48 protein-coding genes and 1 pseudogene (1 of these 49 running past the window's edge) are annotated in these 57,671 nt (G+C 57.8%); 31 read left to right on the top strand and 18 right to left on the bottom strand.

Features of this window, described 5'->3' with window-relative positions:
• Nucleotides 1-515 carry the end of a gluconate transporter gene (gntU, locus tag CWM53_RS29325; protein ID WP_061153086.1) on the top strand. Its footprint begins 826 nt before the window's first position, so 515 of the gene's 1,341 nt are visible here — the last part of the coding sequence; the start codon falls outside the window, past its left edge; it ends in the stop codon at nt 513-515.
• Here the strand turns inward: gntU and CWM53_RS29320 are convergent.
• Nucleotides 512-874, bottom strand: a pseudogene (locus CWM53_RS29320) (hypothetical protein). The gene gntU and the pseudogene CWM53_RS29320 overlap by 4 nt on opposite strands.
• Nucleotides 875-977: 103 nt before the next feature.
• Between CWM53_RS29320 and asd the strand changes: the two are divergent.
• The 8 genes from asd (at nt 978) to CWM53_RS29280 (ending at nt 12,616) form a co-directional block, all read left to right on the top strand.
• Entirely contained in the window at nt 978-2,084 is a 1,107-nt protein-coding gene (asd, locus tag CWM53_RS29315; protein ID WP_061153088.1) for an aspartate-semialdehyde dehydrogenase, read from the top strand.
• Between the two features lie 237 nt (nt 2,085-2,321).
• Nucleotides 2,322-4,508, top strand: a complete 2,187-nt coding sequence (glgB, locus tag CWM53_RS29310) for a 1,4-alpha-glucan branching enzyme (protein WP_061153089.1) — start codon at nt 2,322-2,324, stop codon at nt 4,506-4,508.
• Nucleotides 4,505-6,481: a glycogen debranching protein GlgX gene (gene glgX, locus CWM53_RS29305; RefSeq protein WP_100631031.1), complete on the top strand. Its 1,977-nt coding sequence runs from the start codon at nt 4,505-4,507 to the stop codon at nt 6,479-6,481. Before glgB ends, glgX begins: the two co-directional genes overlap by 4 nt.
• Nucleotides 6,482-6,561: 80 nt before the next feature.
• Nucleotides 6,562-7,857 (top strand): glucose-1-phosphate adenylyltransferase, encoded by a 1,296-nt coding sequence (gene glgC / locus CWM53_RS29300; protein WP_008806989.1) that lies wholly within the window; start codon nt 6,562-6,564, stop codon nt 7,855-7,857.
• A complete protein-coding gene (gene glgA / locus CWM53_RS29295; protein WP_061153091.1) occupies nt 7,857-9,290 on the top strand; it encodes a glycogen synthase GlgA in 1,434 nt (477 codons plus the stop codon). Before glgC ends, glgA begins: the two co-directional genes overlap by 1 nt.
• A gap of 17 nt (nt 9,291-9,307) precedes the next feature.
• A complete protein-coding gene (glgP, locus tag CWM53_RS29290) occupies nt 9,308-11,755 on the top strand; it encodes a glycogen phosphorylase (protein WP_061153092.1) in 2,448 nt (815 codons plus the stop codon).
• Nucleotides 11,756-11,969: 214 nt separating this feature from the next.
• Nucleotides 11,970-12,317 carry a type II toxin-antitoxin system RelE/ParE family toxin gene (locus CWM53_RS29285; RefSeq protein WP_100729733.1) on the top strand — a complete coding sequence of 116 codons (348 nt, stop codon included), beginning with the start codon at nt 11,970-11,972 and terminating at the stop codon, nt 12,315-12,317.
• A complete protein-coding gene (locus CWM53_RS29280) occupies nt 12,317-12,616 on the top strand; it encodes a helix-turn-helix domain-containing protein (RefSeq protein WP_074387048.1) in 300 nt (99 codons plus the stop codon). Before CWM53_RS29285 ends, CWM53_RS29280 begins: the two co-directional genes overlap by 1 nt.
• A 62-nt stretch (nt 12,617-12,678) precedes the next feature.
• Here the strand turns inward: CWM53_RS29280 and glpD are convergent, their stop codons facing one another.
• Nucleotides 12,679-14,187, bottom strand: coding sequence for a glycerol-3-phosphate dehydrogenase (glpD, locus tag CWM53_RS29275; RefSeq protein WP_074387049.1), 1,509 nt, complete (start codon nt 14,185-14,187; stop codon nt 12,679-12,681).
• A 203-nt stretch (nt 14,188-14,390) separates the two neighbouring features.
• Here glpD and glpE point away from each other — a divergent pair, with 203 nt between their 5' ends.
• The 3 genes from glpE to CWM53_RS29260 are packed head-to-tail and all read left to right on the top strand — an operon-like array spanning nt 14,391 to nt 16,409.
• A complete protein-coding gene (gene glpE / locus CWM53_RS29270) occupies nt 14,391-14,720 on the top strand; it encodes a thiosulfate sulfurtransferase GlpE (protein ID WP_032733885.1) in 330 nt (109 codons plus the stop codon).
• Between the two features lie 50 nt (nt 14,721-14,770).
• Nucleotides 14,771-15,601, top strand: a complete 831-nt coding sequence (gene glpG / locus CWM53_RS29265; protein ID WP_008806994.1) for a rhomboid family intramembrane serine protease GlpG — start codon at nt 14,771-14,773, stop codon at nt 15,599-15,601.
• 49 nt (nt 15,602-15,650) lie between these two features.
• Nucleotides 15,651-16,409, top strand: coding sequence for a DeoR/GlpR family transcriptional regulator (locus tag CWM53_RS29260; RefSeq protein WP_002920548.1), 759 nt, complete (start codon nt 15,651-15,653; stop codon nt 16,407-16,409).
• A gap of 15 nt (nt 16,410-16,424) precedes the next feature.
• Here CWM53_RS29260 and malT read toward each other — a convergent pair whose 3' ends face one another.
• Nucleotides 16,425-19,130 carry an HTH-type transcriptional regulator MalT gene (malT, locus tag CWM53_RS29255; RefSeq protein WP_061153094.1) on the bottom strand — a complete coding sequence of 902 codons (2,706 nt, stop codon included), beginning with the start codon at nt 19,128-19,130 and terminating at the stop codon, nt 16,425-16,427.
• 624 nt (nt 19,131-19,754) lie between these two features.
• On the opposite strand from malT, the gene malP reads away from it, so the two are divergent.
• Nucleotides 19,755-22,145, top strand: a complete 2,391-nt coding sequence (gene malP, locus CWM53_RS29250) for a maltodextrin phosphorylase (RefSeq protein ID WP_100631032.1) — start codon at nt 19,755-19,757, stop codon at nt 22,143-22,145.
• A 10-nt stretch (nt 22,146-22,155) separates the two neighbouring features.
• Nucleotides 22,156-24,249, top strand: a complete 2,094-nt coding sequence (malQ, locus tag CWM53_RS29245; RefSeq protein ID WP_100631033.1) for a 4-alpha-glucanotransferase — start codon at nt 22,156-22,158, stop codon at nt 24,247-24,249.
• A gap of 102 nt (nt 24,250-24,351) precedes the next feature.
• Here malQ and gntT read toward each other — a convergent pair whose 3' ends face one another.
• From gntT to gntX, 3 genes are all read right to left on the bottom strand, one after another.
• Nucleotides 24,352-25,668: a gluconate transporter gene (gene gntT / locus CWM53_RS29240; protein ID WP_008806999.1), complete on the bottom strand. Its 1,317-nt coding sequence runs from the start codon at nt 25,666-25,668 to the stop codon at nt 24,352-24,354.
• 336 nt (nt 25,669-26,004) lie between these two features.
• Nucleotides 26,005-26,580, bottom strand: a complete 576-nt coding sequence (gene nfuA, locus CWM53_RS29235; RefSeq protein ID WP_061153097.1) for a Fe-S biogenesis protein NfuA — start codon at nt 26,578-26,580, stop codon at nt 26,005-26,007.
• Between the two features lie 58 nt (nt 26,581-26,638).
• Nucleotides 26,639-27,313, bottom strand: coding sequence for a DNA utilization protein GntX (gntX, locus tag CWM53_RS29230; RefSeq protein WP_074387053.1), 675 nt, complete (start codon nt 27,311-27,313; stop codon nt 26,639-26,641).
• Nucleotides 27,314-27,352: 39 nt separating this feature from the next.
• On the opposite strand from gntX, the gene bioH reads away from it, so the two are divergent.
• Together bioH and CWM53_RS29220 are read left to right on the top strand one after the other, a co-directional pair.
• Complete coding sequence (bioH, locus tag CWM53_RS29225; RefSeq protein ID WP_100729734.1) at nt 27,353-28,126, top strand: pimeloyl-ACP methyl ester esterase BioH; 774 nt, start codon at nt 27,353-27,355, stop codon at nt 28,124-28,126.
• 120 nt (nt 28,127-28,246) lie between these two features.
• A complete protein-coding gene (locus CWM53_RS29220; RefSeq protein ID WP_002920510.1) occupies nt 28,247-28,516 on the top strand; it encodes a YdgH/BhsA/McbA-like domain containing protein in 270 nt (89 codons plus the stop codon).
• Nucleotides 28,517-28,602: 86 nt separating this feature from the next.
• Here the strand turns inward: CWM53_RS29220 and feoC are convergent, their stop codons facing one another.
• The 5 genes from feoC to greB form a co-directional block, all read right to left on the bottom strand.
• Entirely contained in the window at nt 28,603-28,842 is a 240-nt protein-coding gene (gene feoC, locus CWM53_RS29215) for a [Fe-S]-dependent transcriptional repressor FeoC (protein WP_004202151.1), read from the bottom strand.
• A gap of 9 nt (nt 28,843-28,851) precedes the next feature.
• Nucleotides 28,852-31,170 (bottom strand): Fe(2+) transporter permease subunit FeoB, encoded by a 2,319-nt coding sequence (gene feoB / locus CWM53_RS29210; protein ID WP_100676293.1) that lies wholly within the window; start codon nt 31,168-31,170, stop codon nt 28,852-28,854.
• 27 nt (nt 31,171-31,197) lie between these two features.
• Nucleotides 31,198-31,425, bottom strand: coding sequence for a ferrous iron transporter A (gene feoA, locus CWM53_RS29205; protein ID WP_002920506.1), 228 nt, complete (start codon nt 31,423-31,425; stop codon nt 31,198-31,200).
• Nucleotides 31,426-31,843: 418 nt separating this feature from the next.
• Complete coding sequence (locus tag CWM53_RS29200; RefSeq protein ID WP_100729735.1) at nt 31,844-34,174, bottom strand: Tex family protein; 2,331 nt, start codon at nt 34,172-34,174, stop codon at nt 31,844-31,846.
• A gap of 100 nt (nt 34,175-34,274) precedes the next feature.
• Nucleotides 34,275-34,748: a transcription elongation factor GreB gene (greB, locus tag CWM53_RS29195; protein WP_008807004.1), complete on the bottom strand. Its 474-nt coding sequence runs from the start codon at nt 34,746-34,748 to the stop codon at nt 34,275-34,277.
• A gap of 227 nt (nt 34,749-34,975) precedes the next feature.
• Between greB and ompR the strand changes: the two genes are divergently transcribed.
• Nucleotides 34,976-35,695 carry a two-component system response regulator OmpR gene (gene ompR / locus CWM53_RS29190; RefSeq protein ID WP_001157751.1) on the top strand — a complete coding sequence of 240 codons (720 nt, stop codon included), beginning with the start codon at nt 34,976-34,978 and terminating at the stop codon, nt 35,693-35,695.
• Complete coding sequence (gene envZ / locus CWM53_RS29185; protein ID WP_008807005.1) at nt 35,692-37,047, top strand: two-component system sensor histidine kinase EnvZ; 1,356 nt, start codon at nt 35,692-35,694, stop codon at nt 37,045-37,047. Before ompR ends, envZ begins: the two co-directional genes overlap by 4 nt.
• 77 nt (nt 37,048-37,124) lie before the next feature.
• Here the strand turns inward: envZ and pckA are convergent, their stop codons facing one another.
• The 5 genes from pckA to CWM53_RS29160 form a co-directional block, all read right to left on the bottom strand.
• Nucleotides 37,125-38,747: a phosphoenolpyruvate carboxykinase (ATP) gene (gene pckA, locus CWM53_RS29180; protein WP_100676292.1), complete on the bottom strand. Its 1,623-nt coding sequence runs from the start codon at nt 38,745-38,747 to the stop codon at nt 37,125-37,127.
• A gap of 359 nt (nt 38,748-39,106) precedes the next feature.
• Nucleotides 39,107-39,991 carry an Hsp33 family molecular chaperone HslO gene (hslO, locus tag CWM53_RS29175; RefSeq protein WP_162676854.1) on the bottom strand — a complete coding sequence of 295 codons (885 nt, stop codon included), beginning with the start codon at nt 39,989-39,991 and terminating at the stop codon, nt 39,107-39,109.
• A gap of 18 nt (nt 39,992-40,009) precedes the next feature.
• Nucleotides 40,010-40,411, bottom strand: coding sequence for a ribosome-associated heat shock protein Hsp15 (gene hslR / locus CWM53_RS29170; RefSeq protein ID WP_008807008.1), 402 nt, complete (start codon nt 40,409-40,411; stop codon nt 40,010-40,012).
• Entirely contained in the window at nt 40,408-41,091 is a 684-nt protein-coding gene (gene yrfG / locus CWM53_RS29165) for a GMP/IMP nucleotidase (RefSeq protein ID WP_074387058.1), read from the bottom strand. The genes hslR and yrfG overlap by 4 nt, the downstream gene beginning before the upstream one ends.
• Before the next feature lie 60 nt (nt 41,092-41,151).
• The gene (locus CWM53_RS29160; RefSeq protein WP_100631037.1) at nt 41,152-43,281 is read right to left on the bottom strand and encodes an intracellular growth attenuator family protein; all 2,130 of its coding nucleotides are present in this window, start codon (nt 43,279-43,281) and stop codon (nt 41,152-41,154) included.
• A 320-nt stretch (nt 43,282-43,601) separates the two neighbouring features.
• On the opposite strand from CWM53_RS29160, the gene nudE reads away from it, so the two are divergent.
• Complete coding sequence (gene nudE, locus CWM53_RS29155) at nt 43,602-44,162, top strand: ADP compounds hydrolase NudE (RefSeq protein WP_012967138.1); 561 nt, start codon at nt 43,602-43,604, stop codon at nt 44,160-44,162.
• Between the two features lie 53 nt (nt 44,163-44,215).
• On the opposite strand, the gene mrcA is transcribed toward nudE, so the two are convergent.
• On the bottom strand, nt 44,216-46,774 hold the full coding sequence (gene mrcA / locus CWM53_RS29150; protein WP_074387060.1) for a peptidoglycan glycosyltransferase/peptidoglycan DD-transpeptidase MrcA: 2,559 nt from the start codon (nt 46,772-46,774) through the stop codon (nt 44,216-44,218).
• A gap of 118 nt (nt 46,775-46,892) precedes the next feature.
• On the opposite strand from mrcA, the gene CWM53_RS29145 reads away from it, so the two are divergent.
• From CWM53_RS29145 to trpS, 12 genes are all read left to right on the top strand, one after another.
• Complete coding sequence (locus CWM53_RS29145; protein ID WP_074387061.1) at nt 46,893-47,693, top strand: pilus assembly protein; 801 nt, start codon at nt 46,893-46,895, stop codon at nt 47,691-47,693.
• Nucleotides 47,677-48,210, top strand: coding sequence for a PilN domain-containing protein (locus tag CWM53_RS29140; protein WP_061153109.1), 534 nt, complete (start codon nt 47,677-47,679; stop codon nt 48,208-48,210). The genes CWM53_RS29145 and CWM53_RS29140 overlap by 17 nt, the downstream gene beginning before the upstream one ends.
• Nucleotides 48,200-48,628, top strand: coding sequence for a pilus assembly protein PilO (locus CWM53_RS29135; protein WP_074387062.1), 429 nt, complete (start codon nt 48,200-48,202; stop codon nt 48,626-48,628). The genes CWM53_RS29140 and CWM53_RS29135 overlap by 11 nt, the downstream gene beginning before the upstream one ends.
• On the top strand, nt 48,618-48,998 hold the full coding sequence (locus tag CWM53_RS29130) for a HofP DNA utilization family protein (protein WP_074387063.1): 381 nt from the start codon (nt 48,618-48,620) through the stop codon (nt 48,996-48,998). Before CWM53_RS29135 ends, CWM53_RS29130 begins: the two co-directional genes overlap by 11 nt.
• A complete protein-coding gene (hofQ, locus tag CWM53_RS29125) occupies nt 48,934-50,175 on the top strand; it encodes a DNA uptake porin HofQ (protein WP_074387064.1) in 1,242 nt (413 codons plus the stop codon). Before CWM53_RS29130 ends, hofQ begins: the two co-directional genes overlap by 65 nt.
• 270 nt (nt 50,176-50,445) lie before the next feature.
• The gene (aroK, locus tag CWM53_RS29115) at nt 50,446-50,967 is read left to right on the top strand and encodes a shikimate kinase AroK (RefSeq protein WP_004106441.1); all 522 of its coding nucleotides are present in this window, start codon (nt 50,446-50,448) and stop codon (nt 50,965-50,967) included.
• A 55-nt stretch (nt 50,968-51,022) separates the two neighbouring features.
• Nucleotides 51,023-52,117: a 3-dehydroquinate synthase gene (gene aroB, locus CWM53_RS29110; protein WP_061153111.1), complete on the top strand. Its 1,095-nt coding sequence runs from the start codon at nt 51,023-51,025 to the stop codon at nt 52,115-52,117.
• An 84-nt stretch (nt 52,118-52,201) separates the two neighbouring features.
• Nucleotides 52,202-53,479, top strand: coding sequence for a cell division protein DamX (gene damX / locus CWM53_RS29105; RefSeq protein ID WP_100676289.1), 1,278 nt, complete (start codon nt 52,202-52,204; stop codon nt 53,477-53,479).
• Between the two features lie 78 nt (nt 53,480-53,557).
• Nucleotides 53,558-54,385 carry an adenine-specific DNA-methyltransferase gene (gene dam, locus CWM53_RS29100; RefSeq protein ID WP_074387066.1) on the top strand — a complete coding sequence of 276 codons (828 nt, stop codon included), beginning with the start codon at nt 53,558-53,560 and terminating at the stop codon, nt 54,383-54,385.
• Between the two features lie 17 nt (nt 54,386-54,402).
• Complete coding sequence (rpe, locus tag CWM53_RS29095; RefSeq protein ID WP_004202179.1) at nt 54,403-55,080, top strand: ribulose-phosphate 3-epimerase; 678 nt, start codon at nt 54,403-54,405, stop codon at nt 55,078-55,080.
• Nucleotides 55,073-55,834, top strand: coding sequence for a phosphoglycolate phosphatase (gene gph, locus CWM53_RS29090; RefSeq protein WP_012540418.1), 762 nt, complete (start codon nt 55,073-55,075; stop codon nt 55,832-55,834). The genes rpe and gph overlap by 8 nt, the downstream gene beginning before the upstream one ends.
• On the top strand, nt 55,827-56,831 hold the full coding sequence (gene trpS, locus CWM53_RS29085; protein ID WP_008807022.1) for a tryptophan--tRNA ligase: 1,005 nt from the start codon (nt 55,827-55,829) through the stop codon (nt 56,829-56,831). The genes gph and trpS overlap by 8 nt, the downstream gene beginning before the upstream one ends.
• 74 nt (nt 56,832-56,905) lie before the next feature.
• Here trpS and cobA read toward each other — a convergent pair.
• A partial coding sequence (cobA, locus tag CWM53_RS29080; RefSeq protein ID WP_100750907.1) for a uroporphyrinogen-III C-methyltransferase occupies nt 56,906-57,671 on the bottom strand: 766 nt, incomplete at its 5' end.

Raw genomic sequence — 57,671 nt, 5'->3', positions numbered from 1 at the left:
TCGCGATCTACGGTCTGGCGATGCGCCAGGGGATGGCGAAAGACCGCGTGATGGAGATCTGTGGCCACGCGCTGCAGCCGGCGGGGATTATCCTGCTGGTGATCGGCGCCGGCGGCGTCTTCAAGCAGGTGCTGGTTGACTCCGGCGTCGGCCCGGCGCTCGGCGAAGCGCTGACAGGCCTGGGTCTGCCGATTGCGATTACCTGCTTCGTGTTGGCGGCTGCCGTCCGTATCATTCAGGGGTCCGCGACCGTTGCTTGTCTGACGGCGGTCGGTCTGGTGATGCCGGTCATTGAGCAACTGAACTACAGCGGCGCGCAGATGGCAGCGTTGTCTATCTGTATCGCCGGCGGCTCGATTGTGGTGAGCCACGTGAACGATGCCGGCTTCTGGCTGTTCGGTAAATTTACCGGTGCGACGGAAGCCCAGACGCTGAAAACCTGGACCATGATGGAAACCATCCTGGGTACCACCGGGGCGATTGTCGGTATGATCGCCTTCCAGCTGCTGAGCTAAGCCCGCTCACCTCCCGCTCGCGGGGAATAAAAAGCCAGGGTAACGCTGCTTACCCTGGCTTCTTTGTCATAAGCCGCCCTTTATCCCTCTTTTCCCCTTCCGCCACCCACGACGATGAGCACTACGACAAGACTCGTATCCCTCATCAGGCCTTGCTGTGTCTGGGTTTGTCGCTTTTTTTTGGCAAGCGGCAAATCACTCGATTTCGCGCTTAATCCATAATCAGGATCAATAAAATAGCGACGGAAAATATTCCATTCCCCGGGGGATTTCCCCGATAATCGTTGCGTTTTTGACGACGACCAGCGACGGTGGACAATGTGCAGGATAAGTTGCATTTCTGATTGTTCAGCAATCATTGATTAATTTCACTTGCGACTTTAGCTGCATTTTGTAAGGTGAGGGATAATCCAGTTGGAAACTGGCCAGGCACAAACAGCACACACCTCGCAGGAATACGTTATGAAAAATGTTGGTTTTATCGGCTGGCGCGGAATGGTCGGCTCTGTTCTCATGCAACGCATGGTTGAAGAGCGCGATTTCGACGCCATTCGCCCGGTGTTCTTCTCTACCTCCCAGCTGGGACAGCCAGCGCCGTCATTCGGCGGTAGCACCGGTGGCACGCTTCAGGATGCGTTCGATCTGGACGCGCTGAAGGCTCTGGACATTATTGTCACGTGCCAGGGCGGCGATTACACCAACGATATTTATCCGAAGCTGCGCGAAAGCGGCTGGCAGGGTTACTGGATTGACGCCGCGTCGTCGCTGCGCATGAAGGACGATGCGATCATTATCCTCGACCCGGTTAACCAGGACGTGATTACCGCCGGCCTGAACAACGGTGTCAAAACCTTTGTCGGCGGCAACTGTACCGTCAGCCTGATGCTGATGTCCCTCGGCGGCCTGTTTGCCCAGGATCTGGTGGAGTGGGTCAGCGTGGCGACGTACCAGGCGGCTTCCGGCGGCGGTGCGCGTCATATGCGCGAGCTGCTGAGCCAGATGGGTCAGCTGCACAACCATGTTGCGGCAGAGCTGGCGAACCCGGCTTCCGCCATTCTGGATATCGAGCGCAAAGTGACGTCGCTGACCCGCAGCGGCGAACTGCCGGTCGATAACTTTGGCGTGCCGCTGGCGGGCAGCCTGATCCCGTGGATCGACAAACAGCTGGATAACGGCCAGAGCCGCGAAGAGTGGAAAGGCCAGGCGGAGACCAACAAGATCCTCGCCACCTCGTCCGTTATCCCGGTAGACGGCCTGTGCGTACGCGTTGGCGCACTGCGCTGCCACAGCCAGGCGTTCACCATCAAGCTGAAAAAAGATGTGTCTATCCCGACCGTTGAGGAACTGCTGGCCGCGCACAACCCGTGGGCCAAAGTGGTCCCGAACGATCGTGAGATTACCATGCGCGAGCTGACCCCAGCCGCGGTGACTGGCACCCTGACCACCCCGGTAGGGCGCCTGCGTAAACTGAATATGGGGCCGGAGTATCTGTCGGCCTTTACCGTTGGCGACCAGCTGTTGTGGGGCGCCGCGGAGCCGCTGCGCCGGATGCTTCGGCAGCTGGCGTAAGCGCAGGATGAACATAAAGGGGGTCTTCAAGCCCCCTTTTTTTTTGCGTAATACAAGGAGTAAACGCGGATGTTAGATTTTTCCCCACGGAGGTAACCCAGCCTTGGCTATGCTTTAAGTAAGGAACTCCTTACCTGAAGGTGGGACGGAGCAGGAGGATGCTGAGAGCACTGCGCCGTTCAGGTCAAAAAAGTCGCCAGTTACAGGAATGAGCGACACTTACAACAGGATGAAAGCATGTCTAATCATATCGATAGAGACGTGATTAATGCGCTAATCGCCGGTCATTTCGCGGACCCTTTTTCCGTGCTCGGCATGCACCGTACTGACGCCGGGCTGGAAGTGCGCGCATTATTACCCGATGCCACCGAAGTGTGGGTTATTGAACCGAAAACCGGACGCAAAGTCGGCAAGCTCGAATGCCTCGACTCGCGTGGTTTCTTCAGCGGCGTTCTGCCACGTCGCAAAAACGCCTTTCGCTATCAGCTGGCCGTCACCTGGCACGGGCAGCAGAACCTGATTGATGACCCTTATCGCTTTGGTCCGCTATTGCAGGATCTTGACGTCTGGCTGCTGTCGGAAGGGACCCACCTGCGCCCTTACGAAACGCTGGGCGCACACGCTGCCACCATGGACGGCGTCACCGGTACCCGTTTCTCGGTGTGGGCGCCGAACGCCCGCCGCGTCTCGGTGGTGGGGCAGTTTAACTACTGGGATGGCCGACGCCACCCGATGCGATTCCGCAAAGAGTCCGGGATCTGGGAGCTGTTCGTCCCCGGTGCGCATAACGGCCAACTGTACAAATTCGAACTGATTGATGCCCACGGCCATCTGCGGGTCAAAGCTGACCCTTACGCCTTTGAATCGCAAATGCGTCCTGACACCGCCTCGCTTATCTGCGACCTGCCGCCAAAAGTAGAACAGCCCGCGGATCGCAAGGTGGCGAACCAGTTCGATGCGCCGATCTCTATCTATGAAGTGCATCTCGGCTCCTGGCGCCGTCATACTGACAATAATTTCTGGCTGAGCTACCGCGAGCTGGCCGACCAACTGGTGCCCTACGCGAAATGGATGGGCTTCACCCATCTCGAACTGTTGCCGGTTAACGAGCACCCGTTCGACGGCAGCTGGGGCTATCAACCCACCGGGCTTTATGCGCCGACCCGCCGTTTCGGCACCCGCGACGATTTCCGTTATTTTATTAACGCCGCGCATGCCGCCGGGCTGAACGTCATTCTTGACTGGGTGCCGGGCCACTTCCCGGCGGATGATTTTGCGCTGGCCTCGTTTGATGGCACTTCGCTGTATGAGCACAGCGATCCGCGCGAGGGGTATCACCAGGACTGGAATACCCTGATCTACAACTACGGTCGCCGCGAAGTCAGCAACTTCCTCGTCGGTAACGCGCTGTACTGGATCGAGCGCTTCGGGATTGATGCCCTGCGGGTCGACGCGGTGGCCTCGATGATCTATCGCGATTACAGCCGCAAGGCAGGTGAGTGGATCCCCAACGAATACGGCGGTCGGGAAAATCTGGAAGCCATTGAGTTTCTGCGCAGCACCAACCGCATCCTCGGCGAACAGACGCCGGGCGCGGTGACGATGGCGGAAGAGTCCACCGATTTTGCCGGCGTCACCCGTCCGCCAGCCGGCGGTGGGCTGGGCTTCTGGTTCAAATGGAACCTCGGCTGGATGCACGACACCCTGGATTACATGAAGCTCGATCCGGTGCATCGCCGCTACCATCACGACAAAATGACCTTCGGCATGCTCTACAACTACACCGAGAACTTCGTGCTGCCGCTCTCCCATGATGAGGTCGTACACGGTAAAAAATCGATTCTCGACCGCATGCCGGGAGATGCCTGGCAGAAGTTCGCCAACCTGCGCGCCTACTACGGCTGGTTGTTCGCCTTCCCGGGTAAAAAACTGCTGTTTATGGGCAATGAGTTCGCTCAGGGCCGCGAGTGGAACCACGATGGCAGCCTCGACTGGCATCTGCTGGAAGGCGGCGATAACTGGCACCACGGCGTCCAGCGACTGGTGCGCGACCTGAACCACACATATCGTCACCATAAAGCGCTGCACGAGCTGGATTTTGACCCCTACGGTTTCGAATGGCTGGTGGTCGACGACCATGAGCGTTCGGTGTTTGTCTTTGTGCGCCGTGACCGGGCCGGGAATGAGATTATCGTCGCCAGCAACTTTACGCCGGTGCCGCGCCACGACTACCGCTTCGGCATTAACCAGCCGGGACGCTGGCGCGAGGCGTTGAATACTGACTCAATGCACTATCACGGCAGCAACCAGGGTAACGGCGGTGTGGTGGAGAGCGACGCGATCGCCAGCCATGGCCGCGAGCACTCGCTATCGCTGACCCTGCCTCCGCTGGCGACGATCTGGCTGGTTCGGGAGGCGCAATGACTACCCTCGCGGCAGGCAAACCTGCGCCGTTGGGCGCCAGCTATGACGGTAAGGGAGTGAACTTCGCGCTCTTCTCCGCCCATGCGGAGCGGGTGGAGCTGTGCGTGTTCGACGAGCAAGGCAATGAGCAACGCCTCGACCTCCCGGCGCGCAGCGGTGACATCTGGCACGGCTGGCTGGCCGCTGCCGGGCCGGGCCTGCGCTACGGCTACCGGGTGCATGGCCCCTGGGATCCGTCGCAGGGGCACCGCTTTAATCCGGCAAAGCTGCTGCTCGATCCCTGCGCGCATCGGGTCGAGGGCGATCTGCCGGATGACGAACGCCTGCATGGTGGAATGTGGGAGCCGGATCATCGCGACAGCGCCGCAATCGCGCCAAAATCGCAAGTGGTGGATCTGCATTACGACTGGCTTGGCGATAAACCGCCGCGTACCCCGTGGGGGGAAACGGTGATTTATGAAGCGCACGTGAAAGGACTCACCCTGCTGCACCCGCAGCTGCCGGAAGCCATTCGCGGAACTTATAAGGCGCTGGGCCACCCGGTGATGATCGCTTACTTCAAATCGCTGGGCATCAGCGCGCTTGAGCTGATGCCGGTGGCGCAGTTTGCCAGCGAGCCGCGTCTGCAGCGGATGGGGTTAAGTAACTACTGGGGCTATAACCCGCTGGCATGGTTTGCGCTGGATCCGCGCTATGCCAGCGACCCCGCGCGTGCCCTCGATGAGTTTCGTGATGCGGTTAAGGCGCTTCATGCCGCCGGCATCGAGGTGATTCTGGATGTTGTGCTCAACCATAGCGCGGAAATCGATCTTGAAGGACCCACCGTCTCCCTGCGCGGAATCGACAACCGTAGCTATTATTGGGTAAGGGAGGATGGCGATTATCACAACTGGACCGGCTGCGGTAATACGCTCAATCTCAGCCACCCCGGGGTGGTGGAATGGGCGCGCCAGTGTTTGCGCTTCTGGGTGGACGAGTGCCATGTCGACGGCTTTCGCTTCGACCTTGCCTCGGTGATGGGGCGGACGCCGGAATTCCGCCAGGATGCGCCGCTGTTCGAGGCTATCCGCCGCGACAGCGTGCTGTCGCAGGTGAAACTGATTGCAGAACCCTGGGATATCGGCCCGGGGGGGTATCAGGTGGGCAATTTTCCGCCGCTGTTTACCGAGTGGAACGACCATTTTCGTGATATTGCCCGTCGTTTCTGGCTGCAGCAAAACGTCTCCCTGGGTGACTTTGCCCAACGCTTCGCTGCTTCCAGCGATATTTTTGCTCGCGATGGCAAGCTGCCATCGGCGACGGTCAACCTGGTGACGGCCCATGATGGCTTCACCCTGCGCGACTGCGTCTGTTTCAATCAGAAACACAATGAGGCAAACGGGGAGGAGAATCGCGATGGGACTAACAATAACTACAGCAACAATCATGGTATAGAGGGATTAGACGCCAATCTTGCGGTGATTGAACGGCGGCGTGCCAGCGTGCATGCGCTGCTGACGACGCTGCTGTTGGCTCAGGGGACGCCGATGCTGCTGGCGGGCGATGAGCAGGGCCACAGCCAGCACGGCAACAATAATGCCTACTGCCAGGATAACGCGTTGACCTGGCTGGACTGGCGCCAGGCGAACCCGGGATTAACCGCGTTTACCGCGGCGCTGATCCACCTGCGCCGCCGCATTCCGGCGCTGACCGGCAACCGCTGGTGGCAGGAGGGGGATGGCAACGTGCGCTGGCTTAATCAAAACGCCCAGCCGCTGACTGCCGGGGAGTGGCAGCAGGGCGCAGCGTGTATGCAGGTCCAGTTGTCTGATCGCTGGCTGCTCACGCTGAACGCCACCGCAGAGGTGGTCGATATGGTTTTACCTGAGGGGGAATGGCGCGCCGTTCCTCCCTTCGCCGGAGAGGATAATCCGGTCATCATGGCTGTCTGGCATGGGCCCGCGCACGGAGTGTGCGTATTTCAAAGGTCGTAATCCCTGAAGCTTCCGGTTGAACTCGTGGCGGCGGCGCGGCGGGATGAGAAGGAAAGCTGGGGTGTAAAAAGGAGTTAATCATGGTTAGGCTTGAAAAAAACGATCCGCTGATGCTGGCGCGTCAATTACCCATCAAATCCGTGGCGTTGATCCTCGCGGGCGGGCGTGGCACCCGGCTCAAGGATCTCACCATTAAGCGTGCGAAACCTGCCGTTCACTTCGGCGGCAAGTTCCGTATTATCGATTTCGCATTATCTAACTGCATTAACTCAGGGATCCGCCGTATCGGCGTCATTACCCAGTATCAGTCGCACACGCTGGTGCAGCACATCCAGCGCGGCTGGTCGTTCTTCAGCGAAGAGATGAATGAGTTTGTCGATCTGCTGCCAGCCCAGCAGCGCGTGCACGGCGAAAACTGGTATCGCGGTACGGCGGACGCCGTGACGCAGAACCTGGACATCATCCGCCGCTACAAAGCGGAGTACGTGGTGATCCTCGCGGGCGATCATATTTATAAGCAGGATTACTCGCGCATGCTGATCGACCATGTCGAAAAAGGGGCGCGTTGCACCGTGGCCTGCATGCCGGTGCCCATTGAAGAGGCATCCGCCTTCGGCGTTATGGCGGTCGATGAAAACGAAAAAATCATTGAGTTCGTCGAGAAACCCGCTAACCCGCCGGCGATGCCAACCGATCCGACCAAATCACTGGCCAGTATGGGCATTTATATCTTTGACGCCGCCTATCTTTATGAGCTGCTGGAAGAAGACGATCGCAACGAAAACTCCAGCCACGATTTCGGCAAAGATATCATTCCGAAGATCACCGAAGCTGGCATGGCTTATGCACATCCTTTCCCGCTCTCCTGTGTGCAGTCTGACCCGAACGCTGAGCCGTACTGGCGCGATGTGGGGACGCTGGAGGCTTACTGGAAGGCCAACCTCGATCTGGCGTCAGTCACGCCGGAGCTGGATATGTACGACCAGAACTGGCCGATCCGCACCCATATGGAATCGCTGCCGCCGGCGAAGTTCGTGCAGGACCGCTCCGGTAGCCACGGCATGACCCTGAACTCGCTGGTTTCCGGCGGCTGCATTATCTCCGGGTCGGTGGTGGTGCAGTCGGTGCTGTTCCCGCGCGTGCGGGTGAACTCATTCTGTAACATTGATTCGGCAGTCTTGTTGCCAGATGTCTGGGTGGGGCGCTCATGCCGCCTGCGTCGCTGCGTGATTGACCGCGCCTGCGTCATCCCGGAAGGTATGGTGATTGGTGAGAACGCGGAAGAGGATGCACGCCGCTTCTATCGCTCAGAGGAAGGTATCGTGCTGGTGACCCGCGACATGCTGCGGAAATTGGGGCACAAACAGGAGCGCTAATGCAGGTCTTACATGTATGTTCTGAGATGTTCCCGCTGTTAAAGACGGGCGGTCTGGCGGACGTCATCGGCGCACTGCCGGCGGCGCAAATTGCGGAGGGTATCGACACCCGCGTGCTGTTGCCGGCGTTTCCCGATATCCGCCGCGGCGTGGTGGATGCCCAGGTGGTGACCCGCCGCGATACCTTCGCCGGGCGGATCACGCTGCTGTACGGCCACTTTAACGGCGTGGGGATCTACCTGATAGATGCCCCACATCTCTATGACCGGCCGGGGAGCCCATACCACGATACCAACCAGCACGCTTATACCGACAACGTCCTGCGCTTTGCGCTGCTGGGCTGGGTGGGAAGCGAAATGGCCAGCGGACTGGATCCGTTCTGGCGCCCGGATGTCGTGCATGCCCATGACTGGCACGCTGGCCTGACGCCAGCCTATCTGGCAGCGCGTGGGCATCCGGCTAAATCGGTCTTTACCGTGCACAATCTGGCGTACCAGGGGATGTTTTACTCCTGGCATATGAATGATATCGAGCTGCCCTGGTCGTTTTACAACATGCATGGCCTCGAATTTAACGGTCAGATCTCGTTTCTGAAGGCTGGAATTTACTACGCCGACCATATTACGGCAGTGAGCCCGACCTACGCGCGTGAGATCACCGAACCGCAATACGCCTACGGCATGGAGGGGCTGCTGCGTCAGCGCCATCATGAGGGGCGGCTGTCGGGGATCCTCAACGGCGTTGACGACGGTATCTGGAGTCCGCAAAACGATCTGCTGCTGCCGATGCGCTACGATCGCGACACGCTGGAGGAGAAGGCGGAGAACAAGCGTCAGCTGCAGATCGCCATGGGCCTGAAGGTCGATGATAAAGCGCCGCTGTTTGCCGTGGTTAGCCGCCTGACCAGTCAGAAAGGGCTGGATCTGGTGCTCGAAGCGCTGCCGGGTTTGCTTGAGCAGGGCGGCCAGCTGGCCCTGTTGGGCGCCGGCGACCCGGTGCTGCAGGAAGGTTTCCTCGCCGCTGCCGCCGAACATCCGGGCAAGGTAGGGGTGCAGATTGGCTACCATGAGGCCTTCTCCCACCGCATTATGGGCGGCGCCGACGTCATTCTGGTGCCGAGCCGCTTTGAACCATGCGGCTTAACTCAGCTGTATGGTCTGAAGTACGGCACGCTGCCGCTGGTGCGCCGCACCGGGGGGCTGGCGGACACGGTGTCTGACAGTTCGCTGGAGAACCTTGCCGATGGTCTGGCGACAGGGTTTGTCTTTGAGGACAGCAATGCGTTGTCATTGCTGCGCGCTATTCGTCGCGCCTTTGTTCTCTGGTCGCGCCCGTCGCTCTGGCGCTATGTGCAGCGTCAGGCGATGAATATGGATTTTAGCTGGCAGGTTGCCGCGAACTCCTATCGCGAACTTTATCAACGCTTGATGTAACCACTGGAGTCATTGTTATGAATGTACCCTTTAGCTATGCATCACCGACGCTGAGCGTTGAGGCGTTAAAGCACTCTATTGCCTATAAGCTGATGTTTATCATCGGTAAAGATCCGGCCATCGCCAACAAGCACGAATGGCTTAACGCCACGCTGTTTGCCGTTCGCGATCGCATGGTAGAGCGCTGGCTGCGCTCCAACCGCGCGCAGCTTTCGCAGGAAGTGCGCCAGGTTTACTATCTGTCGATGGAGTTCCTGATCGGCCGTACCCTCTCTAACGCGCTGTTGTCGCTGGGCATTTATGACGATGTGAGCAGCGCGCTGGCGGAGATGGGGCTCGATCTGGAAGAGTTGATCGATGAAGAAAATGACCCCGGACTGGGCAACGGCGGTCTGGGCCGTCTGGCGGCCTGCTTCCTTGATTCCCTGGCGGCGCTGGGCCTGCCGGGACGCGGTTACGGGATCCGCTACGACTACGGGATGTTTAAACAGAATATCGTCGATGGCCGGCAAAAAGAGTCCCCTGACTACTGGCTGGAATACGGTAACCCGTGGGAGTTTGAGCGCCACAACACCCGCTATAAAGTACGCTTCGGCGGCCGCATTCAGCAGGAAGGGAAGAAAACCCGCTGGATTGAGACGGAAGAGATTATTGCGGAAGCCTACGATCAGATCATCCCCGGCTTTGACACCGACGCCACCAACACGCTGCGTCTGTGGAGCGCGCAGGCCAGTAGCGAAATTAACCTTGGTAAATTCAACCAGGGCGACTACTTCGCTGCGGTAGAGGATAAAAACCACTCAGAGAACGTCTCTCGCGTGCTGTATCCGGACGACTCGACCTACTCCGGACGCGAGCTGCGTCTGCGCCAGGAGTATTTCCTCGTGTCGGCCACGGTACAGGATATCTTGAGCCGTCATTACATGTTGCATAAGACCTTTGACAACCTGGCGGACAAGATTGCCATTCACCTGAATGACACCCACCCGGTGCTATCGATACCGGAGCTGATGCACCTGCTGATCGATGAACATAAATTCAGTTGGGACGAGGCGTTCGAGGTGACCTGTCAGGTCTTCTCCTATACCAACCATACGCTGATGAGCGAGGCGCTCGAGACCTGGCCGGTGGATATGCTGGGCAAAATTCTGCCGCGTCATCTGCAGATTATCTTTGAGATTAACGACTACTTCCTCAAGACGCTGCAGGAGCAGTATCCCAACGATACCGCGCTGCTTAGCCGTACCTCGATTATCGACGAGTCCAACGGGCGTCGCGTGCGGATGGCCTGGCTGGCGGTGGTAGTCAGCCATAAGGTCAACGGGGTGTCTGAGCTGCATTCGCGGCTGATGGTGGAGTCGCTGTTTGCCGAATTCGCCAAAATCTTCCCGATGCGCTTTACCAACGTCACCAACGGCGTCACGCCGCGCCGCTGGCTGGCGCTGGCCAACCCGCCGTTGTCGAAAGTGCTGGATGAGCATATCGGCCGCACCTGGCGGACCGATCTGAGCCAGCTTGAAGAACTGAAGCAGCATATCGACTACCCGACGGTCAATCAGGCGGTGCGTCAGGCTAAGCTGGAGAACAAACAGCGGCTCGCCAGCTATATTGCTCAGCAGCTCAATGTGGTGGTGAATCCGAAGGCGCTGTTTGATGTGCAGATCAAACGTATCCACGAGTACAAACGCCAGCTGATGAATGTGCTGCACGTCATTACCCGCTATAACCGGATCAAAGCCGATCCGCAGGCGGAGTGGGTGCCTCGGGTGAATATTTTCGCCGGTAAAGCGGCCTCGGCCTACTATATGGCCAAGCATATTATCCACCTGATCAATGATGTGGCGGCGGTGATCAATAACGATCCGCAGATTGGCGACAAGCTGAAGGTCGTCTTTATCCCCAACTACAGTGTAAGCCTGGCGCAGCTGATCATTCCGGCGGCAGACCTGTCGGAACAGATTTCTCTGGCCGGCACCGAAGCCTCCGGCACCAGCAATATGAAATTTGGCCTTAACGGGGCGTTGACTATCGGCACCCTCGATGGGGCAAACGTTGAGATGCAGGAGCACGTGGGCGAAGAGAATATCTTTATCTTCGGTAACACCGCGGAAGAGGTGGAGGAGCTGCGTCGCAGCGGCTATAAACCGCGCGAATACTACGAGCAGGATGAAGAGCTACACCAGGTGCTGACGCAGATCGGTACCGGTGTATTCAGCCCGACGGAACCGGGACGCTACCGCGACCTGCTGGATTCCCTGATTAACTTTGGCGACCATTATCAGGTGCTGGCGGACTATCGGAGCTATGTGGACTGCCAGGATCGCGTCGACGAGCTGTATCAACATCCGGAAGAGTGGGCCTATAAGGCGATGCTGAATATTGCCAATATGGGTTACTTCTCTTCCGACCGGACGATCCAGGAGTACGCGAAATATATCTGGCATATCGACCCGGTAAGGCTGTAAGCCAGTCAATGTAACACAACGGGGCCATTTGGCCCCGTTTCTGTCTGTGCGGAGAACGTTTTATTCGGAAAAGTGCCGGGGAGGATTCAGGCTATTGCGGGAATATACTATTGACGTGAATTCGCCAGCAGTACGATAAATGCTCAATAAGTTTACGTTCATAGCCTAATGGCTATAATATGGATGATAGCCTTTAGGCTATGAGGGATCGCCTATGTGGGATGTAGAAACGACGGATACGTTTGATGCCTGGTTCGAATTACAAAGTAGAGCTTTAAAAGAGGATATGTTGGCCACGATGCTCATCCTGTCTGAATTTGGTCCGCAGCTTGGGTGCCCGTATGTTGATACGGTGAAAGATTCAACGTTTCAGAATATGAAAGAACTTCGGGTTCAGCATCATGGGCTCCCCATCCGCGCCTTTTTTGCATTTGATCCTCTGCGGAAAGCTATCATTTTATGTGCGGGCAATAAGGATGGCATGAATGAGAAACGTTTTTACAAAGAGATGATTACTCTGGCTGATAGAGAATTCAGCAAGCACCTGACTAAGGAGCGATAATGGCCACGCTAAAAGAACTCATGGCGAAACAGAATCCTGAAAGCCAGCAGCGTATTGCAGCGAAAGCGGCAGAGATACGCCAGTCTGTCGCATTAAACTTGCTTCGTGAAGAGTTACAAATTTCACAAACGGAGATGGCTGCGGCTATGGGGGTAAAGCAGCCAACGATCGCTAAAATGGAACAGACTGATAACGACCCTCGGCTTTCGACCCTAAAACGCTACATTGCGGCATTGGGTGGAGAACTCAGTATAAATGTCACATTGCCGACTGGAAAAAAAGTCTCGTTTAATTTGTGAACAGGTATCCGGGCCAGGCGCAAGCCATAGCCCGGGTATTTCTCTCCTGGCGCCACGCGATGTCAGGACGCTAACGACAGCTCAGACTTTCCCGTATGTTGCGCCAGCCATTCGCTGATGCGCGCTTGCTGCTCGGCATTCAGCCACATTCCCTGTTTGGTACGACGCCAGATGGCGTCATCCAGACTGCGCACCCATTCGTGCTCAACCAGATATTTCAGTTCGGCTTCATAAAACTCATGGCCGAAATCTTCCCCCAGGTCGCCCAGGGCACTGGTTTCCTTCAGGATCCACTCGCTGTTGCTCCCGTAGGTGCGGGCATAATGGCGGGCCAGTGATTCGCTGATGAACGGGAAGCGACGGCGCAGTTTTGCCGCGTAGTCATCCCGGTCGCCGCCGATATCGCCCCCCGGCAGCACCGCGGTTTTGGTCCATGCCGGACCGATCCCTTTGTAATAGGGGGTCAGTTTTTCCAGCGCATGCTCGGCCAGTTTGCGATAGGTGGTCAGCTTCCCGCCGAAGACGGAGAGCAGCGGCGCCTGGCCGTTCTCATCGTGAATATCCAGGGTATAGTCGCGGGTAATGGCCTGCGGCGAATCCGACTCGTCATCGCACAGCGGACGGACGCCGGAATAGGTCCAGACGATATCGTCCCGGCTGAGGGTCTTTTTAAAGTGCGCGTTATAGACGTTCAGCAGGTAATTAATCTCTTTATCATCAATGGCCACCGCTTTCGGATCGCCCTTATACTCGACGTCCGTCGTGCCAATGATGGAGAACTCATCCATCCACGGGATAACAAACACAATACGTTTATCTTCGTTCTGCAGAATATAGGCCTGCTTCTGAGTATGCACTCGCGGCACCACGATATGGCTGCCCTTGATCAGGCGGATACCGTAAGGCGAGCGCAGATGCATCCCTTCGTCGAAGAACTCTTTGACCCACGGGCCGGTGGCATTGACCAGACCGCGCGCCTTCCAGGTAAACCTCTCGCCGCTATCGATATCTTCCGCTTCCACCACCCACAGGCCGTTTTCACGTTTTGCCGAGATGGCGCGGGTGCGGGTGCGCACTTCGCCGCCTTTGCGGACGACCATCTGCGCGTTGGCCAGCACCAGGCGGGCATCGTCGACCCAGCAGTCGGAATATTCGAAACCGCGCACAATTTCCGGCTTCAGCACCGACTCTGCGCCAAAACGCAACCCGGTGGAGCCCGGCAGGCTGGTGCGTTTGCCCAGATGATCGTACATAAACAAGCCGATACGGATCATCCATGCCGGACGCAGATGTGGACGATGCGGGAGACGAAAGCGCATCGGGAAGGCGATATGCGGAGCCATTTTTAACAGCACTTCACGCTCGGCCAGCGCTTCGCTGACCAGGCGGAACTCATAGTGTTCGAGGTAGCGTAGCCCGCCGTGGATCAGTTTGGAACTGGCGCTGGAGGTAGCGCAGGCGAGATCGCGCGCTTCCAGCATCAGTACGGATAAACCCCGCCCGGCGGCATCTGCCGCGATACCGGCACCGTTGATGCCTCCGCCTATCACAATCAGATCTTTGGTTTCCACGTTCTTACCCTCTCACACTTTCGTTTAAGCTCACAAATGCTCGATATCGCTCACTATAGCAAACAAACGCGCTTTTGGTAACATCAAAAAAACATTTTGGAGTGATGGGTGTAACATATTGGCGTTTCTTTACCGCCTGACGGTACACTACAGGGTAAAATTGGGCCGCCATCGCCCGTCATGACGAGAAAGAGAAGAGAACCATGGAACAGTTTGAATGTATCAATGTTGAAGAAGCGCACCAGAAACTGCATCAGCAGAAGGCAGTGCTGGTCGATATCCGCGATCCGCAAAGCTATGCGATGGGCCATACGCCGGGCGCGTTTCACCTGACCAACGATACGCTGGGCGCGTTTATGCGTGATAACGACTTTGACACGGCGGTGATGGTGATGTGCTATCACGGCAACAGCAGTAAGGGCGCCGCGCAATATCTGCTGCAGCAGGGGTTTGATAAGGTCTACAGCGTTGATGGCGGGTTCGACGCCTGGCATCGCCATTTCCCGGCGGAAGTGGCGCACGGGACGTTTTAACGGCTGGCAGGTATACTATCCCCCTTTGTGTGGAATAAGCGATTCGCTGCATGTTAATGATTACCTCTTTTGCCAATCCGCGGGTGGCCCAGGCGTTTGTCGATTATATGGCGACGCAGGGGATTATCCTGACCATTCAGCAGCACGCCCAGAGCGACGTCTGGCTGGCTGATGAGAGTCAGGCCGGTCGCGTCAGGGCTGAGCTGGCCCGCTTCCTTGAGAATCCTGCGGACCCGCGTTATCTGGCGGCGAGCTGGCAGTCCGGACAGACCAATAGCGGGTTGCGTTATCAGCGCTTTCCTTTCTTTGCCACGCTGCGGCATAACGCCGGCCCGTTCACCTGGGCGATTCTGCTCATCTGCATCGCGGTGTTTATCCTGCAAAATCTGCTGGGCGATCAGCCGGTGATGATTTGGCTGGCCTGGCCCTACGATCCTTCGCTGCAGTTCGAAGCCTGGCGCTATTTCAGCCATGCTTTCATGCATTTCTCGCTGATGCATATTCTCTTCAACCTGCTATGGTGGTGGTATCTCGGCGGCGCGGTGGAAAAGCGCATCGGCAGTGGCAAACTGGTGGTGATCACCGTTATCAGCGCCCTGTTAAGCGGCTTCGTGCAGCATCAGTTTAGCGGCCCGTGGTTTGGCGGCTTATCGGGCGTGGTATACGCGCTGATGGGCTACGTCTGGCTGCGGGGCGAGCGCGATCCGCAGAGCGGTATTTATCTGCAGCGCGGGTTGATACTCTTCTCTTTAGTATGGTTAATTGCTGGCTGGTTTGACGTTTTCGGCATGGCGATCGCTAACGGCGCGCATGTGGCTGGTCTGGCGACCGGCCTGGCGATGGCGTTTGTTGATACCTTGCATGGGCGAAAACGCGCATAAAGACTTACCGACAGGGGTCGGGTAGGCGACATTTTTCCAGGGATATTTCATGAAACAAACACAACGTCATGACGCGATTATCGAGCTGGTAAAAAAACAGGGTTACGTCAGCACGGAAGAGCTGGTTGAGCAGTTCGCGGTCAGCCCGCAGACCATCCGCCGTGACCTGAACGATTTAGCCGAACAGAAAATGATCCTCCGCCATCACGGCGGCGCGGCGCTGCCCTCCAGCTCGGTGAACACCTCCTGGCACGATCGCAAAGCGACCCAGACGGCGGAAAAAGAGCGTATCGCCCGGCGGGTGGCCAGCGAGATCCCGGACGGCGCGACGCTGTTTATTGATATCGGCACCACACCGGAAGCGGTGGCGCATGCCCTGCTCGATCACAACGATCTGCGCATTGTGACCAACAACCTGAACGTGGCTAACACGCTGATGGTCAAAGAGGACTTCCGCATTATTCTCGCCGGCGGTGAACTGCGTAGTCGCGACGGCGGGATCATCGGGGAAGCGACCCTGGACTTTATCTCGCAGTTCCGTCTCGACTTCGGCATTCTTGGCATCAGCGGCGTCGACAGCGATGGCTCGCTGCTGGAGTTTGATTATCATGAAGTGCGCACCAAGCGCGCGATCATTGAGAATTCACGCCACGTGATGCTGGTGGTGGATCATACCAAGTTTGGCCGCAATGCGATGGTCAATATGGGCAGCATCAGTATGGTCGATGCGGTCTATACCGACGTGCTACCGCCGGCGGGTGTGCTGAAGGTGATTACCGATAACAACCTCCAGCTGGAGCTGTGCTAAACGGCAACGGCGTCGTCAGACGCCGTATCCCATCATCTTGAGTAACTGTTGGGCATGCTGCACCGCGTCCTGCCGGTGGGCGACGCCCAGTTTCTGATACAGGTTGCGAATGTGCGTCTTGATGGTGGTGGCCGCCACGTCAAGTTCGCCGGCAATCTGCTCGTTGCTGTAACCGGAATAGATTAAGCCAAGCACCTGCCATTCGCGCTGGGTCAGCGGGCTGGTGCGGATAAGCTCCGGCACCTCCGGATGATTCAGCAGCCGCTCGACGAACCCTTCGTCAAAGTGGGCGAATTTGTGGCGATGATGCTGGTTGATGTCGCGCAGAATACGCTGGGCGCGGTGTTGCTCCAGCTCCGGCAGGGTGTTCAGCTGGATCAGCTGGCGTAGCTGCTGAGCCATCGCCTCGCCTTCAATCACAAAGTGGTTGATAAAACCGGTGCGGTTGGCGAGCGTCAGGGCTTCGAGCAGGGCTTTCTGCGCTTCGCTCTTGCGTCCCGCCTGCCAGTACAGCTGGTTGAGCAGCAGCAGGTTGCGGTTAAGATCGCTCATCAAGCGCAGCGAACGCGCATTTTCGTTCAGCTCTTCCAGCACCATTTCCGCCGGTTCGAAATCGCCCAGCAGGATCTGCGCTCGGGCAATGTTGCGCCACTGGCTCTGCAGGAAGTGGTTGTTGGCGAACTCCGGCTTCGGCGTCTGGCGCAGCCAGTTGGCCGCCGCGGTTTTATCGCCGGTCATCTGCCAGTAGATCACCCGCACCTTATCGGCGTTGGAGACCCAGTCGCTGTGATAGTGACCGTTACCGAGCAGGTTTTCCAGCCGGTTCAGGTGGCTGCGGGCATTATCCAGATCGCCGCGCGCCAGCGAGCACTGGACCATCAGCGCCAGACACTGCAGCTGCTGCTGCGGCTGATACGTTGAGAGAACGTCCATCCCCTGGCGGGCGCAGGCTTCAGCTTCGTCGAGGCGCGCCCATGCCCACAGCAGCTGAGAGCGGATGCGCAGCAGGAACTCGTGCATCGGCAACTGCTCAAGGTGCTGTTCGCGTACCAGCTGGAAGGCTTTCTCCTGGCTCTCCCAGGCGGCCTGCAGGAAGCCTTGGGCAAAGAGGATTTCGCTTTGCTGAATGATGCTCCACAGCGCGTAATGCCACACGTCGTGGCGGCGGGCCATCTGTTCGGTCTGCTGCATCACCGCGAGGGATTTGGTCAGTTTCCCCTTACAATGGAGGACTTCACCATGCACCGAGGTGGCGACGATGCGGCTGTAATAGTTGGCTAGCGGCAGCTCTTCCAGGGCCACCATCGACAGACGTTCCGCTTCGTCCTGGTCGCCGTCGTTAATCGCTACCTGTGCGCGCAGAGCGTTGAAATCGCCATGCATCGCGGTGTCCATTTCCACACTCATCTCCTGCTCGGCGCGCGCCAGCAGGGTGTTGACTTCGCTGTAACGATGCTGGCTCTGCATCAGCCAGGCCTGCAGCAGGATCAGGCGCGGATTTTCCAGCAGATTTGACCAGGGCAGTGCCGACAGCGACTGCTCCAGCAGCCCCAGTTCGCTATGGTTAAACATGCCCCAGGCGTGGTTGAGTAAGATATCGCGCAGCATTTTGGCATCGCCAGCCGCCAGCGCATGATGAATGGCCTCGCTGGGGAACCCTTGCGCCATCCAGCTTTCCGCCGCAGCGCGGTGGATCTCCGGCAGTTCAACCGCCAGCTCCCACTGACAGCGCTGGCGCAGGAAGCTGCCAAACAGCGGGTGATAGCGGAACCATTCGCCGGAATCATCCATCCGCTGCAGGAACAGCCCCTGACGTTCGATCTCCTCCAGCTGCATCTGGCCATTCTCTTCGCCGGTGACGCGCACGATTAACGCGTCGTTCATTGAGCGCAGCAGAGAACTCTTCAGCAAAAAGCTACGCGTGCGGGCGTCGACGTTATCCAATACTTCATCCACCAGATAATCTGACAGATGGCTGGCGTTAATCCCGGCGAGGCGGCGGGCGGAGTGTTGGGCGGAAGAGTTATTCTGGCGGGCGGAGAGGGCGATGAGCTGCAGCGCGGTGGCCCACCCGGCAACATCGTCGCACAGCCGGCTGCTGTCGTCGGCTTCGATTGGCGACGTCAGACGGCAGTCGAAAAATTGTTTCGCTTCCTGGTGGGTAAAGGCCAGCTGCTGGCTGCCAATCTCCAGCAGCTGATCGCGGACGCGCAGGTTGGCAATGCCCAGCTGCGGCAGGTTACGCGACAGCACCACCAGGGTCATATTCTCCGGCTGATGGCGCAGGAAAAAGCGCATCGCGTCATGGATCACCGGATTATTGATCAGATGATAATCATCAATGACGAGGTACAGCGGGCGCTGCCAGTCGGCGAGCTCAATAAACAGCTGCGCAAAAAGGGAGGAGAGACTGGCGTACTGGCGCTTTTGCACCATCGCTTCACTGGCCGCGCAGTGGTTGCCGGTGGCCTGCTGAATCGCCGCGATCAGATAGCTGGCAAAACGCTCCTGCTGGTTGTCACCTTCGTCCAGCGAGAACCACCCGAGATCGTTTTTACCCGCGGCCCACTGAGAAATGAGCGTTGTTTTACCGTACCCGGCAGGGCTGGTGATCAGCACGAGACGATAATTGTTCGCGCCGGAAAGTTTCGCCAGTAAACGCTCACGAACCACAGTGTGTTCAAGGCGGACCGGACGACTTAATTTGGACGGAATCAACATAGTTCTACATTTCGCTGTGCAAGAGAGAGGTTGCGATTTTTTTTGCGCTTCGTAATTAATATCTAATAAGGTCGGTGATTATGAAATTTATTGCAAGTTATGTCCGAACTTTATGCTCTTGAATTTGCTCTATGTCACAAATTTTGACATTGGTTGAGAATGGGGAAAAATCGCAGACAGGACTCGCCGTCAGCGGTTTTTAGACGGCGGCTGGCGGAGCGGGGAGAGATTTATTTTATGTGAAGAGTAGTCGTTTGTTTTTATTAAATTATTGTCAGTGATTTCTTAGAAGTAATCTTTTTTGCGGGGCAATGTGATGAAATGTGCTTATTTCTCCAGAGCGCTCTATTTATTTTTTTAATAACCTGGCGAGAGGCGGGAAGATTTTTAGCGCGTATTGGCCTGTAACAAATTTTTACCCTGCGGACGTCGCTTCTTGATTGTCATACGGCGGTGATTTTTACAGCATATTTTTGCCTTCTCACCCACACTATAGTGTCCAGGATCACACTTTTCGCTCATCCCCGCCACTCCTCCCTGTCTAATCCCCGTCGGGATGAGGACGATGAATCGGGAGGTCGGCACACTAGCGCCATCGTTTTAGTAAAGGACCCGGATCTCATTATGTCACAGACTTCATTTAACAAAGCTCAGTTTCAAGCTGCACTGACGCGTCAGTGGCAGCATTTTGGTTTACAGTCCGCTTCCGAGATGACGCAGCGTCAATGGTGGCGCGCGGTCAGCGGAGCGCTGGCGGAACTTCTGTCGGCGCAGCCGGTGGCAAAACCAGCGCAAGGACAGCGTCACGTTAACTACATCTCGATGGAGTTTCTGATTGGTCGTCTGACCGGCAACAACCTGCTCAACCTGGGCTGGTACGAGGGCGTGAGCGATGCGCTGAAAGGTTATGACGTCAACCTCACCGATCTGCTGGAAGAAGAAACCGACCCGGCACTGGGTAACGGTGGCCTGGGACGTCTGGCTGCCTGCTTCCTCGACTCCATGGCGACCGTAGGCCAGTCGGCCACCGGTTACGGCCTCAACTACCAGTATGGTCTGTTCCGCCAGTCTTTTGACGATGGCCAGCAGATGGAAGCCCCGGATGACTGGGGTCGTAACAACTACCCCTGGTTCCGCCATAACGACGCGCTGGATGTCCAGGTTGGCATCGGCGGTAAAGTCAGCAAAAACGGCGAATGGCAGCCGGCGTTCGTCATTACCGGCGAAGCCTGGGATCTGCCGGTGCTCGGCTATCGCAACAATGTCGCCCAGCCGCTGCGTCTGTGGCAGGCCAAACACGCCCATCCGTTCAACCTGACCAAATTCAACGACGGCGATTTCCTGCGCGCCGAGCAGCAGGGTATCGACGCGGAAAAACTGACTAAGGTGCTGTACCCGAACGACAACCATCAGGCCGGTAAAAAACTGCGCCTGATGCAGCAGTACTTCCAGTGCGCCTGCTCGGTGGCCGATATCCTGCGCCGCCATCATCTGGCAGGTCGCAAGCTTTCCGAACTGGCGGACTACGAAGTGATCCAATTGAACGATACGCACCCGACCATTGCTATCCCGGAACTGCTGCGCGTGCTGATTGATGAGCACCAGCTGAGCTGGGACGACGCCTGGGCGATCACCAGCAAAACCTTTGCTTACACCAACCACACCCTGATGCCGGAAGCGCTGGAGTGCTGGGATGAGAAGCTGGTGAAAGCGCTGCTGCCGCGCCATATGCAGATCATTAAAGAGATTAACGACCGCTTTAAACTGCTGGTGGATAAAACCTGGCCTGGCGATAAGCAGGTCTGGGCGAAGCTGGCGGTGGTGCATGACAAGCAGGTTCGGATGGCTAACATGTGCGTGGTGAGCGGTTTTGCCGTCAACGGCGTGGCGGCGCTGCACTCTGACCTGGTGGTGAAAGATCTGTTCCCGGAATATAACCAGCTGTGGCCGAACAAATTCCATAACGTGACCAACGGCATCACGCCGCGCCGCTGGATCAAGCAGTGCAACCCGGCGCTGGCCTCGCTGCTGGATGAGACGCTGAAAAAAGAGTGGGCCAATGACCTTGACCAGCTGATCAACCTGGAAAAATACGCTGACGATGCGGCATTCCGTCAGACCTATCGTGATATTAAACAGGCCAACAAAGTCCATCTGGCCGAGTTTGTGAAGCAGCGCACCGGGATTGAGATTAACCCGCAGGCGATTTTCGATATCCAGATCAAACGCCTGCACGAGTACAAGCGTCAGCATCTCAACCTGCTGCATATTCTCGCGCTGTACAAAGAGATCCGCGAAAATCCACAGGTCGATCGCGTACCGCGCGTCTTCCTGTTCGGCGCGAAAGCAGCGCCGGGCTACTATCTGGCGAAAAACATTATTTTTGCCATCAATAAGGTAGCGGAAGCGATCAACAACGACCCGAAAGTCGGCGATAAGCTGAAAGTGGTCTTCCTGCCGGACTATTGTGTATCGGCAGCGGAAAAACTGATCCCGGCGGCGGATATCTCCGAGCAGATCTCCACCGCGGGTAAAGAAGCCTCTGGTACCGGCAACATGAAGCTGGCGCTGAACGGTGCGCTGACCGTCGGGACGCTGGATGGCGCTAACGTGGAAATCGCCGAACAGGTGGGTGAAGAGAACATCTTTATCTTCGGTCACACGGTAGAAGAAGTAAAAGCGCTGAAGGCGAAAGGCTACGATCCGCTGAAATGGCGTAAAAAAGACAAACTGCTTGATGCAGTGCTTAAGGAACTGGAGAACGGTACCTACAGCAACGGCGACAAGCATGCCTTCGACCAGATGCTGCACAGCCTGCTGCAGGGCGGCGACCCGTACCTGGTGCTGGCCGATTTCGCAGCCTACGTGGCGGCGCAAAAACGGGTAGATGAGCTGTATCGCGACCAGGAGGCCTGGACTCGCGCGACTATCCTCAACACCGCGCGCTGCGGCATGTTCAGCTCTGACCGCTCGATCCGCGATTATCAGCAACGTATCTGGCAGGCGAAACGCTAAAGGAAGGCCTATGGAGAGTAAACGCCTCGATAATGCCGCGCTGGCGGCGGGCATCAGCCCCAGCTATATCAACGCGCACGGCAAGCCGCAGTCTATCGCGGCTGTCACCAAACAGCGCCTGCTGGATGCGATGCATCGCTCTACCGCCGCCACGAAAGTGGCGGTTAACCCGCTGCCGAACGTGAAAATTTTCACCCACGGCAAAAAAATGTCGCTGCCGGTGGCAGGACGCGGTGAGTATCAGTGGATCCTGACCACTGAGGACGGTAAGCAGTATCAAGGGAAAACCCGCGGCGGCGAAGCACTGCCGCTGCCGGCCAAATTGCCGGAGGGGTACCACTCCCTGACCCTCACTCAGGAGGGGGAGCGCTGGCATTGCCGGACCATCGTCGCGCCAGCCCGCTGCTACGAGCCGCAGCCGCTAAAAGAGGGGAAAAAGCTGTGGGGCACCTGCGTGCAGCTTTATACCCTGCGTTCGGAGAAAAACTGGGGCATCGGCGATTTTGGCGATCTGCGGGCCATGCTGCCGGAAATCGCCCGCCGCGGCGGGTCGTTTATTGGCCTTAACCCGATTCATGCCCTCTATCCGGCGAACCCGGAGAGCGCCAGTCCGTATAGCCCGTCTTCACGTCGCTGGCTGAACGTCATCTACATCGACGTTAATGCGGTTGAAGATTTCCAGCGTAGCGAAGAGGCGCAGGCATGGTGGCAGTCCGCAGCGACCCAGCAGGCCTTGCAGGCGGCGCGGCAAACGGATGATGTCGACTATACCGCGGTCACCACGCTGAAAATGACCGCGCTGCGTATGGCGTGGAAACGATTCTCTCGTCGTGAAGATGAGCAGATGACGGCGTTCCGCGAGTTTGTCCTGCGCGAGGGGGAAAGCCTCTACTGGCAGGCCGCTTTCGATGCGCTTCACGCCTGGCAGGTACAGCAGGATCCGCTGCGCTGGGGCTGGCCGGCCTGGCCGAAGGCCTTTCAGGATATCGACAGCCCGGAGGTGAAAGCCTTCTGCATTGAGCATGAGGATGACGTCAGCTTCTATCTCTGGTTGCAGTGGCTGGCCTGGAGCCAGTTTGCCGCCTGCTGGGAAACCAGCCAGCGCGATAGCATGCCGATAGGTCTTTACCGCGATCTGGCGGTGGGCGTCGCCGAAGGCGGGTCGGAGACCTGGTGCGACCGTGAACTGTACTGCCTGAAAGCGTCCGTGGGCGCGCCGCCGGATATTTTGGGGCCGCTGGGCCAGAACTGGGGCCTGCCGCCGATGGATCCGCATATTATTGCCGCTCGTGCCTATGAGCCGTTTATCGATCTGCTGCGCGCCAATATGCAGAACTGCGGTGCGCTGCGCATCGATCACGTGATGTCGGTGCTGCGTCTGTGGTGGATCCCTTATGGTGAGACCGCCGACCATGGCGCTTACGTTCAGTATCCCGTCGACGATCTGCTGTCGCTCCTGGCCCTGGAAAGCCAGCGTCATCGCTGCATGGTGATCGGTGAAGATCTGGGCACGGTACCGGTGGAGATTGTCAGCAAGTTACGCAATAGCGGCGTCTATTCTTATAAGGTGCTCTATTTTGAGAGTGATGCAGAGAAAACGTTCCGCGCGCCGGCGCTGTACCCGGAGCAATCAATGGCTGTGGCGACAACGCACGACCTGCCCACCCTCCGCGGCTACTGGGAAAGCGGCGATCTGACGTTAGGTAAAGCGCTGGGGCTCTATCCCGACGAGGTGGTGCTGCGCGGACTGTACCAGGACCGTGAGCTGGCGAAGCAAGGGCTACTGGATGCGCTGCATAAGTACGGTTGTCTGCCCAAGCGTGCCGGACATAAGGCCTCGCTGATGAGCATGACGGGGATCCTCAATCGGGGGATGCAGCGTTACATTGCCGACAGCAATAGTGCCCTGTTGGGCCTGCAGCCGGAAGACTGGCTGGAGATGGCGTCGCCGGTTAACATTCCGGGTACCAGCACCGAATACCCGAACTGGCGCCGGAAGCTGTCCGTCACCCTGGAGCAGATGTTTGCCGATGAACAGGTCAATAAGCTGATTAAGGATCTGGATAAACGGCGTAAGGCGGCGAGCAAGAAAGCCGCCTCCTGATGACTTCCCGCCGCGTCGTTCGCTGCGCGGCGAAGAGCATGTCTGAAAAAAAAGGCCGGCCCGCATAATGCGGACCGGCCTTTTTCTATGGCGGGAGTTACCTTACACCACCATCCCCAGCAGCAGACAGCCTACCAGGCCGCACACGGAGATAATGGTTTCCAGCACCGACCAGGACCTGATGGTCTCGCCGATGGTCAGGTTAAAGTACTCTTTGAACAGCCAGAAGCCCGGATCGTTGACGTGAGAGAAGATAACGCTGCCGGAGCCAACGGCGATAACCATCAGTTCCGGGCTGACGCCGGTGGTGGCGATCAGCGGCGCGGCAATCCCGCCCGCGGTGATGGCGGCAACGGTCGCTGAACCCAGCGCGATACGCAGTACTGCGGCGATAGACCACGCCATAAACAGCGGAGACATGTTCGATTCGTGCATGATAGAGGCGATGTATTTATCCATGCCGCTATCCACCAGCACCTGTTTGAAGGCGCCGCCGCCGCCGATGATCAACAGCATCATCGCGATGATTTTAATAGAAGAAGTCAGGGTATCGTTGATCTGCTCCATGGAGCGGCCGCGGTTCAAACCGAAGGTGAACAGGGCGATCAGTACCGCAATCAGGGTGGCCATCACCGGGTCGCCGAAGAACTCAGCAATCGGCAGGAAGGCGTGGCCCTTCGGCAGGATCATCTCGGCCACGGCGCGCATCGCCATCAGGATCACCGGTACCAGCGAGGTCCAGACGCTGACGCCAAAGCCAGGCATCTCTTCTTCAGTGAATACTTTCGGGTTATGCAGGCCTTCCGGGATCGGCTTATCAATGCCTTTCAGGAAGCGCGCAAACACCGGCCCTGCCAGGATAACCGTCGGGATAGCCAGAATGGTACCGTAGAGCAGCGTTTTGCCCATATCGGCATGGAAGATGGTGGCAATCGCGGTCGGACCCGGGTGCGGCGGCAGGAAGCCGTGGGTGACGGAGAGCGCGGCAGCCATCGGGACACCGACGTACAGCAGCGGGATGCGGGCCGAGGCGGCGATGGTAAACACCAGCGGCAGCATCAGCACGAAGCCCACTTCATAGAACAGCGCGAAGCCGACGGTGAAGCCGGTCAGCACAACAGCCCACTGAATATGCTTCTTACCGAACTTATTGATAAGGGTGGTGGCGATACGCTGGGCGCCGCCGCAGTCTGCCAGCAGTTTACCGAGCATAGCGCCGAAGCCCATGATCAGCGCGAGGCTGCCGAGGGTGCCGCCAACGCCGTTCTTGATGGAGACGATCACTTTATCCAGCGGCATACCCTGCATTAATCCGACGGCGAGCGCCACCAGAACCAGCGCAATGAAGCCGTTCATTTTGAAACGGATCATTAACAGCAATAACAGGGCAACCCCGATAGCAACGATGATTAATGGCATGATTTACCTGGCCTTAATTTGTTATGGGTAACGTCAAAGTTTCAACCTGTAAGACATCTGCTCCATCAGGGAGCAAAATAGTCTGGCACCGTAAACACTTGCATTATCCTTACCCAGAGAAAGGATAGCTGGCTATTTTTTTGCCGGTGGTGCCTGAAGGGGATGATACGGGTAACATGTGAGGGTTGAGAATCACCTGACGGGGGAAAATGTTAAATATGAGACTTAAGTCATACTCTTTCCCCGGTTTTTGCCGGGCATTTAGCGGGAGATGTTGCGCGGTAACACAGAAAGGACCAGGGAGAGCCGGCGGCAGGTTGCCGCCGGAGAGAAAACTTAGTAGTAGGAGTGCTCGCCGCGCTGATGCTCGGTCAAATCGCGAACCCCTTTCAGCTCCGGAAACTCATTCAGCAGCTGTTTCTCAATGCCTTCTTTCAGGGTCACGTCGACCATCGAGCAGCCGTTGCATCCGCCGCCGAACTGCAGAATAGCCAGACCGTCGTCGGTGATTTCCATCAGCGACACGCGGCCGCCGTGGCCCGCCAGCTGCGGGTTAATCTGCGACTGCAGCAGGTATTCGACGCGCTCCATCAGCGGGGCATCGTCAGAGACTTTACGCATTTTAGCGTTCGGCGCTTTCAGCGTCAGCTGAGAGCCAAGCTGGTCAGTGACGAAATCGATTTCAGCGTCATCCAGATACGGCGCGCTGAGTTCATCGACATAGGCAGTCAGCTGTTCAAATTTCAGCGCCGTGTCGGTGTCTTCCACCGCATCCGGTGGGCAGTAAGATACGCCGCACTCAGCGTTTGGGGTGCCGGGATTAATCACAAATACGCGAATTTGCGTCCCTTCTTCCTGATTTGCCAGCAGTTTGGCAAAGTGCGCTTGTGCAGCATCGGAAATACGGATCATAGCGTTGGCCTAATAGTTGACTATTTTACTGGGTTATAATACGCCCATCAGCGGGGGTCTACAAGGTACGGCACAAACACCATACCTGAACCGTCGCGGCGCCGTTTCGCAAAAGCAGGCGGGATATCTCGGCGACGGTGCTGCCGGTCGTGACGACATCATCCACGATAGCGATATGGAGTCCCTGCACGGCAAATTCAAGCTGAAAGGCATTTTTCAGGTTCTGCCTGCGCAAACGGGCATTAAGCGAATGCTGAACGGCGCCGGCTCGCTGGCGCGTCAGACCATCGCGATGCCAAAAACATCCTCGCCAGCGGGCTAGCGGCCGGCACAGCTCGTCGCACTGATTATAACCTCGATGCCAGCGACGACGGCGCCACAGCGGTACGCCGACCATACCGTCCACCGGCGGCAAATCGTGCCGCTGCTTAAGGCGCAGCTGCAGCAGACGCGCCAGGGCGGGCCCCAGCTCCGGACGATGGTGAAACTTCAACTGCTGGACCAGACCGCTCAGCGGTGGGCGATAGTCGTTGACCGCCACCAGCCGATGCCAGGGAGGCGGCTTTTGCAGGCAGCGGCCGCAGGGGTGATGGGATGTCGCCGCCGGCAGGCCACACTGCGGGCAGAGCGGGGGGCAGGCGAGCAGGGCGCGGCTGCAACGAGAGCAGAACCCCCAGTGGGCGAGCGCCAGCGGCATTTGGCATAGCCAGCATAAGCTGTGTGCTGTTAGCATATTTGGCCTTCTGTCCAGTAAAAAAGAGAACGGTAACGGATGAACGACATCTGGTGGCAAACAATCGGCGAAGGTGATTGTCATCTTGTGCTGCTGCACGGCTGGGGGCTGAACGCTCAGGTATGGGATTGCATCACGCCGCAGCTGGCTTCGCATTTTACCCTCCACCTGGTGGACCTGCCGGGCTATGGCCGCAGCGGCGGATATGGGGCGATGCCGCTCGAGGCGATGGCGCAGCGGGTGCTGGAGCAGGCTCCTCCTCAGGCGGTGTGGCTGGGCTGGAGCCTGGGCGGGCTGGTGGCAAGCCAGGTGGCGATGATGCACCCGGAACGCGTGCAGGCGCTGGTGACGGTCGCGTCTTCCCCCTGTTTCGCGGCCCGTGACGACTGGCCCGGCATCAAGCCCGAGGTGCTGGCCGGGTTTCAGCAGCAGCTGAGCGAAGATTTCCAGCGCACCGTCGAGCGATTCCTCGCTCTGCAAACCATGGGCACAGAGAGCGCGCGTCAGGATGCGCGGGCGTTAAAGCAGGCGGTGCTCTCGCTGCCGATGCCTTCCGCCGAGGCGTTGAACGGCGGACTGGAGATCCTCAGAACGGTCGATCTGCGCCAGGCGCTGGTCGGGCTGCCGATGCCGTTGCTGCGGCTGTATGGTCGGCTGGACGGACTGGTGCCGCGCAAGATTGTTCCGCTGCTGGATAAGCTGTGGCCGGAAAGCGAGTCGATCCTCTTTGATAAGGCAGCGCATGCGCCGTTTGTTTCTCATCCCGCGGCCTTCTGCGAGCCGCTGCTGGCGTTGAAAAAGCGGCTGGGGTAATTTTTTTTGCCGTGCCATGGTAAAAGGGCCATTCCTAGCAATACTTAGGTTGTTACGGTGGTTGATTATTTCATTCCGCCACCGTGACCTACAATAACAACCTTATGGAGAGTAGAGGCTATGAAACTTGTTACAGGAATGGTTGCATCTCTGGTGATTGGCACTCTGTCGTTTGGCGCATTCGCTGCGAAAGAGATCCAAAAAGAAGACGTGGCGAAGATGAATTTGACCAAGGTCGGCAGCATCACGACCTCCAGGACGACGTCACCGATGGACGCTCGACGCGATCTGTCTAAAAAAGCGGATGAGCTGGGTGGGAAATACTTTGTGGTGATTGCCGGGCAGAAAAACGAAAAAACCGTTCACGCTAACGCTGACGTTTATAAATAATCCAGTCATAAAAAACGGGCCTGCTGGCCCGTTTTTCACTGATGTCTCACTCATTTACCTTGTTGCACGACCTGGCATGACTCCTTTCATCGCAGCGCCCACCACTCCTGCTGGCACGCCGCTTTCCCTTCAGGACAGCTTTTACAGCTGCCTGAGAGACAGCCCTCGCTCGTTTCGCTGATCCGTACCACCTTACCCATGGCTTCCATCCGTTCCAGCATCGCGTCAATCAGCGGCTGAGGCGTCCGCAGGCGGGCGCTGAGCTGTTTCGCCTCCATGCGGCCCTGCAGGGCCAGCATATCGCGGACTTCCATTAACGACGCCACAGACCCTCCTTAGTGGCAATCGCCAGCCGGGCTGGAACAGCAGGAGGCCGGCGTTTTTCGGGTGGCCAGCAGCGAGACATCCACCCGGCTGCGCGCCCGGCGCAGCAGGCCGAAGAGCACCACGTTGAACAACACCACCGCCAGGATACACACCAGGCTGTAGCGCGGGTGGTCGCTAAAGCTGACGGTCTGGTAGTAGAGCGTCGAGAGCGAATAGGCGATATTCAGCCCCCACAGGATGGAGAAGGTCATCCAGCCACGGCTCGATTCGCGGGCGATGGCGCCCATCACCGAGATGCAGGGGATATAGAGCAGGACGAAGATCAGGTAGCTGTATGCCGCCGCCGCGCTGCCAAATTTACTGCCCATCACGCCCATGGCGCCGGTGGCCATTTCGCCATCGCCTTTGCTGGCTTCGATGGGGTTGGCCAGGACGCTGAGGCTGAAGGTGTCTTTCAGTCCCTGCCATGTCTCGTCGACGGCGGCGAGCAGTTCTTCGCCGAGGCTGAAGGTCTGCGGATTGAATTCCTCATTCTGGATATCTTCGGCGGTATAGAGCGTGTTCAGCGTACCGACCACCACCTCCTTCGCCATCGCGCCGGTAAACAGGCCGACGGTGGCCTGCCAGTTATCTTCATGCACGCCGATCGGTTTAAATACCGGCGTAATGACCCGGCTCACCGAGGCCAGCGCGGAGTCGTTGATGTTGTCGACGACCTTACCGCTCAGCGAGAAGCTGTTCAGCGCGCTGAGGAAAATGCTGACAATGACGATCACCTTCCCGGCGCGCAGCACAAAGCCTTTCAGGCGCTGCCAGGTCTGGATAATCAGGCTCTTGATGTGCGGGACGTGGTACACCGGCAGCTCCATCACGAACGGCGAGGCTTCACCGCGCATAATGGTGTGCTTTAGCATCAGGCCGGTGAGAATGGCCATCACAATGCCCAGCACGTAGAGTGAGAAGACCGCCAGCGCACCGTTCTGACCAAAGAACGCGGCCGCGAAGACAGCGAAGATCGCCAGCCGCGCGCCGCAGGACATAAACGGCGCCATCATAATGGTCATCAGACGCTCGCGCGGCGCGTCAAGGGTGCGGGCGCCCATCACCGACGGCACGTTGCAGCCGAAACCGACAATCAACGGGACAAAGGATTTCCCCGGCAGGCCGAGGGCTTGCATCAGGCGGTCCATCACAAAGGCGGCGCGCGCCATGTAGCCGGAGTCCTCAAGGAAGGAGAGGAACAGATACATCATGCCGATCTGCGGCACCAGCGGCAGCACGGTGTTGATACCGCCGCCGATCCCCTGGGCGAGGAAGACGGTCAGCCAGTCCGGGAAGTGCAGGGTGTAGCCCAGCCATTGAATACCGTGAATAAAGACCGCGACTGAGCCGGCATCGAAAATCGGCTGCAGCGCGCCGCCGATGTTGATCGCCAGCAGGAACATCAGGTACATGACAAAGAGAAAAATCGGCAACCCGAGGAAGCGGTTAAGGATCACTTTGTCCATTGCCGCGGTGAAGCGGCTTGGCTCGGCGGTCAGGGTGTTGCTGACGGCGTCGCAAACGGCGGCGATGGTCTGATAGCGCGCGTCTGCGATATGCAACGCCGGGTCGTCGATCTCGTCGCTGAGATTCGCCAGAGCAATATCCAGTTTATCGGCGGCGTCGCCGGCATAGGCCCGGCTGTAGATATCGCCCTCCAGCATCTGCAGACCCAGCCAGCGCCGTTGCCGGGTCGGGATCTGCGCTGACATTTGCTGCGCCAGCAGGTCAGCTTCGCGCAGCAACGGCTGCGGATAGTGAACCAGCTCAATATCGCTGTTCGCCTGATGACGGTCGAGGGCAATCTTCAGCGCTTCGATCCCACGTCCGCGGGTCGAGACCAGCGGAATGACCGGACAGCCGAGACGGGCGGCGAGGGCGTCGATATCAATTCGCACCTGCTGCTTTTCGGCGATATCCAGCATGTTCAGCGCGACGACGCAGGGGATCCCCAGCTCAAGCAGCTGCAGCGTCAGATAGAGGTTTCGCTCGAGGTTGGAGGCATCGACCACGTTAATCAGCACGTCGGCATCGCCGCTCAGGATGTAGTGGCAGGCAATCTGCTCGTCCAGCGAGGTCTGCGAGGAGATAGTGGTCAGGGAGTAGGTCCCCGGGAGGTCGACCAGCGTGACCTGGTGGTCAGTGGTGGCGAAAACCCCCTCTTTACGCTCAACGGTGACCCCGGCCCAGTTGCCTACGCGCTGGCGGGCGCCGGTCAGCTGATTAAATAAGGTGGTCTTGCCGGAATTAGGATTACCAATTAAACCAACGGTTAATTTTTTCATATTTCACACTCTTGTGCCGGCCAGCCGTTATTGTGCAACCGCTTCCAGTTCGATTAAGGCGAGATCTTTTTTGCGTAATACCAGACTGACGCGTCGGGTTTCAATATGAACAGGATCGCCGAGCGGCGCTACGCGAACCACATGAAAAGAGGAACCGGGCAGCATGCCGAGGGAAAGCAATTTCTGACGGTATGCTGGGCTAATATCGCGGGAGAATCCGGTAATTTTCCACGCACTATCAGGTGTGAATTGCATAGGGCCTACTTGTGTATCGCTAACCGAAGAAGAATTGACCGGGCGTCTGGGACAGCCGCGCCGGGGACCGTAGCCAACGAAAAAGGAAAAAGCGTACTGAAAATGATGATAATGAGAATGGTTTTTATCATCAATACATATGATGCGCTAAACGCTATTTTTATAGCGAAAATCACCTTTTTTTTGATATGCCGCAAAGTCCGGCTGTAATCAGAAATGCGCGAAATATTATTTCGTCGGTTTAATGTTTAATTAAGGTTTCTTAAGTTAACGAAATGAAAATATTAATTTCGCTGTCTTTCCTGAACGGAATTAATGCAGGCTATCAGAAATGACTGAACCCGTTTTGCGCGTAATGGCGGCCGTGTCGCCAGGGTATGAAAAATGAAAACTGCCCCTGAACAGGGGCAGGAAGAGATTAGCGTTTTTTACCCATTGCCGCGGCCAGGGCATCCATCATCGCGCTGTTACCCGTAGGCTGTGCCTCGCGACCGCGGGGTTTGGCGGCTTTCGCGGCCGGGCGGTTACCCTGCGGGCGATCCTGACCGCCGCCGCGGCGGACGTTGCTGTCGCCTGGCTGCTCGTCGAGACGCATGGTCAGGGCGATACGTTTACGTGGCAGATCGACTTCCATGACCTTCACCTTCACGATGTCGCCCGCTTTCACCACGGTGTGTGGATCTTCAACAAACCGGTCAGAAAGCGACGAAATGTGAACCAGTCCGTCCTGATGGACACCGATATCGACAAACGCGCCGAAGTTGGTGACGTTGGTGACGGCGCCTTCCAGGATCATCCCCGGCAGCAGATCGTTCATGGTCTCTACGCCATCAGCGAATTTCGCCGTCTTAAACTCCGGACGCGGATCGCGGCCCGGTTTTTCCAGCTCTTTGATAATGTCGGTGACGGTCGGAACACCGAACTTCTCATCGGTGAAATCCGCGGCCTTCAGATGACGCAGTTCGCTGCTGTTGCCCATCAGATCTTTCAGCGCCTGCTGGGTGGCGGCCAGAATGCGTTCAACCACCGGATAGGCTTCCGGGTGCACGGTGGAGGCATCCAGCGGGTTATCGCCATGGTTGATACGCAGGAAGCCCGCACACTGTTCAAAGGCTTTCGGCCCCAGACGGCTGACTTTCAGCAATTGCTGGCGATTCTGGAACTGGCCGTTCTCGTCGCGCCAGGCGACGATATTCTGCGCCATCATGCGGGTCAGGCCGGCGACGCGAGTCAGCAGCGGAACGGAGGCGGTATTCAGATCAACGCCGACGGCGTTCACGCAGTCTTCTACCACCGCGTCCAGCTTACGCGCCAGCTGGGTCTGGCTAACATCGTGCTGATACTGGCCGACGCCAATCGATTTCGGGTCGATTTTCACCAGCTCGGCCAGAGGATCCTGCAGACGACGGGCGATGGAGACCGCGCCACGCAGCGACACGTCAAGGTCCGGGAACTCCAGCGCCGCCAGTTCGGAGGCGGAGTAAACGGAAGCGCCCGCTTCGCTGACAATCACCTTCTGGGCGGTGACTTTCGGGAACTGTTTCTGCACGTCGAGGAAGAAACGCTCGGTTTCACGCGACGCGGTACCGTTGCCGATAGCCACCAGCTCAACGTTGTACTTTTCACACAGCGCGGCAACCGCCACCGCCGCTTTAGCGGCCTGCCCGGTATGCGGGTAGATGGTATCGGTAGCCACCAGCTTGCCGGTACCGTCAACGACGGCGACTTTAACGCCGGTGCGCAGGCCTGGATCGAGTCCCATGGTGGCGCGTAGCCCGGCGGGCGCCGCCATCAGCAGGTCGTGCAGGTTACGGGCGAAGACGTTGATGGCTTCGTCCTCCGCGCGCTCGCGCACGGTGCCCATCAGCTCGGTTTCGAGATGCATCAGGACTTTGATGCGCCAGGTCCAGCTGACGACGCCTTTACGCCAGCTGTCCGCCGGGGCGTTGTTCAGGCGCAGGCCAAGGTGGTCGATAATAATTTGCTCGCCGTGGCTCTCTTTCGGCGGCTCGTCAAACTGCGGATCGGCGTTTAAAGAGAGCTGCAGCACGCCTTCGTTGCGACCGCGGAACATCGCCAGCGCGCGGTGCGATGGCACGGTGGCGATCGGTTCATGGTGATCGAAGTAGTCGCGGAATTTGGCGCCTTCCTCTTCTTTGCCGCTGACGACGGTGGAAACCAGGTGCGCGTTTTTCCACAGATAGTCACGGACCTTAGCCAGCAGCGCGGCGTCTTCGGCAAACCGCTCCATCAGAATATAGCGCGCGCCGTCCAGCGCCGCTTTGCTGTCGGCGATGCCGTTGTCAGCGTTGATGTATTTTGCCGCCTCGGCTTCCGGCTCGTGGGCCGGTTCGTTCCACAGCAGCTCAGCCAGCGGCTCCAGCCCGGCTTCGATGGCGATCTGTCCGCGGGTACGACGCTTCGGCTTGTACGGCAGGTAGAGGTCTTCCAGTTCAGTTTTGCTGAGCGTGGTGGTGATGGCTTTTTCCAGCGCGTCGGTCAGTTTGCCCTGTTCACCGATGGATTTGAGGATCGCCTGACGACGGTCTTCGAGTTCGCGCAGATAGCCGAGGCGGGTTTCCAGATTACGCAGCTGCGTGTCATCCAGACCGCCGGTGACTTCTTTACGATAACGTGCAATAAACGGCACGGTGTTCCCTTCATCAAGCAGGCGAACGGCAGCTTCTACCTGTTCGGCTCTGGCCTGAAGTTCACCCGCAATAATGCGGCAGAGCGAATCATTCATCATGGCTTTTAATTCATCTTTAGGGTCAAAAATCAGGGACTAGTTATACGGACTGACGGCTGAAAATGCCAGCCGCGCCCGGTGTCTCTCGGAAAGTTCTTGTCTATTTTACGTATTCGATCTCGTTGACATACCAGCTGGCTTCGCCCGCCGGCGTGTTCACGATAGCCAGATCGCCGACCTCTTTTTTCAATAAGGCGCGCGCCATTGGCGAGTCGATGGAGATGTAGTCTTTGCGGCCAAAAATCTCATCGTAGCCGACGATGCGAAAGCGTTTGGTGTCACCCTCGTCGTTTTCGATCTCTACCCAGGCGCCGAAGAAGACTTTGCCTTCCTGCTGCGGGGAATAATCGACTATCTTTAACTGCTCCAGACATTTGGTCAGATAGCGGACCCGGCGGTCGATCTCCCGCAGGCGCTTTTTGTTGTACTGGTAGTCCGCGTTCTCGCTGCGGTCGCCAAGGCTGGCGGCCCAGGTCACCTTTTTGGTCACTTCCGGGCGCTCCTGGCGCCACAGGTAGTCCATTTCCTGCTTCAGTTTTTCATATCCCTCGCGGGTGATCAGCGGCGTTTTCATCGTGAGTTCAACCTTCTGACAGTCTGTCGTTGCGCACAATTTGTAGCGCGTAATAATACCGACAGGATAAATACTGTGTCTTATGATTAAATGTATACTTAACCTGCTGTTAAATATGCTTTGTAACAATTTAGCCTGGAATGTATACCAGATTTAGCTGGTGAGCGCGCCGGGCTTTTTTGAGAATACGCACTGACTATTGCAGTGAACCTTTGGGAGTACAAACAATGCAAGAGAATTATAAGATTCTGGTTGTGGATGACGACATGCGCCTGCGTGCGCTGCTCGAACGTTATCTGACCGAGCAGGGCTTCCAGGTTCGTAGCGTGGCGAACGCCGAACAGATGGATCGTCTGTTAACCCGTGAATCCTTCCACCTGATGGTGCTGGATCTGATGCTGCCTGGGGAAGATGGTCTCTCGATTTGCCGCCGTCTGCGCAGTCAGAGCAACCCGATGCCGATCATTATGGTGACGGCGAAAGGTGAAGAGGTCGATCGGATCGTTGGCCTGGAGATCGGTGCCGACGACTACATTCCAAAGCCGTTCAACCCGCGTGAACTGCTGGCCCGCATCCGGGCGGTACTGCGCCGTCAGGCGAACGAACTGCCGGGCGCGCCATCGCAGGAAGAGGCGGTTATCGCCTTTGGTAAATTCAAGCTGAACCTGGGCACCCGCGAGATGTTCCGTGAAGACGAGCCGATGCCATTGACCAGTGGTGAATTCGCGGTCCTGAAAGCATTGGTCAGCCATCCTCGCGAACCGCTGTCGCGCGATAAGCTGATGAACCTCGCCCGTGGGCGTGAATATTCAGCGATGGAGCGCTCCATCGACGTACAGATCTCCCGCCTGCGCCGCATGGTGGAAGAGGACCCGGCGCATCCGCGCTATATCCAGACCGTCTGGGGTCTGGGCTACGTCTTCGTCCCGGACGGCTCTAAGGCATGAAACGCGTGCGCTTTTCGCCGCGCAGCTCCTTTGCTCGCACGCTGCTCCTGATCGTCACCTTGCTGTTTGTCAGCCTGGTGACGACCTATCTGGTGGTACTGAATTTCGCGATCCTGCCGAGTCTCCAGCAGTTTAATAAAGTGTTGGCCTACGAAGTGCGTATGCTGATGACCGACAAACTGCAGCTGGAGGATGGCACCCAGCTGGTGGTGCCCCCGGCGTTTCGTCGTGAAATTTATCGTGAGCTGGGGATTTCGCTCTATTCCAATGAAGCGGCGGAAGACGCAGGGCTGCGCTGGGCGCAGCATTATGAATTCTTAAGCCAGCAGATGGCGCATCAGCTCGGCGGCCCCACTGAGGTGCGGGTGGAGGTCAATAAAAGCTCCCCCGTGGTGTGGCTGAAGACCTGGCTGTCGCCCAATATCTGGGTGCGGGTACCGCTGACCGAGATCCATCAGGGCGACTTCTCGCCGCTGTTCCGCTATACCCTGGCGATCATGCTGTTGGCGATAGGCGGCGCCTGGCTGTTTATCCGTATTCAGAACCGTCCGCTGGTGGATCTCGAACACGCGGCGCTGCAGGTCGGGCGCGGTATTATCCCGCCGCCGCTGCGTGAGTACGGCGCCTCTGAGGTGCGCTCTGTGACCCGCGCCTTTAACCATATGGCCGCGGGTGTGAAGCAGCTGGCTGACGACCGTACGCTGCTGATGGCCGGGGTCAGCCACGATTTACGTACTCCGCTGACGCGCATTCGTCTGGCCACCGAGATGATGGGCGAGCAGGACGGCTATCTCGCGGAGTCGATCAACAAAGATATCGAAGAGTGCAACGCCATCATCGAGCAGTTTATCGACTATCTGCGCACCGGGCAGGAGATGCCGATGGAGCTGGCGGACCTCAATGCCGTGCTGGGCGAAGTGATCGCTGCAGAGAGCGGCTATGAACGTGAGATCGCCACCGCCTTACAGGCCGGTGAAATCCCGGTACGCATGCACCCGCTTTCTATCAAGCGCGCGCTGGCGAATATGGTGGTGAATGCGGCTCGCTATGGCAATGGCTGGATCAAGGTCAGCAGCGGCAGCGAAGCGAGCCGGGCCTGGTTCCAGGTGGAAGATGACGGGCCGGGGATCAAACCTGAGCAGCGCGAACATCTGTTCCAGCCGTTTGTGCGCGGCGATAGCGCCCGCAGTACCAGCGGCACCGGGCTGGGGCTGGCGATTGTTCAGCGTATTATCGACAATCATAATGGCCGGCTGGAGATTGGCTCCAGCGAACGCGGCGGATTACTGATCCGCGCCTGGCTGCCGGTGCACCGGATGCTGGCGCCGATGAAACCCACCAAAGAGAGCTGAGTGCGGCCGAGGTTGGCCAATCAGGACGTTGCACAACAAAAAGCCGGGCAAGCCCGGCTTTTTCACCTCTGCGCCCGTTAGCGCTGCGGTCCTGCCGCGACCAGCGCGGCACCCGCTGGCGTATCGGTATATTTCTCAAAGTTCTCAATGAACAGCTTCGCCAGCTGGTCGGCTTTTTCCTGCCACTGCTCCGGGGAACCATAGGTGCTGCGCGGATCGAGGATCTGGGTATCCACGCCCGGGAGCGCCGTTGGGATCTGCAGGTTAAACATCGGCAGGGTAAAGGTCTCCGCGTTGTCCAGCGAGCCATTGAGGATGGCGTCGATGATGGCGCGGGTATCTTTAATCGAGATGCGCTTGCCGGTGCCGTTCCAGCCGGTATTGACCAGATAAGCCTGCGCGCCAGCCGCCTGCATGCGTTTGACCAGCACTTCGGCGTATTGCGTCGGGTGCAGCGACAGGAAGGCTGCGCCAAAGCAGGCGGAGAAGGTTGGCGTGGGCTCGGTCACACCGCGCTCGGTACCGGCTAGCTTGGCGGTAAATCCGGACAGGAAATGGTACTGCGTCTGATCGGCGGTCAGGCGGGAGACCGGCGGCAGTACGCCGAACGCATCGGCTGTCAGGAAGATCACTTTGGTGGCATGGCCGGCTTTGGAAACCGGTTTAACAATGTTGTCGATATGGTCGATGGGGTAGGAGACGCGGGTATTTTCGGTCTTCGAACCGTCATCGAAATCGATCGTGCCATCGGCGCGCACCACCACGTTTTCCAGCAGGGCGTTGCGGCGGATGGCATGATAGATATCTGGCTCGGCCGCTTCAGAGAGCTTGATGGTCTTGGCGTAGCAGCCCCCTTCGAAGTTAAACACGCCGTCGTCATCCCAGCCATGTTCGTCATCGCCAATCAGGCGGCGTTTCGGATCGGTGGAGAGGGTGGTTTTGCCGGTGCCTGAGAGGCCGAAGAAAATGGCGACATCGCCTTTCTCGCCGACGTTAGCAGAACAATGCATAGAGGCGATGCCCTTCAGCGGCAGCAGGTAGTTCATGATCGAGAACATCCCTTTCTTCATTTCGCCGCCGTACCAGGTGCCGCCGATCAGCTGGATGCGCTCGGTGAGGTTGAAGGCGATGAAGTTTTCCGAGTTCAGACCTTGCTCTTTCCACTGCGGGTTGGTGCACTTCGCGCCGTTCATTACGATGAAGTCGGGCTTGAAGTCTGCCAGCTCTTCGTCGCTCGGGCGGATGAACATGTTTTTAACGAAGTGCGCCTGCCAGGCCACTTCGGTAATAAAGCGCACGCTGAGACGGGTATCGGCGTTGGCGCCGCAGAAGGCGTCGACGATAAACAGGCGTTTACCAGACAACTGCTGGGTGACCAGTCCTTTCAGATGTTGCCAGGTTTCCTGTGAAAGCGGCTTGTTGTCGTTTTTCCCTTTGCCTTTATCAGACCACCAAACGGTATCGCGGGTGGTGTCGTCGCGAACGAGGTACTTATCTTTCGGAGAACGACCGGTAAAAATGCCCGTGTCGACGGCGATAGCACCCAGACTGGTTAATACGCCACGTTCGTAACCTTCCAGGCTGGGGTCGAGCTCTTCCTGAAACAACATATCGTAGCTGGGATTGTGGACGATATCCTGAACGTCATTGATACCATAAGCCTTGAGATCCTGCGGGGTTAAACCATGATTAACGCGCATGTCACTGCTCCTTAGCCAAGATGTACTGCTGTAAATTGTAGGGTTTATTACCGGGTATTGACCGCGACCAGGCTCATAGATTTACGTATCTCGACATTCCTCAGAATGACGAAAAAAACGGTGACTCCTGTCACGAAGTGAAGTGGATTATCTCAGGAAATGGGCGGATATTGGGGGTAGATGTTTATTAATGGTTAAAAAGTAATTAAAAAAACTGCTGAAATGTGAATGTAATCGCTTTCCTGGAATAAAATTACGTAACTCTTTCAGCGAAAATCGATTCAACTCGTGAATAAATGGAAGTCAGGCACAGCGCGATGAACAACATCGCCGCCCTGTGCCTGTGGAAGACGCGGGGATTAATGGACCTGCGGGTCGGCCGGAGAGGCGTTATTACGGATCTCGGCAATATCCATGGCATTGAAGATATAGTGGCTACCGCAGTAGTCGCAGTGCATATCAATCTCGCCCTCATCAGCGAGGATGCTATCTATCTCTTCATCCGGCAGAGTCTTCAGCGCGCCAGCGCAGCGTTCACGAGAGCAGGTGCACTTGAATTCGACGCTCTGAGGCTCGTAGACCGTGACCTCTTCCTCATGGTACAGACGCCACAGCACATCGTTCGCCGGCAGGGTGAACAGCTCTTCCGCCTTGATGGTCTCGGTGAGCGTCGCCAGGTGTTCGAAGTCGGCAGTCTGGGCATCCTGCGCCGGCATCACCTGCAGCAGCATCCCGCCGGCCATCGGCTGGCCTTCATGTTCCCCGGTGCGAATGATTAGGCGTGTCGGCAGCTGCTCTGAACGCTGGAAGTAATCTTCCAGGCAGGCGGCCAGCGTATCGCCTTCGAGACCGACCACACCCTGATAACGCTCACCCTCTTTCGGGGAGATGGTAATGACCAGATAGCCGTTGCCAACCATCGTTTTCAGATCTGCATCGTCCGCAATATCACCCTGCACGCGCGCGACGCCGCGCAGCTGCTGCTGGTTATTGCCGTTGATCACCGCCAGCTGTAAAGGACCATCGCCCTGCAGCTGAACGGTAATGTCGCCAGCAAACTTCAGCGTTGCAGTCAGCAGGCTGGTGGCGACCAGCAGTTCCGCCAGCACCGTTTTCACCGGCTGCGGATAGGTGTGATTCGCCAGAATCTGTTCCAGGGTTTCCGACACCGTCACCAGCTCGCCGCGTACGGCATAGTTTTCAAACAGATAACGATGTAATTGATCGTGTTGAGTCATAATCATCTCTCTTTCTGGCGCGAGTTACTCACTCTCGCCGTGTTTAAATCTCATCAGGTCGCGGCGTTCTTTCTTGTCCGGACGTCTGTCAGGGTGCGGCATGGTCAGGGCGTTCATTTTGCGCGCCAGGGCCACTTTTTCACGCTTTTCGATACTTTCCGCCGTCTCTTCATACAGGGCGACAGCTTCACTTGCCGGGCGGCGCTGCTCGGTGATACCGACGATTCGTACCGTACGCTCGTCGTTGCCCTGTCGCAGCGTCAGCATGGCGTCCAGTTCGACAATTTTCCCGGGCTTGCTGCGTTGTCCGTTGTAATGCACCTTGCCGCCTTCAATCATCTCCCGCGCCAGCGCGCGGGTTTTGTAAAAGCGAGCGGCCCAAAGCCATTTGTCCAGTCTGACGGTTTCGCTGGGCTTCTCTTTCATCGCCTCTCCTTCGGGGTAAGCGAAGGGATCAGTCGCCGGTAATCATTCAGCCCCGGATGGCGCAGATACTGCTTTTCCGCCAGCCCGGAGTCGGGATTAGTAATGCCCAGGCAGTAACGAATGCCAAATTCCCTCGCGGCATCCAGAATCGCCTCGCTGTCGTCGACAAACAGCGTTTTACGCGCCTCAAGACCGGTCTCCTCCGCTACGGCGCGCCACAGGCGCTGATCCTCTTTCGGATAACCAAATGTGTGGGTGGAAAGTAATAAATCAAGGTGCGCATCCAGGCCGGTATGTTTGAGCTTCACCGCCAGATTGTGGGGATGGGCATTGGTCAACAGAATGCGTCGCTTACCGCAGGCCTTGAGCGCATCAAGGAACGGCACCGTATCCTCGCGCAGCGTGGCGCGCGGACCCTGTTCACTGGTCATCGCACAAATATCCAAACCCAGGCGCTCGCTCCAGTAATCCAGACAATACCAGTTTAGCGTATGCTGCACGGCGTGATACTCCTGGCGCATGGCGTCTTTCGCCTCCTGCAGATTGAGGCCGCGGGCGGCTCCCCAGGTTTCAGGCACCAGCGTTTGCCAGAAATAGTTGTCGAAAGCGAGGTCCAGGAGCGTGCCGTCCATATCCAGCAGAACGGTATCAACCTCCTGCCAGGCGATATCAAAATGCATGATGACTCTCCAGCGAGCAGAAAATGGGCGACAGGGTATCATACCCCGTCGCCGGGGAAATTAATCTTGCGGGTCAGACGCGGGGAGCAGCACCGGGTTCAGGCAGCTTTCGTAATATTTCTGAATCTCTTCCATACGCTGGCGATGGCGTTGATAACGACGCAGCGCCTGTACGCCGTGGTAAGCCATGCATCCCAGCATCGACAACAGCAGCAGCGTAATGCCCAGATAGCGCCACAGCCCGCTGCGATCAGGGATGCGATGCAGGTTGATATGCTGGGTGCTGTTGGCGTCGGTGAACAGGTTGGTGACGATCCCTTCGGCGTGGAAAGGGGTATGCATGAGCATACCGGCCAGCCGCCGCAGCTCGCTCCACTGCTCGTGTGCCGGATAATCATACAGGCTCACCGCCGGCCACGGCTGATTGACCAGCACGTTGCCCTCATCGCTGGCGATTAAGAAACCGCCGGGCGCCGGGCTGTTTAGCGCCTGCGCGGCTCGCGAGGTTTCACGCATCACAAAGGGGGCGGTGGAGGTGGTCACCAGATTCTCCAGCGACTCCGCGCTGACCGGGCGCAGCAGCACGTTCACGCCATCCAGTTTCCCGGCGGTGGCGCGCTTGGTCAGCGCCTCCCAGTTACGGGTATTTCCGAGGTTGACCAGCGCATTCTTCAGGCGCAGGCAGTCATCCTTTGCCGAGCAGAGATCGTTAGTTTTCAGGACGATATCGCCGAAATCATCCAGCAGCACCATGCCTGATTTCTGTATAGCGGAACGCAACGCCGGGCTGACGCGGGAGTCATCGTCGGTTTCCGGATGCAACTGCCGCTGGACGGACTGCATCAGGGCGGTCGCTTTGCTGACAATATCAGACTCCGGCAGCGGCAGAGGAGGGGCATCGTTCCATACAATCTGTGAACAATCGAAAGGCAGGAACGGCGAATCCTCTTTGGCCGACCAGCTACCCGGCGTGCGGATATTACACATCCCGGTGCCTGTCAGACGCAGCGTATCACCAATGCGCACATGGGCTTTCGCCAGCTGGTCGACGGTAGTCGCTTCAATCGTCTGGGCGCCCTTCAACCACGACAGGGTGAACTTAAACGGCATATTCAGCGGTACGCTGGCCCACAGCATGACCACCACCACCAGCGCGCCGGCGGCGATAATCGCGCTGCGCAGCCAGTACTGGAGCGGGAAGTTTTTCACTTCATCATGGAGCGACAGGTAGCGTCCCTGGCGGGCCACGTGGCGGTTGAGATAGATATCAATATCGGTCTGCTGCCCCAGGTCCTGCGCGATCCACGGCTGCCAGTGGCGCGGATAGATGAGATCGATAATGCCCAGTGAGATGTTATTGATATGCTCTTGATCGTTTTCGCCAAACAGTCCCCAGCGCTTGGGGACGCCCCGCAGGCAGTGAATTTCGCGCAGCGCGGCGCGGCGCGGTGGGGCATAGATCCCCCAGATGCCGGCGGCGAGAAGCAATACACCCGCGGCCACCAGCCAGGGGGTAAAGACGGCTGGCCCAATCAGGCTGAAATAAAAGAACAGGAAGGAGGCGACGATCAGGATCGCTTCGCGTAGTCCATCCGGCCGGTTCAGCGCGTGTTCTTCCGGGCTTTCCCGACGGATCTGCCGCAGCTCAACCTGCTCACTTTCTTCGCCGCGAATGGAGGCCTGGGTGGCCGATGCGCGTTCCAGGGCGTAGCTTTGCGCTTCCTGGCGATAGTCGCTCAGGGAATGACCGTTGAGCGTGATGACCAGCGGCAGGCTGTCGGTGGGGATCAGCTCGACGCTGTTTTCGTCGTTAATATGCTGTTCCCAGAATGGCGGCAGATGGACTTCCACCGAATCGAGGAAGTAGCGCCATTTGTTCGGCGCGTCGGTGGTGATCCCGTAGCGAGTAATGGCTCGCGTCACGGCGTAGACAGTATCACTCTGTTCGTTCAGCGCCAGAACAATGGGCGCCGTCGTTGCGCCGGACGCCGGGACCTGCAGGGCGCGGCTGAGCTCCGCAAGATACTTTTCGATAGCCTGACGCTCATCGGCAGGAAGCGGCCGCGTGGTCGCGTCGCTAAAGGCGTGCAGTAGAGGAAGGCGTCGACGTCTGGCGTGAGAGCGATACCACCATCCGATGAGCAATACGCAGATTAGCAGAGCTATAAGGAAAATCAGAAAGGTGCCCATGCCCATCCCATCATAGTTATTTTTTTCTTACGATATCGTCGGTGAACGTCAATACTAACGTCAAGCTGCAGTGTTAGCGGCGCACCTGGTTACAGGGTAGTGAATATGTCATGCAGCAGCGTATAAGCTTACCAAAAACGTTAATGCGCAGAAATCGGTAAATTCTCAAACAGAATTCAAGCTATTGACTTTTTTATCTTTATTACTTTCCCCTTTGCCGGTAAAAGGTTACAACTCTGTAAATAAGTAGCGATTTGGATTGCCGAAAGCGTGTTGCGTATCGCACAATGACTGCTTAATCACAGCATAGACCGATGACAATGAGCAAATCATTACAAAAACCCACCATTCTCAATGTTGAAACCGTCGCCCGTTCGCGCCTCTTTAATGTCGAAAGCGTCGATCTGGAATTCAGCAACGGTGTGCGTCGCGTTTATGAACGTATGCGGCCGTCTACCCGTGAAGCGGTGATGATTGTTCCGATTGTTGATGATCACATTATTTTGATTCGCGAGTATGCCGTCGGCACGGAATCCTACGAGCTGGGTTTCTCCAAAGGGCTGATTGACCCGGGTGAAACGGTGGATGAAGCAGCCAACCGCGAGTTGAAAGAAGAGGTTGGCTTTGGCGCCAATAAGCTGACGTTTCTGAAGAAGCTCAGTATGGCCCCCTCCTACTTCTCCAGCAAAATGAATATCCTGGTGGCGGAAGACCTTTATCCTGAGTCGCTGCCGGGCGATGAGCCCGAACCGCTGCCGCAGGTGCGCTGGCCGCTGGCGCAGCTGATGTCGCTGCTGGATGAAGAAGATTTTAACGAGGCTCGTAACGTCAGCGCGCTGTTTTTAGTGCGCGAATGGCTGCTGGCTCAGGGCCGACTCTGAGAGAAAGCGCGCCGTTAGCAGCAATAAAAAAGCGCCCGCAGGCGCTTTTTTTGTCAGAACAGTTCGTGGGTTTCACCACCGCCGTCAGTCAGGGTGGTGCCCACCTCATGGACCGCCTGCTGCGTGGGTTGGGTTCCTTCAATGAAGTATTCCGCACGACTGTTGCCTCCGTTCGCCAGCTGACCGGTGCTGCGGTCAATATTCACCGTGACGATACCTGGCGGCGGGGTTAATGGTTCTTCCGGCACCCCCTCCAGCACGCTTTTCATAAAGCTGTCCCAAGCCGGCTGGGCACTTTTAGCACCGCCCTCATAGCCGGAGATCTGATCTTTAATCGCCCCTGAGGCGGTGGTGCGGCCAAGATCGCGACGATGATCGTCAAAGCCGATCCATACCGAGGTCACCACACCCGGCCCGTAGCCTGAGAACCAGGCATCCTTCGAGCTGTTGGTGGTCCCGGTTTTCCCGCCGATGTCATGCCGCTGCAGATCGCGTCCGGCGCGCCAGCCGGTTCCCATCCAGCCCGGCTCGCCAAAGATGTTGCTGTTCAGCGCGCTTTTGATCAGGAACGACAGGGGCGTATTAATCACATGCGGCGCGTATTCCTGGGCGCCGCTCTGTGCGATCAGCGACTGGTTGGCCTGCTCCAGCTGCGGCTGCGGCGGCACGTTGTCATTCTGCGGTTCCGTCGAGGTGGCAACATCTTCCACATCTTTGTTTTCCAGCACGTTGGATTTTGGCGTATCGCCGTAAATCACCGGTAAGTCGCACTGCGGGCAGGCGATCTTCGGACGCTCTTCGAAGAGAACGCCGCCCTGATCATTCTCAATCTTACTGATAAAGAACGGATTGACCAGGAAGCCGCCATTGGCCATCACCGAATATCCGCGGGCAACCTGCATAGGGGTAAAGGAGGCAGAACCCAGGGCCAGCGACTCGGTATGGACAATGTTTTGCGCCGGGAAGCCAAAGCGCTGCAGATACTCGGCGGCATAGTCGACGCCCATGGCACGCATAGCGCGCACCATCACCACGTTTTTCGACTGTCCAAGCCCCTGGCGTAAACGAATCGGACCGGCATACTGCGGCGGCGAGTTCTTCGGTCGCCAGTCGGAGCCTGCGCCCGCATCCCAGCGCGAGATCGGCACATCGTTAAGCATGCTTGCCAGCGTTAAGCCTTTATCCATCGCGGCGGTATAGAGGAACGGCTTAATGTTGGAGCCGACCTGACGCAGTGCCTGAGTGGCACGGTTGAACTTGCTCTGGTTAAAGTCAAACCCGCCGACGAGAGCAATAATCGCGCCGTTTTGCGGATTAATGGAGACCAGCGCTGAGTTGACGTCCGGGACCTGCGATAGCCACCAGCTGTCACCCACTTTACGAACCCAGATCTGCTGCCCGGCCTGCAGGACGTCGTTGACCTTACGCGGCGTCGCTCCCTGCTGCGTGTCAGAGATAAAGCGACGGGCCCAGCGTACGCCATCCATCGTCAGAGAAACCGAGTCGCCGTTAGCCAATAGCGCGACGGCCTCCTGGGCATTCGCGGCAGTGACCACTGCGGGCGAAAGCGGGCCGAAGCCAGGCTGGCGCTTCAGCGAGTCGACGATCTTCTTCGTCTCCCACGGCGTTTCACCGACTTTCCACAGCACGCTGGCCGGGCCGCGGTAGCCGTGACGCATATCGTAATCCAGCACGTTATTGCGTACCGCCTGCTGGGCTGCCTGCTGGTTCTTGCGGGTAATGGTGGTGTAAACCCGGTAGCCATCTTCATAGGCTTGTTCGCCGTAGCGATTCACCATCTCCTGGCGCACCATTTCGCTCAGGTAAGGGGCGGAAAAGGCGATTTTCGGGGCATGATAGCTGGCGTCGATCGCTTCGCTGCGTGCCTGATCGTATTGTGCCTGGGTGATATACCCCTCGCTTAACATACGTGACAGCACCACGTTGCGGCGGGCTGTCGCGCGATCCATCGAGTAGAGCGGGTTAAAGGTGGAAGGGGCTTTCGGCAGGCCGGCAATCACCGCCATCTCACTCAGGGTCAGCTGGTCGATAGGCTTGCCAAAATAGACCTGCGCCGCGGCGCCGACGCCATAGGCGCGGTAGCCGAGGTAGATCTTGTTCAGATACAGCTCAAGGATTTCATCTTTGTTCAGCAACTGCTCGATGCGGATGGCCAGAAAGGCCTCTTTAATCTTACGCATCAACGTCTTCTCGGGGCTGAGGAAGAAGTTACGTGCTAACTGCTGGGTGATGGTGCTGGCGCCCTGGGAGGCGTGGCCCGAAAACATCGCCACGCTGGCAGCGCGGAAAATACCCACCGGATCGACGCCGTGATGCTCATAGAAACGGCTGTCTTCGGTAGCGATAAACGCTTTTACCAGCTCGGGGGGAATTTGCTGCAACGTCACAGGGATACGGCGTTTTTCGCCATATTGCGCGATAAGCTCACCGTCGGCGCTATAGACCTGCATCGGGATCTGCAAACGCACATCCTTCAGGGTTGCGACATCAGGGAGTTGCGGCTCTATGTATTTGTAGAGGCCAAAAATCGAGCCTGCTCCCAGCAGTACGCAACAGACTGCAAGGATCAATAGATACTTTACGAACTTCACCGGTGTTTTCCCATTTAGTTTTATTTGGGCAGTTTATAAACAAACGCGCGGTAGTATAAAGGCAAGCCAGGTGCATTGATATAGCCGGACAGTTTTGCCGGATAAGGAGATCGTAAGCATGGCTTTCAGAAACTGGCGGATCGGGATGCATATCCAACAGGATAGCATTGCTATTGTCGCACTACTGTATGAACGCTCACACTGGGCGCTGCGCCGCTGGTGGCGTATTCCGCTGCCGTCAGGCCTGGTACGGCAGGGGATGGTGGTGGACGTCAGCGCCCTTGGCGCACGGCTTGCCGCCTGGCGGCGGGAGCTACCGGTGCAGCATCAGGTCAGTATCGCTTTCCCTGCCGTTCGCACGCTGCAAAAGCGCCTGCCGTATCCCCAGTTCGCCCTGCGGGATCGTGAACAGGCGACGTGGATAGCCAGCGCGATGACCCAGCAGCTGGCGATGCCCGCCGCCTCCTTAAGCATTGATTATGCCCCCACTTCGCGGGATGACGGCTGGCAGGTCACGGCGGCGCAGCGGCTGGACATCAATGTCCTGCGGGAGCTGGCAGGACGGCTGCGACTGCGAGTAGCGGCCATCGTGCCGGATGCCAGCGCGCTCGGCGCGTTTGTCCCCTGGCTGAACGCGCAGTCGCAGGGCCTCGCGTGGCGGGATGAAAATCACTGGCTATGGGCAACGCAGGAGGCCTGGGGTTGTGTCACCTGCGATGAGGTGAAGTCGTTAAGCCAGCTGGCGGAGCAACTTCAGATTCCTTTGCGTCTGTGCGCTGACGCTGGCGACGAAGCCAACAGCTTAGATGTCTGGCAGGTCATTCACCGCCGGCAGCCTCCTCTGCCGGCCGATGGCGATCGCTACGCTATCGCCCTTGGGCTGGCGCTGGGGAGTGAACACCATGACGCATGCCGTTAATCTTCTCCCCTGGCGTGACCTGCGGCGGCGCCAGCGCCTGCGCTTCCTCCTGCTGATTGCTACCGGCATTATGCTGCTGGGGTTGATGATCCTGCAGGTATGGCGCACGGTCCGTCTGCAGCATCTCACCCTGACGACACTCCACGCGACGGCCGACGCGCAGCTGCTCGCCTCGCTTAAACAGCGCGAGCTTCCAATGCGCGAGGCGTGGCAGCAGCACCAGCGTCATCGTCAGCAGCAACGGCGTAGAGCGGCGATCGCCGCCTGGCAACCCAGGCTGCTGGCGCTGGCGGCAGATCTGCCCGCGCAGGCGTGGCTGACGCGGCTGGATTACCAGGGCGCAGTTCTGACCGTGAACGGCCTGGCCCTGAATCTGCGGGCGCTGGCCGGACTGGAGCGCGTTCTGACTAACGTGGCGGGATTCGCGCCGGCAAAAGCGGGCGGAACGCAGCGCGACGCCGAGGGGCGCTGGCAGTTCAGCTTTACCCTCACAGGAGAGCGCGCCGATGCGGATTAGCACCCGGCGCAGCCAGACGGTGCTGCTGATCCTGCTCATGATGGGGCTGCTGGGCTTCGGCGTTACGCTCTGGCGCGCTGCCGGACCGCCGCTGGCGGCAGTGTCCCGCGACACCGTCCTGCAGATGCAATGGCGTCGGGTGATGGCATTACGCATACCCGCCGGTGAAATCCCAGTGGAGGGCATCGACAAACAGCCGTTTTCGCCGATAGCCATTCCGCTTGCCGGGGTGAAGCTTATCGCCTGGCGACCCCAGGGGAGCGGGGGCGAGATGGAGCTGACCCTACCCTGGCAGACGCTGCCCGCGCTTTTTTCCTGGTTGGCGCGCTGTGGAATGACCCCGCGATCGTTCTCACTGGAGCATGAGGCGCAGGCACTCCGCCTGCGTTTGCAACTGGAGGCGGAAGATGGGGTGTAAATGCTGGGCATTACTGTGGTTGCCGCTGTCGCTGCTGGCAGCAGAGCGTGACCCTTTCCAGCCGGTTGAGGATCCCTGCCGCACAGCGCAGCTATCGCAATGGCGCTATGGCGGCGCGGCCGGGGATGACGCTGGCTGGATGGGGTTTCTGCAGGACGGGAGCGGCAAGTGGCGACGGGTGCGCATGGATGATCAATTGCCCACGGGCTGGCGGGTGAGCCGGCTGACGGCCGGTGAGCTGGTGATCGCTACGCCTCCTGGGTGTGAACCGTCAGCGTGGCGCTGGCAACGTGAAGGGAAACAATATGATGCGATGGATAAGCCTGCTGCTTCTGCTGCTGCCGCTGGCGGCGGGCGCCGCCCGAAATGAAAAGACAATTTCGCTGGTGGTCGATGACGCGCCGGTGGCCCATGTGCTGCAAGCGCTGGCCGAAATGAACCACAAGAACCTTGTTGTGGCGCCGGACGTTAGCGGTACGCTCTCCCTGCGTCTGCAAAAGGTTCCCTGGACCCAGGCGTTGCGGGCGGTGGCGGATAGCGCAGGCCTCTCTTTGCAACAGCAGGGGACGGTCATCTACGCGCATACCCAGGCCTGGCAAAAGGCAAATCAGGCGCAGCGTGAAGCCGAACAGGAGAAACGCCTGCAGAACCTGCCCCTGCAGGCCGAGAACGTGACCCTGCACTATGCCGATGCCGAGGAGCTGGCTAAAACGGGCGGTAAGTTGCTCAGCGCCAGGGGGCACCTGATGGCGGACAAGCGGACCAACCGGTTGCTGATCCGCGATGATGCCCGGCACCTGCCGGCGTTGAAAGCCTGGGCGCAGGAGATGGATTTGCCCGTCGGGCAGGTTGAGCTGGCTGCCCATATCGTGTCGATGAGCGAAACCAGCCTTCGCGAGCTGGGGGTGAAGTGGCGGCTGGCGGAGGTCGGCGGCACGCCGGGCTCCGGTAAAATGACCACCCTGAGCAGCGATTTGTCGGTGAACGATGCCAGCACCCGCGCGGGTTTTAACATCGGCAAGATCAACGGTCGCTTGCTTGAACTCGAGCTTTCCGCGCTGGAGCGCAAGCAGCAGGTCGATATTATCGCCAGCCCTCGTTTGCTGGCCTCGCATATGCAGCCCGCCAGCATCAAGCAGGGGAGCGAGATCCCCTATCAGGTTTCCAGCGGTGAAAGCGGCGCCACGTCGGTGGAGTTTAAAGAAGCCGTGCTGGGGATGGAGGTGACGCCGACGGTGCTGCAGCAGGGGAGAGTGCGGCTGAAGCTGCGGATCAGCGAAAATACTCCGGGCCAGGTGCTGAAGCAGGATAATGGCGAGGCGCTGGCCATCGATAAACAGGAGATAGAGACTCTGGTGGAAGTTCGCAGCGGCGAGACCTTAGCGTTGGGCGGCATCTTTTCGCAGAAAAACAAAACCGCCCGCGACAGCGTCCCGCTGCTTGGCGATATCCCGGTGCTGGGGCGTCTGTTTCGGCGCGACGGGAAAGATAATGAACGCCGTGAACTGGTTGTCTTTATTACGCCACGGATTCTGGCAGTACGTTAAGCAGGTTTTTCATGCTAAACACGTTTCAGGTGTTTGACGTGAGGACGGATTTAGCATACAAGGGGTACCGATTTGAGAGTCGGGTACGACATCAATCCTCCCTTTATTGTCCGGCGATTTTATTCAGTTGCCAAACCAGCCGGAGTATTGAGATAATTTTTAGTCTGACTCTCGCTCTATTGCATATGAGGTTTCAGTTCATGCCCTGCGGCGCTGGGTGTCTGCGAAGCGGGTTTATCATTAACGAATAGTCTTAGTAGTACCGAAAAAATGGCAGAGAAACGCAATATCTTTCTGGTTGGGCCTATGGGTGCCGGCAAAAGCACTATTGGGCGCCAGTTAGCCCAACAGCTCAACATGGAATTTTACGATTCCGATCAAGAAATTGAGAAACGCACTGGCGCTGATGTGGGCTGGGTCTTCGATGTTGAAGGCGAAGACGGCTTCCGCGACCGTGAAGAAAAAATTATCAATGAGTTGACGGAAAAACAGGGGATTGTGCTGGCGACTGGCGGCGGCTCTGTAAAATCCCGTGAAACGCGTAACCGTCTCTCCGCCCGCGGCGTGGTGGTCTACCTGGAAACGACAATCGAGAAGCAGTTGGCCCGTACGCAGCGCGATAAAAAGCGTCCTTTGCTACAAGTCGATGCGCCGCCTCGTGAAGTGCTGGAAGCGCTGGCTGACGAGCGTAACCCGCTGTATGAAGAGATCGCCGATGTGACTATCCGCACAGACGATCAGAGTGCGAAAGTCGTCGCGAACCAGATTATTCATATGCTGGAAAGCAATTGATTCTGGCTTAATAAAAGTGCGTCAGAGTAAAAGTCACTGAGGTGGACGTCGCGTTATGGAGAGGCTTACTGTTACCCTCGGGGAACGTAGTTACCCGATTACCATCGCGGCTGGTTTGTTTAACGATCCAGCTTCCTTCCTGCCACTCAAGTCGGGCGACCAGGCTATGCTGGTCACCAACGAAACGCTGGCGCCGCTTTATCTGGATACCGTCCGCTCTGTGCTGGAGCAGGCAGGGGTCAACGTTGACAGCGTGATCCTGCCCGATGGCGAGCAGTATAAAAGCCTGGCGGTGATGGATACCGTTTTTACCGCTCTGTTGCAAAAACCGCATGGTCGCGACACCACACTGGTGGCGCTTGGCGGCGGCGTAATTGGTGATTTAACCGGTTTCGCCGCGGCAAGCTATCAGCGCGGCGTGCGTTTTATCCAGGTCCCCACCACTCTGTTATCGCAGGTCGATTCGTCGGTCGGCGGCAAAACCGCAGTGAACCATCCTCTCGGCAAAAACATGATTGGCGCCTTCTGGCAGCCGGTTTCCGTGGTGGTTGATCTTAACTGTCTGAAGACCCTGCCGACGCGCGAGCTCGCTTCCGGACTGGCTGAAGTTATCAAGTACGGGGTGATCCTCGACGGCGAATTCTTCAGCTGGCTGGAAAACAACATTGATGCGCTGCTGGCGCTGGATGAAAAAGCGATGGCGTACTGTATTCGCCGTTGCTGTGAGCTGAAAGCGGAAGTTGTCGCTGCCGACGAGCGTGAAACTGGGTTACGTGCTTTACTCAATCTTGGACATACCTTCGGCCATGCTATCGAGGCGGAAATGGGCTACGGTAACTGGCTGCACGGCGAAGCGGTGGCGGCAGGTATGGTGATGGCGGCGCATACGTCCGAACGGCTGGGGCAGTTCCGCACGCAGGATACTCAGCGCATTATCGCTCTGCTCAAGCGTGCAGGCTTACCGGTACGCGGCCCGCAGGAGATGAGTGCGCAGGCGTATTTGCCCCATATGATGCGCGATAAAAAAGTACTGGCGGGCGACATGCGGCTGGTGCTCCCGCTCGCAATAGGAAGCAGCGAGCTGCGCGGCGGAGTGCCGCACGATGTGGTTCTTGGCGCGATTGCTGATACTCAGCAGGCGCAACAATAAGAAGGTCTGGCCGCGTTCGCGCGGCGTTATCATTTCGGGTGATGTGCAATAATCGTGAGCATAAGCCTTTTAGTGGGGTGTTAAATGGATGATTTCAAACCAGAAGACGATATGAAAGCCGATCGCAACGATCGTCGTGCTGGTCGTTCCCGTCAGTCTTCCGAGCGTGATGCCGATCCGCAGATCAATTTTGACGACGTCGATCTTGATGCCGATGAAGGCCGTCCGACGCGCGCCGGTAAGGCCCGTCGCGAGCGTGAAGAGGAAGAGTTCGAAGAAGAACTGGATGCGGAAGACGAGGAACTGCTCGAAGAGCAGCCTGTAGAGCGTCGTCCGCGCAAGCGTAAAAAAGCGCCGGCCAAACCTGCTTCCCGTCAGTACATCATGATGGGCGTGGGGATTCTGGTGCTGCTGTTGTTAATCGTGGGTATCGGTTCTGCGCTGAAATCGCCATCCTCGTCCAGCCAGCAGACCGCTTCCGGCGAGAAGAGCATTAATCTGTCTGACGACCAGTCCACCAGCACGCCTACGCCTGCTGCCGGTCAGGATCAGACCGCCGCCGCCAATACCGCCCCACAGCAGGACGTAACGGTTCCGCCTATTGCCGCGAACCCGACGCAGGGCCAGGCCGCGGCAGAACCGCAGGGCCAGCAGCGTGTTGAAGTTCAGGGCGATCTGAACAATGCGCTGACCCAGCAGCAGGGCCAGCTGGACGGCGCTGTGGCTAACTCGACGCTGCCAACTGAACCGGCAACCGTCGCGCCGATCCGTAATGGTGCCAATGGCACTGCGGCTCCGCGCCAGGCGACCGAGCGTCAGACGGCTGCAACGCCGCGTCCGGCTGAGCGTAAGCACACCGTTATCGAAGCGAAGCCACAGACGAAGCCTCAGGCCGTGGCAAAAGCGCCGGTAGAAACGAAGCCGGTTCAGCCGAAGCATGTTGAAAGCGCGGCGACTACCGCCCCGGCGAAAACCACCGTAACCGAAAGCAAACCGGTGGCAACAGCGCAGAGCAAACCGGCAGCAACAGCAACCACCACCACTGCCGCGCCAGCCGCGAAGAGCGGTAAAACAGCAGGTGACGTGAGTTCAATGAAATCTGCGCCGTCGGGTAACTATACCCTGCAGCTCAGCAGCTCCTCTAACTACGACAACCTGAACAACTGGGCGAAGAAAGAGAAGCTGGATCGATATGTTGTCTATGAAACGTCGCGTAACGGCCAACCGTGGTACGTGCTGGTGAGCGGTATCTATGCTTCGAAAGAAGAAGCGAAACGCGCTGTCACCTCACTGCCGGCGGACGTGCAGGCGAAAAATCCATGGGCAAAACCACTGCATCAGGTTCAGGCTGACCTGAAATAATGCCGTGGGGTAGTCTTAAGCGCAGGATGCTGTCGGAGCTTTCTCCACAGCCGGAGAATGTGTAATTAGTTAGGCAGCATGAAAAAGAATCGCGCTTTTCTGAAGTGGGCAGGGGGGAAGTACCCCCTGCTTGACGATATTAAAAAGCATTTGCCGGAAGGCGAGTGCTTAATCGAGCCCTTTGTGGGCGCCGGGTCGGTATTTCTCAATACCGACTTTTCTCGTTATATCCTCGCGGATATCAACAGTGACTTAATTGGCCTGTACAACATCGTTAAATTGCGTACCGACGAATACGTCGCCGCTGCGCGTGAGATGTTTGTCCCGGAAAACAACATCGCTGAGCGCTACTACCAGTATCGTGATGAATTCAACCAAAGCCAGGATCCGCTGCGTCGCGCGGTGCTGTTCCTGTATCTGAATCGCCACGGCTACAACGGCCTGTGTCGCTACAATCTGCGCGGCGAGTTTAATGTGCCGTTTGGCCGCTATAAAAAGCCCTATTTCCCCGAGGCAGAGCTCTATCATTTCGCCGAGAAAGCGCAAAACGCCGAGTTTTACTGCGAATCTTATGAAGAGTGCATGCAACGTGCCGATAGCCGCGCGGTGGTTTATTGCGATCCACCCTATGCGCCGCTGACGGCGACGGCGAACTTTACCGCCTACCACACCAACAGCTTCAATCTGGAACAACAGGTACTGCTGGCGCAAAAGGCGGAATCGCTGATGAAAAAGCGGATCCCGGTGTTGATTTCCAACCACCGCACACCGTTGACGCAGGAATGGTATAAAAACGCGGCAGAAACACATATTGTGAAGGTTCGGCGCAGCATCAGCAGCAACGGTGGTACGCGTAAAAAGGTGGATGAGCTATTAGCGCTCTACCGTCCGCCTAAGACCAAATAAATTTCAAGGAGATGCGGATGAAGCAGTATTTGATTGCCCCTTCGATTCTGTCAGCTGATTTTGCCCGTCTGGGTGAGGATACCGCGAAGGCGCTGGCGGCAGGTGCGGATGTCGTGCACTTCGACGTCATGGACAACCACTACGTGCCGAATCTGACGATTGGCCCGATGGTGCTGAAGTCGCTGCGTAACTACGGTATTACCGCGCCGATCGACGTCCACCTGATGGTGAAGCCGGTTGACCGCATCATTCCTGATTTTGCTGAAGCCGGCGCCAGCATCATCACCTTCCATCCTGAAGCCTCCGAACACGTCGATCGTAGCCTGCAGCTGATTAAAGAGCACGGCTGTAAAGCGGGCCTGGTGTTTAACCCGGCAACGCCGCTGAGTTATCTCGATTATGTGATGGATAAGCTGGACGTGATCCTGCTGATGTCGGTTAACCCGGGTTTTGGCGGCCAGTCTTTTATTCCCCAGACGCTGGATAAACTGCGTGAAGTACGCCAGCGCATCGATGCTTCTGGCTACGATATTCGCCTGGAAGTGGATGGCGGCGTGAAAGCCAGCAACATTGGCGAAATCGCCGCGGCGGGTGCGGATATGTTTGTTGCCGGTTCGGCGATCTTCGGTCAGCCGGACTACAAGAAAGTGATTGATCAAATGCGTAGTGAATTAGCGAAGGTGAGTCATGGATAAATTACAGGCGATCCGCGGCATCGCGTTTGATCTCGACGGCACGCTGGTGGACAGCGCGCCGGGTCTAACCTCGGCGGTTGATAACGCCCTCTACGCCCTGGAGCTGCCTGTGGCGGGAGAAGAACGCGTTGTCACCTGGATCGGCAACGGCGCCGATGTCCTGATGGAGCGGGCGCTGACCTGGGCTCGTCAGGAGCGTGCGACATTACGGGCGGCGATGGGTAAGCCTTCCGTCGACGATCATGATATTCCGCAAGACGAACAGCTGCGCATTTTGCGTAAGCTGTTTGACCGCTATTACGCCGAAACGGCGGAAGAGGGTAGCTTCCTGTTCCCGGCGGTGGCCGATACGCTCGGCGCGCTGCATGCCAAAGGCCTGCCGCTGGCGCTGGTCACCAATAAGCCGACGCCGTTTGTCGCCCCGCTGCTGGACGCGCTCGATATCGCGAAATATTTTACCGTGGTGATTGGCGGCGATGACGTGCAGAACAAAAAGCCGCATCCGGAACCGCTGCTGCTGGTGGCGGAAAAGCTCTCTCTGGCTCCTGCCGAGCTGCTGTTCGTCGGCGATTCGCGCAATGATATTCAGGCGGCCAAAGCGGCAGGCTGCTGCTCTGTCGGCCTGACCTACGGTTATAACTATGGCGAACCGCTTGCGCTGAGCGAGCCGGACTATCTCTTCGACCAGTTTAATGAACTCTTACCCGCTCTCGGGTTACCGCACAGTGAAACTCAGGAATTGAAACATGACTAAGCCCATCGTTTTTAGTGGCGCACAGCCCTCAGGTGAACTGACCATTGGCAACTACATGGGTGCGCTGCGTCAGTGGGTAAACATGCAGGACGATTACCACTGCATCTATTGCATCGTGGACCAGCACGCCATTACCGTGCGTCAGGATCCGCAGCAGCTGCGCAAGGCGACGCTGGATACCCTGGCGCTGTATCTGGCCTGCGGTATCGATCCGCAGAAAAGCACCATCTTCGTTCAGTCGCACGTGCCGGAACACGCTCAGTTAGGCTGGGCGCTGAACTGCTACACCTATTTCGGCGAACTGAGCCGCATGACCCAGTTTAAAGATAAGTCCGCGCGCTACGCGGAGAACATCAATGCCGGTCTGTTTGATTACCCGGTACTGATGGCCGCTGACATTCTGCTGTATCAGACCAACCAGGTTCCGGTAGGGGAAGATCAGAAACAGCACCTGGAACTGAGCCGCGATATCGCCCAGCGTTTTAACGCCATCTATGGCGATGTCTTTAAAGTGCCTGAGCCGTTTATTCCGAAGTCCGGTGCACGCGTGATGTCGCTACTGGAGCCGACCAGGAAGATGTCCAAGTCCGACGACAACCGCAACAACGTCATCGGCCTGCTGGAAGATCCGAAATCGGTGGTCAAGAAGATCAAACGCGCGGTGACCGACTCCGACGAGCCGCCGGTGGTACGCTACGACCTGAAAGAAAAAGCGGGTGTCTCCAACCTGCTGGATATCCTCTCCGCGGTCACCGGGAAAACCATTCCTGAGCTGGAGCAGCATTTTGAAGGCAAAATGTATGGCCACCTGAAAGGCGAAGTCGCTGAAGCGGTGTCGGGCATGCTGACTGAGCTGCAGGAGCGCTATCACCGTTTCCGTAACGACGAAGCGTTTCTCAACCAGGTAATGAAAGACGGCGCAGAGAAAGCCAGCGCGCGCGCTTCTCAGACCCTGAAAGCGGTATACGAAGCGATTGGTTTTGTCGCCAGGCCGTAAGCGACGCAACAGCTAAAAAGGCGGGATATTATCCCGCCTTTTTTATGTCTGTCGTCCACGTGGGGAGGCGAAGGTTAGTGGTTCGAGAACCAGTTCAGTTTATCCCGCAGGCCAACCACGCGACCGACGATGATCAGCGCCGGGCTGGCCATCTGCTGCGCCAGGATATCCAGTTGCCCTAAGGTGCCGCTGACCACTTTTTGCGATACGGCGGTGCCGTTCTCGACGATGGCGGCGGGCATATCTTCCGCCATGCCGTGAGCGATAAGCTTCTCGCGGATCGCCGGCGCCTGGTTCAGACCCATGTAGAACACCAGGGTTTGTTTCTCCACCGCCAGGTTCGCCCAGTCCAGCTCGCCGCCGGTTTTCAGGTGGCCGGTGACCAGGCGGACGCCCTGGGCGAAATCGCGGTGTGTTAATGGGATCCCCGAGTAGGCGGAGCAGCCGGAGGCGGCGGTGATGCCTGGAACAACGGAGAAGGGGATGCCCGCCTCACAAAGGGTTTCCAGCTCTTCCCCTCCGCGGCCAAAGATAAAGGGATCGCCGCCTTTCAGCCGGACCACGCGTTTTCCTTTTTGCGCTTCACGCAGCAGGATCTGGTTGATCTCCTCCTGCGGGACGCAGTGGTAGCCAGAACGTTTGCCGACGAATACCCGGTCAGCGTCGCGACGCACCAGATTCATGATGTCGTCGGAAACCAGCCGGTCATAAACCACCACGTCGGCCTGCTGGATCTGCTGCAGGCCTTTGAGCGTGAGCAGCCCGGCGTCACCGGGACCGGCGCCAACCAGGACGACCTCGCCGCGATGCTCCAATGGCTCCGTCAGTAGCTGCTCGGTG

It is taken from the genome of Klebsiella sp. A-Nf5 (genome assembly GCF_002810545.1).
Taxonomy (GTDB): domain Bacteria; phylum Pseudomonadota; class Gammaproteobacteria; order Enterobacterales; family Enterobacteriaceae; genus Klebsiella; species Klebsiella variicola.
The sequence above is the reverse complement of the archived record's forward strand: the minus strand, read 5'-3'. Positions and strand labels throughout refer to the sequence as shown.

Bases quoted from the DNA above. Each gene is read 5' to 3' on its own strand.
- asd (WP_061153088.1), top strand. From the start codon at position 978: ATGAAAAATGTTGGTTTTATCGGCTGGCGCGGAATGGTCGGCTCTGTT.
- glgB (WP_061153089.1), top strand. From the start codon at position 2,322: ATGTCTAATCATATCGATAGAGACGTGATTAATGCGCTAATCGCCGGT.
- glgX (WP_100631031.1), top strand. From the start codon at position 4,505: ATGACTACCCTCGCGGCAGGCAAACCTGCGCCGTTGGGCGCCAGCTAT.
- glgC (WP_008806989.1), top strand. From the start codon at position 6,562: ATGGTTAGGCTTGAAAAAAACGATCCGCTGATGCTGGCGCGTCAATTA.
- glgA (WP_061153091.1), top strand. From the start codon at position 7,857: ATGCAGGTCTTACATGTATGTTCTGAGATGTTCCCGCTGTTAAAGACG.
- glgP (WP_061153092.1), top strand. From the start codon at position 9,308: ATGAATGTACCCTTTAGCTATGCATCACCGACGCTGAGCGTTGAGGCG.
- CWM53_RS29285 (WP_100729733.1), top strand. From the start codon at position 11,970: ATGTGGGATGTAGAAACGACGGATACGTTTGATGCCTGGTTCGAATTA.
- CWM53_RS29280 (WP_074387048.1), top strand. From the start codon at position 12,317: ATGGCCACGCTAAAAGAACTCATGGCGAAACAGAATCCTGAAAGCCAG.
- glpE (WP_032733885.1), top strand. From the start codon at position 14,391: ATGGAACAGTTTGAATGTATCAATGTTGAAGAAGCGCACCAGAAACTG.
- glpG (WP_008806994.1), top strand. From the start codon at position 14,771: ATGTTAATGATTACCTCTTTTGCCAATCCGCGGGTGGCCCAGGCGTTT.
- CWM53_RS29260 (WP_002920548.1), top strand. From the start codon at position 15,651: ATGAAACAAACACAACGTCATGACGCGATTATCGAGCTGGTAAAAAAA.
- malT (WP_061153094.1), bottom strand. From the start codon at position 19,130: ATGTTGATTCCGTCCAAATTAAGTCGTCCGGTCCGCCTTGAACACACT.
- malP (WP_100631032.1), top strand. From the start codon at position 19,755: ATGTCACAGACTTCATTTAACAAAGCTCAGTTTCAAGCTGCACTGACG.
- malQ (WP_100631033.1), top strand. From the start codon at position 22,156: ATGGAGAGTAAACGCCTCGATAATGCCGCGCTGGCGGCGGGCATCAGC.
- gntT (WP_008806999.1), bottom strand. From the start codon at position 25,668: ATGCCATTAATCATCGTTGCTATCGGGGTTGCCCTGTTATTGCTGTTA.
- nfuA (WP_061153097.1), bottom strand. From the start codon at position 26,580: ATGATCCGTATTTCCGATGCTGCACAAGCGCACTTTGCCAAACTGCTG.
- gntX (WP_074387053.1), bottom strand. From the start codon at position 27,313: ATGCTAACAGCACACAGCTTATGCTGGCTATGCCAAATGCCGCTGGCG.
- bioH (WP_100729734.1), top strand. From the start codon at position 27,353: ATGAACGACATCTGGTGGCAAACAATCGGCGAAGGTGATTGTCATCTT.
- CWM53_RS29220 (WP_002920510.1), top strand. From the start codon at position 28,247: ATGAAACTTGTTACAGGAATGGTTGCATCTCTGGTGATTGGCACTCTG.
- feoB (WP_100676293.1), bottom strand. From the start codon at position 31,170: ATGAAAAAATTAACCGTTGGTTTAATTGGTAATCCTAATTCCGGCAAG.
- feoA (WP_002920506.1), bottom strand. From the start codon at position 31,425: ATGCAATTCACACCTGATAGTGCGTGGAAAATTACCGGATTCTCCCGC.
- CWM53_RS29200 (WP_100729735.1), bottom strand. From the start codon at position 34,174: ATGATGAATGATTCGCTCTGCCGCATTATTGCGGGTGAACTTCAGGCC.
- greB (WP_008807004.1), bottom strand. From the start codon at position 34,748: ATGAAAACGCCGCTGATCACCCGCGAGGGATATGAAAAACTGAAGCAG.
- ompR (WP_001157751.1), top strand. From the start codon at position 34,976: ATGCAAGAGAATTATAAGATTCTGGTTGTGGATGACGACATGCGCCTG.
- envZ (WP_008807005.1), top strand. From the start codon at position 35,692: ATGAAACGCGTGCGCTTTTCGCCGCGCAGCTCCTTTGCTCGCACGCTG.
- pckA (WP_100676292.1), bottom strand. From the start codon at position 38,747: ATGCGCGTTAATCATGGTTTAACCCCGCAGGATCTCAAGGCTTATGGT.
- hslO (WP_162676854.1), bottom strand. From the start codon at position 39,991: ATGATTATGACTCAACACGATCAATTACATCGTTATCTGTTTGAAAAC.
- hslR (WP_008807008.1), bottom strand. From the start codon at position 40,411: ATGAAAGAGAAGCCCAGCGAAACCGTCAGACTGGACAAATGGCTTTGG.
- yrfG (WP_074387058.1), bottom strand. From the start codon at position 41,091: ATGCATTTTGATATCGCCTGGCAGGAGGTTGATACCGTTCTGCTGGAT.
- CWM53_RS29160 (WP_100631037.1), bottom strand. From the start codon at position 43,281: ATGGGCACCTTTCTGATTTTCCTTATAGCTCTGCTAATCTGCGTATTG.
- nudE (WP_012967138.1), top strand. From the start codon at position 43,602: ATGAGCAAATCATTACAAAAACCCACCATTCTCAATGTTGAAACCGTC.
- CWM53_RS29145 (WP_074387061.1), top strand. From the start codon at position 46,893: ATGGCTTTCAGAAACTGGCGGATCGGGATGCATATCCAACAGGATAGC.
- CWM53_RS29140 (WP_061153109.1), top strand. From the start codon at position 47,677: ATGACGCATGCCGTTAATCTTCTCCCCTGGCGTGACCTGCGGCGGCGC.
- CWM53_RS29135 (WP_074387062.1), top strand. From the start codon at position 48,200: ATGCGGATTAGCACCCGGCGCAGCCAGACGGTGCTGCTGATCCTGCTC.
- CWM53_RS29130 (WP_074387063.1), top strand. From the start codon at position 48,618: ATGGGGTGTAAATGCTGGGCATTACTGTGGTTGCCGCTGTCGCTGCTG.
- hofQ (WP_074387064.1), top strand. From the start codon at position 48,934: ATGATGCGATGGATAAGCCTGCTGCTTCTGCTGCTGCCGCTGGCGGCG.
- aroK (WP_004106441.1), top strand. From the start codon at position 50,446: ATGGCAGAGAAACGCAATATCTTTCTGGTTGGGCCTATGGGTGCCGGC.
- aroB (WP_061153111.1), top strand. From the start codon at position 51,023: ATGGAGAGGCTTACTGTTACCCTCGGGGAACGTAGTTACCCGATTACC.
- damX (WP_100676289.1), top strand. From the start codon at position 52,202: ATGGATGATTTCAAACCAGAAGACGATATGAAAGCCGATCGCAACGAT.
- dam (WP_074387066.1), top strand. From the start codon at position 53,558: ATGAAAAAGAATCGCGCTTTTCTGAAGTGGGCAGGGGGGAAGTACCCC.
- rpe (WP_004202179.1), top strand. From the start codon at position 54,403: ATGAAGCAGTATTTGATTGCCCCTTCGATTCTGTCAGCTGATTTTGCC.
- gph (WP_012540418.1), top strand. From the start codon at position 55,073: ATGGATAAATTACAGGCGATCCGCGGCATCGCGTTTGATCTCGACGGC.
- trpS (WP_008807022.1), top strand. From the start codon at position 55,827: ATGACTAAGCCCATCGTTTTTAGTGGCGCACAGCCCTCAGGTGAACTG.